Below are 57671 nucleotides of genomic sequence, written 5' to 3' on the forward strand. Positions count from 1 at the left end.
TGGGAGCTCACGCCTGATGGGAAATTCGGCAATCGCACCGCAGCCTACACCAGAGGCGATATTCAGGCCGGAAATTGACAGGCTTTCCCGGCAGATATCTGCAATCTGTAAAAATAAAGTGTGCGCTGTGTGTACGAATGGCACACACGGTGCGCACTTTATTTTGTCTTAACAAGGCTGTATTCCATTCCTCCGTCTTTCAACCACAAAACTCTTCCGCCTCGTACTGCCACAAACCATGCTTCAAAGTGATCGGTTTTACCCTGCCAGCGATTGGTCGCAGTAACACTCCAGTCGGTTACAGTGTATGCGCCTTTATATTCCTGCTGAAAAGTAGTCATGTTGCCTACTGACCCGGAAGCTCCGTTGTGTATGCTGGTATAGTTACCTCCCGGATTAAAATTGAATGTCGCACTGGAAGCGACCAGTGTCATTCCGGCATATCCTTCATATCCTCCCGGCGTTACATAATACCAATGTGCAGTGGAAGTATTGCCGTTTTGCCACCGTCCCTGGATATCCCGGGTTGCAACAGCAAATTTGTTGTACCGGCTCATATCTGCAAGGTCAGATTTGTATTTGTCATTGGCGGCCGGGAATTGTTTGTACAACGAGGACTCATTTTCGGCAGAGGCAATAACGAGATAGGCAGAGTTGGGCACAATAGAAAGACGCATAGCGATAAACCGCTTTTTGCCCGTTTGTTTGTCGATTGCCCATCCTTCTACATAGTCAGGCTGTAATGAAGCAATAACCTCATTGTCATCCCTGTAATGTTTTGTCTGTATGGTAAAATACTGCGTTACATGATTGTCCCAATAAAAATCCCTCGCCCGCAATCCCGTCCCTGAAAATTTACTAACATCAAAGGGCAATGGAAATAAAAGATAAACCTGCATATTTCCTTTGCTTACTTCCACCCAGTCATTTTTAATGACACTGGTCCAGCCATCGTCAAAGTTAGTAGTAGAAAATGTGTAGCCTGCTGTGTTTGTCGTCGGGGCAGAAGGAGGAGTAATGATGTTGTCATTGCTTGCCTTTTCGTCGTCTTTGATTGCATCATTTGTGCTGATATCTTCCGGCGCAAAATCTGTTTCACCCAGATAGATATCGGTGGTGTTTTGTTCAAATGAAAAATAGGCAATAATGTTTTTTGCTCCTTTTTGAAGCCAGAAATACTTTTCGTCGCTACCAGCCGGGGCGATATTCCAACCAAGTGCGGAGAGCTGTTTCATTAGCTTTTCTAAATGAAAACCAGATGTCAGGGAAGGCGGTAAAATAAATACCTCTACAGTCTGAATGCTGGCATCTACTTTTTTTGTTTCCATTTCCAGAAGCACCTTTGCCGCGATTTCACTGATCATGCGATTGTCTTTTTTTGACCCTGCGGGTAGTGTCATGCCAGTGAGTGCGGAAGAGGACGCGGGAACAACCTTTTGTTGCGCTTTTGCGCCAATAAACATTGCAACTGCAAGTGTTAACAGAACCAGTGATTTAGTATTCATCGGCAATGCATTTCAACTATTTTTACTGTAAAATTGAGCGTTTGGCAAATCAATTCCTATAGCCGGGAAATAAGATATTTTCAGTTGAATTCGTATTTCAAGACCCCGCACACCTCTCACCGCGACCGGCAGAAAATAAGCTGCTCCCAGCACTCAATCTTATTTACCGCTGGTAATTGTTTTTTTCTTAATTTGATAGCAGTGTGAATCCCTTTTGCTTTATGGTAACAATTTTGATGCTGCAGAAATTGAGGTTCCCGCCAATGACGAAGTATTGTATGTTAACCATCATCTTTTCTATGCTGGCAACCGTTTCCATTTCCCAAACACTTGAAACAGTGCCTTTTGTCGATTTGAAAAAATTTGAAGGCAAATGGTATGAGATTGCTTCGTTTCCCCAGCGGTTTCAAAAAGGTTGTAACTGTACTACTGCTGAATATACATTAACCGATAAAGGTTTTGTAATCGTCGAAAACAGGTGCAACCGGGGGAGCATCGACGGAAAACAATCTTACATCAAAGGAAAAGCATTTGTCGTGGCCAACAGTGGAAACGCAAAGCTAAAAGTGCAGTTCTTTTGGCCCTTCAGAGGGAAGTACTGGATCATTGATCTGGCTGACGATTACAGCTATGCCGTCATTGGGCATCCCAACAGAAAATACTTGTGGATACTTTCAAGAACACCTGTGATGAACGATGACACCTATCAGCAAATCATTTCCAGGGTAAAAGAAAAGGGATTCGACATATCGAAAATTAAACTCACCAGGCAAATCTGAAAAATCAGATACAAACTAGCCTTTATAGCCGGGGAGATGAAGTAAGGACACCTTCCGGTTGCCCTTTTTTCTTAACTTCATGGCCTTTCATTACGTTTGAGAAATGCAAAACCTCAGATTCAACAAGGATAAATACGGCAAAGAAATTTTGATTGATACTGCCGATATGGCTGAATTTAACAGCTCATTAAAAATTGCCAGGCCGTCTTTTTATATCATAGTAGCTATAAAGCATGCGATAGGAAAAGTTGAAATTGATATGGAAACTTATTACATATCAGATAATACGCTTCTTTTCATTGCGCCGGGTACAAGAGTCAACATTGAAAAGCTCAATATAATAGAAGCGATCTGGCTGTTTTTCGAAGGTGAATTTCTGGATTTCTTTTTTCAGGATAAATTCTTCACTTTCAAGTTTAACTTTTTCCATGGTCCCAAAGCGCTCATACCCCTACCATTGACAGGCGTTGACTTTGAAGATATCCACAATTTATTTCGCCAAATCCACTCAGAGAAGAGAGCATTCAAAGAAGATAGTCATCATTTTCTGCGGTCTTCGTTATACCTGCTTCTCATCAAACTGAACCGACATTATGGAACAACATTCTACTCCGAAGGAAATGTAATTTCAGATGGCAGAGTGCTTCAATTCAAACAACTTTTGGAAAAAAATATCAAAGAATTAAAGACGGTTCAGGAGTTTGCTGATAAATTAGGCATTAGTAAAACCTATTTGAACAAGCTATGTCAATTGCATTTTAGCAAGCCTTGCAGCGACTTAATTGCCGAACGTACTGTACTGGAAACCAAACAGTCGCTCATCTATTCCAGCGCCGATATCGCAGAAATAGCCTATGACTATGGCTTTTCCGAGCCTTCCAATTTTATTCGTTTTTTTAAGAAACATACCAACACGACTCCTTCAGCTTTTCGCAAGGAGTTTTCAAATTGACTATTCTGCATCCAAATTGATTATCCCCCGGGCCTTGTTGTTACTGACCTTTGCATCAGTAAATAATTTAAAACAACAAGGAAATGAAAAAATCATTGATTGCATTAGGAATAGCCGGCATTTTGGCGTTCGGCAGCTGCTCACCAGTAAAAAAATCTCAGGTAAGTAGTCTGGAAAAACCAGTCTATGAAATCGCTGTTCGTCAGGTAAAAGACGGAATGAAAGCCGATTTTGAAGCAGCAAGAACAAACTTCATCGACATTCTCACCCAACAAAAAGGAGTTAGCAACGATCGCGAATTCAGTTCTTTTTATGCCCTTCCAGAACCTGACAAAAGAGAAGTATTTATCGGAATGACCGAGTATGCATCTTTTAAAACGCCGGGCCAGGTTCAAAGCAAAATGAGTGTTGTGTCTAAGTTCATGAAGTTCAAAAAGACTATGGACTTGAAAGCTTATGTCTTTGTTCAGCCGATAGAGGGGGGGAGTTTTGATTTGGGATCATTAGCCGCAAAACCAGGACAAGTATTAGAATTAGCGGTAAGAAAAGTGAAAACTGGACAAGATGCCGCTTTCGAAACTTCCAGAAAAGAGTTTGTAAACTGGCTAAACAAGCAAGAAGGTGTTGTAGGCAGTTGGGAATTTAAAGTGGTAGGTGGCGCAGATACCGAAGGACTTACAGTAGGAATGTCTGTATATAAAAGTCAAGAAGCGTTCCAAGCCATTGCCGGTAAAGTGCAGCAACTGCCAGAAGCGGGAGCCTACTTCGCAACCTTCGATCCTGTAGCCTTACAGTATGCAGCATCTATTAAATAATCTCAATTGAAAAAAAAGCAACATCATGATAAAAGATAACTCAACATCAATTCATATCAAGGACTTTCAAGGAGTAAAAATCCACTCGTTTGTAGCTCCTTATGAATATGCAGCTAATGCTACGCATATTATAGAAACTGCTAACGAATTGGTCATAGTTGACGGGCAATTCATCACCCCACTTGCACAGGCTTTTAGAGGTTATGTAGATAGTTTGAAAAAGCCAATTAATCGTGTTTTTATCTCTCATGGACATCCGGACCATTACTTCGGATATGCTTCAGCCTTTGCAGACCAAAAAGGGTATTCTTTAGAAGCAGTGAACAAGATTATTGCAGAATGGGGGCCACAAATGATTACCAATCAGAAGCCAACATTTGGCGACCTGATTCCAGACCAGGTGCTTGTTCCAAAACACACTGTGAACGCAGGAACAACTGAAACAATTGATGGACTAAACTATGAGTTTGAATCAGTTGAAGGTGCAGAAAATGAAATTCAATTACTCATCAAATTGCCAGAAATCGGTGTGGTGATTGCTCAAGACCTAGTTTACAGTGGAGTGCACCTTTGGTTAGGCATGGGATGGTTTGACAATTGGATGAATGAGCTTCAAAAAGTTGCTGACTTAGAAGGCTACAATTACATTCTTCCAGGTCATGGTCTGCCTTGCATCAAAGATGAAGTAGTCAACAATATCCAATATTTAAAGACCGCAAAAGCCATTCATGAAAAAGGTTTAAGTGCCGATGACTTTAAAAAAGAACTGCTTGCGGCTTATCCACACAGAGAATCATTAATGATGTTCGACCTGTATTTAGGGTTTCTTTTTGGTCAAATGGGCAGTCATTAAATCGCTGTAAAATGATGTCAAAAAAGGAGATCGCGCGATACATTTCGCAAAAAGTAGTCAATGAGAAAGATTACTCCCCCATCCTAGAATTCTTAACGGACGATTATGTCTATCATGGTTTGGGGGGTATGACTTCTCACACTCCGCAAGGCTTTATGGAAGCCATCAAAGGTTTTCATGCCGCTATTCCTGACCTTAAATCAGAAATCATTGACATGGTGGAAGAAGGCGACAGGTTGGTGCTCCGCTTCAACTTCACAGGAACTCACGAGGGGGAGTTTTTAGGATTCCCAGGAAGTGGCGCAAAACTCCATTTCGAAGGCATGATCATGCGCAGATTTGAGCAAGATAAAATAGCCGAAGATTGGGATTACTTCGATTTTCCAACGGTGGTAGCACAAATTCAATCACAATTAAAATCATAAAAAAATGAAAAAAATCATCTTTACATTTCTCATTTATTCAGTAATGAATGGGCTTTATGCTCAAAACGAAGAAAACGCAACCTATTGGCAAGCAAAAATAGATTTCCTTGAACCGCTTGTAAATCAAGGCTTTGTTGCCCGATTAGACTATGGTTTTGACAGGCATCTAGTAGGTGTGGTAGGAGGTTTTGGAGGCCGAGTTAGCGAATTTGACAATGAACAATACGATACTTATGAAGACAAAACCAACTACCGCATTGGACTTGAATATCAATACTTTTTAAGCAAGAGTAAACAAAACCGAGGATTTTACTTGGGTGGCGATATAGATTTTGCAAGTAGGACGGTTGAGTCTAAAATTACAAATGAATCTGTAGAAAATATAGCCGTATTCACGCCTGGAGTTTGGTTTGGATGGGTTTGGAAACCCTTCAAAAAAGCCAATTTGATACTGGATTTGACCATTCTTCATCCACGCTATAATTTGGGGAGTATCGATAAGGTTACTTTTCAAACTGTGGCCGATCCTTACGAACCGCAAAATCTTTTCAATTTCTTAGGTCCTTGGAGCATTGGTTGGCGATTTTAAATCACGGAATTTCAAAAAATCATGAAAAAAGAAATTATCGAATTAGCCATCCGTTCGCCCAAGAATGGGGTTAAGCAAAGCGACTTTGAAACTGCCAAAAATGCAGCAGTTAAAAAGTTAGTCAGTTTGAATGGAATAGGTCCTGAACGTGATTTTGAACCGTTTAGCACCGTTCCAAAAAAAGACGGAAAAGTCTATGTTGGCATGACCAAATATGCTTCACAAGGCAAAATATATCGCGCTATGATAAGCTTCGGGTTCATTGTAAAACTGATGAAATTCATGAAAATGATGGATCCTTTGGCAGGTGTATTTATTCAACCAATTGATGACAGCTTTGATTACGAGAAGTTTGCCAACAAAAAAAATGTGACTGAAATAGCGCTGCTCAAGCCCAAAGCTGGAATCAGTAAAGAAGCATTTTTAAAAGAAAGAGCGCGCTATCTAAAAGCACTCGATGCTGAACCCGAAGTAGTTAGGTCGTATACTTTCAATGTAACGGGTGGTTTTAAGGGGAAAGACACCTTTCCGCACTTTACCGTTTATAAGGATAGAGCAGCTTTTGAGTCGGTAACAAAAAGAGTGGGAAATCAAGCGTTTGTGCAAGATTTCTTTAAAGTATTCGATGCGGAGATCATTACGTTCAACACAACTTTAAAGTAACCCTAAAATTAACCCTTTCGGCATGCAAGAAGCAATTCCTACATCAACACAAGTCATTTTAAATGACATGTATAATTTGGCAAAATACGACGGCGTAAAAGTGGCCAAGGCTTTGGCAAAAAGTATCATAACCAAAGTAACGCCTGCGGATGTAGGAACTGCTTACTTGTCCATTTCGCAAGAGCAAGGCGAATACCTATACCATTTGATTTGCGAAAGGAACTTCAAAAATATAGTGGAGTTTGGGACTTCTTTTGGAATTTCAACCCTGTACTTGGCGGAAGGCGTGCAACAGACGGGGGGGAGTGTTACCACCACAGAGATAATCCCTGAAAAATGCAGGCAAGCCAGGAACACCTTCAAAAAAGCTGGTTTGGAGAACTACATTTCGCTTTGGGAAGGCGATGCTTTAGAAACCCTAAAGCAGGTCAATCAACCCATTGATTTGCTCCTGTTAGACGGCTGGAAGAATTTGTATTTGCCCGTTTTTCGATTGCTACAACCATTATTTCATAAAAACACCATGATTTTTGTAGACAACACCAACATGAAAGGAGTAAAGACATTCCTGAAAGAAGTAGAGAAAGAAACGGAAAAGTACAAGTTTGAAAAGCTGGATTTCGACAAAGGAAATACGGTTTTGATTACAGTAAAATGAGTAACAACGACTTTTTATCTGCTACTCATACACTAACCACTGAAGTCCTGATAAACCAACTGAAAACCGCAATTTTCTTCATCAGGTTGCAAGACTGGTGATTTTTGGGGAGATTGGGTTTACACATTAATCAGGCCTGGTTTAGCAACATAGAAAAGTAAAAATGAGAGCACTCACCACGATTTTGATTTCGCTGATTTCAATTTCCATTCAGGCGCAGACATTTGATGAATGGATCAGCCTTGGTGAAAAACGCTACGATGAAAAGGCGTATGCCGAATCAGCAAAAGAATATACGAAGGCGTTTGAGGCTGGAGATGGGAATGCAATGCAATATTATAATGCTGCCTGTTCCTGGGCTTTAGCGGGCGATACTGTTCAATCGCTTAATTATCTCAACCTGTCGGCAGATAAAGGCTGGAACAACCTGGACCATATAAAAAAAGATAAAGATCTCGCAAGTCTGCATACCATTCAGGGTTGGGATAAGGTTTTGGAAAAAGTTCAGGCCAACCTGGATGCGTACGAAAAAGACTTTGACAAACCCTTAAAACTGCAACTGGAAAAAATTTATGTCCGGGATCAAACCTTGCGACAACTTTATCAGGATGCTGAGGAAAAATTCGGTAGAGAATCCGATCAAATGAAATACTTCTGGAAACTCGTTTCCGAACAAGACAGCCTGAACGAAATCGAAGTAATACAAATCATCGAAGAAAGAGGCTGGGTAGGCAAAAGTCTGGTGGGCGGGCAGGCAAATATGACACTTTGGTTAGTGATTCAGCACGCCCCGTTAGAAACACAGGAAAAATATTTGCCATTGCTCAAAGAATCCGTGCTGAAGGGAGAGTCGCAGGGCAGCCATTTAGCGTTGCTGGAGGATAGAATTTTGATGCGCAACGGAAAACCGCAAACCTACGGTTCACAGATAATTACCGATACAAAGACCGGTAAACAAATCGTCTATGAAATAAGGGAACCAGAGTATGTCAATCAAAGAAGAAAGGCAGTAGGGCTGGGGCCAATCGAAGATTATGTAAAACGCTGGGGAATCGAATGGACGATCGGGCAAAAATTTGATTGAGGAGAAAAGTAAAAGATGATTTTTTCATGAAAATCTTATAAAAAATCATGATCACCCACAGTACAGTTTGTCCCGTTGTAGAATAGATAAATGGGTGAAGAGGTTGGATGAGTCTGGATTTTTGTGCTTTTTGGAGCATAAGAAACGCATTATCAACTCTCACGTATGAAAAATTTATTTACGTTTTTATTTACCATACTTATTGTCGTTCCGGCTTTCGCCCAAACGACGGGTGGTCCTGATGCCTATGGCTATCAGTGGTACAACAGCAATGATCCCAATGGCCCTACGTATCAGTGGGTCGATATTACGGCAGTCGGCACACAGGTGACCGGCCTGGGTGATGACAATGCCGTAGGACCAATTAATATGGGAATGAATTTTCATTACTACTGGTCAGACTACAACCAGGTGAAGATCGGGTCAAATGGCTGGATTAGTTTTAATAATCCGGGTAATGTTGCGCATTGTTTTCCGACTATTCCCACGCAGGGAGGCGTAGCTGATAACCTGCTAGCCCCGATGATGTGCGACCTTAATCTGGCGGGCAGCACAAACCCGGGGGAAGTCTGGTACTACAACGATGTGGCCAACAACAGATTTATTGTCAGCTATATCAATGTACCGTACTGGAAGAATGCAAACCCTGACTATGCCGGATCCAATACTTTTCAGGTTGTGCTTTCGGCGGCTGACAGCAGTATTACTTACAATTACCAGACCGCAGATTTTGCCAACTTCAGCAATACGGCAAATTGTGCAAGTGACCTTGTTGTCGGAATGGAAAATATTACGGGAAACATCGGCCTTATGGTTTACCAGGATGTGGTTCCTTCGTCCAATTTTTCGATTAAGTTTGAATATCCCCACCCCGTAACTTTCCAGGTTCAGGATGCCTCACCTGCATGGTCTCTGAATGCAGAGAGTAAAGGCACATTTTTTTCCATGGCCGGAACCATTGATTTTTCTACCGGTATATCCAACAAAGGAAACACACCACTATCCGCGGCAACAACTGTAAACGTAGAAATCCGCAGTTTAAATAACAGCCTGGTTTACGCAAACAACCAGACAGTAGCTGCCGGTCTGGCAAGCGGAGTAACGGATACCATATCCTTTAGTATTCCGCCTCTTCCTCCCGATCAGTATACTGTCCGAACAATCACTTACAACTCTGGAGATATCAACCCGTCCAATAATACACTCACCGCGGAAATAAACGTGGTGGACCTGTTTTCGGGGCCGGCTACGCTGACCTATGCTACCCAAAGCCCTCCGGATGGGGTTATCAGCTGGCAAGGCGGTGGGGGAGGCGCAATCCATATAGAGCCTCCGCTTTATCCGTTAACCCTTGACTCTGTCAGCTTATTTTTGGCACAGGGCACATTTAACCCCAGTAATCATGGTTCAGTGGTGCTGAATATATATGCCGATGATGGAACCAACGGCCTTCCCGGCACTTTGTTGTCCTCCTGGTTTGACTCATATGCCGGAGATCCGCTCAATAATTGGAAGACGATTGTGTTACCCAGCCCGGTGACTATCAGCGCAGGAGGGGTTTATATTGGCTGGGAGGTAGCTCCCAGTGATTCGATCGTAGTGGGGACCGAGACTGCAGGGCCAATTTCCCGGAGAACCTATGAGTTTGTAGGCGGTGGCTGGGCTCCCTTTCGCAATGGTGAAGCTACTGATTTTCTTATCAACGGGCACTTCACCAATACATGTATTACCTTCAATGCTACAGCTACATCAGAAGATGAACTTGTCGGAAACGATGGCTCTATTGACCTGACAGTTAGTGGTGGTATTCCACCTTATACTTTCGTTTGGAACAATGGTGCCGGAACCAATGAAGATCCAACCGGCCTCACAGCGGGAGAATACACCGTGTTTATTGCCGACTCTGTCGGATGTACAGATACGCTGAGTGTGGTTGTCGGAAGCCGGGTAGGCATTGCAGATGATATCCTCCGTGCGCAGATTCTGATTTACCCCAATCCCAACAATGGTACATTCTCCGTAGATGCGATGAATTTCAAAGAAGGATTCCGCCTGGAGCTGTATAATACCGTGGGGCAGTTAATGGCCGGTCAGCAGATATCAGGGGGTGTGGTTACCACCCTTCACATGGCCGGTTTGAGTGAGGGAATCTATATCGTCAAACTAATTGCAGGTTCGTCGCAGTCAACCCGGAAGTTGATCATAAGGTAGGAGCGCGATTGTGTAAAACCTAAAAACAAAAGAGGTGGCCTGTTACCAGACCACCTCTTTCCTTTTAACCATTATTTTAAGACAGAACAAGATCAAGCCAGATCAAAGCGATCCAGATTCATTACTTTGTTCCATGCAGCGACAAAATCCTTCACAAACTTTGCCTGAGAGTCTGCGCTTCCATAGACTTCTGCGATAGCTCTCAGCTCAGAGTTAGAGCCAAAGATAAGGTCAACCCGTGATCCTGTCCATTTTACTTCGCCTGTAGCGCGATCGCGACCTTCAAATACATCCTGTGAATCTGAAGTCGCTTTCCAGGTTGTACCCAGATCGAGCAGATTGACAAAGAAGTCGTTGGTCAGCACTTCGGGACGTTTGGTAAATACCCCATGGCGGGAATGGCCAAAATTGGTGTTCAGGACACGCATACCGCCTACGAGCACGGTCATTTCGGGCGCTGTCAGCGTCAGTAGTTGCGCTTTGTCCACCAGCATTTCTTCAGCAGGAGCGCGGTGTTTGGACTTCAGATAATTGCGGAAACCATCTGCTGCCGGTTCGAGCACGGCAAATGATTCCACGTCGGTTTGCGCCTGCGTAGCGTCTGTACGTCCGGGGGTAAAAGGTACTGTAACCTCATGCCCCGCTTTTTTTGCCGCCAGCTCAATACCTGCACATCCGCCCAGCACGATCAGATCGGCGAGAGAAACCTGCTTACCGCCGGACTGCGCGCTGTTAAATTCTTTTTGAATGTCACCAAGTTTTTCCAATACAGTTGCCAGCAGGCCCGGGTGGTTGACTTCCCAATCCTTTTGCGGAGCAAGCGCAATACGTGCGCCGTTGGCGCCACCGCGTTTGTCAGAACCGCGGAAAGTGGATGCAGATGCCCATGCGGTAGATACCAGCTGAGACACAGACAGGCCTGAGGCAAGAATTTTGCCTTTCAGAGAGGCAATATCTTGATCGTCGATCAGTTTATGATTAACTGCCGGTACGGGGTCCTGCCAGATCAGTACTTCCGCAGGAACTTCCTTGCCGAGGTAGCGGGCAATGGGCCCCATATCGCGGTGCGTCAGTTTGTACCAAGCACGTGCGAATGCATCTGCAAATTCATCAGGATTTTCGTAAAAACGTCTGGAGATTTTCTCATAGACAGGATCCATCCTAAGCGCGAGGTCAGTCGTGAGCATAAATGGCGCGTGGCTTTTTGACGAATCGTGTGCATCAGGTACTGTACCAGCACCGGCACCGCCTTTGGGTGTCCACTGTTGTGCACCGGCAGGGCTTTTTGTCAGTTCCCATTCGAAGCCAAACAGATTTTCAAAAAAGTTGTTGCTCCATTTTGTCGGCGTGGTAGTCCATGCACCTTCCAGTCCGCTGGTAATTGTATAGGCGCCATTACCGCTGCCAAAGGAATTTCTCCAACCAAGGCTTTGCTCTTCGATAGTCGCGCCTGCGGGTTCGCGTCCCACGTATTGGTTGGGATCGGCCGCGCCATGGGTTTTGCCAAAAGTATGACCGCCTGCAATCAGGGCTACGGTTTCTTCGTCATTCATTGCCATGCGGCCAAAAGTCTCGCGAATGTCGCGGGCGGCTGCAAGCGGATCAGGGTTTCCGTTAGGGCCTTCAGGATTTACATAAATCAGACCCATCTGAACGGCGCCCAGCGGGTTTTCGAGTTCCCGGTCGCCGGTGTAACGTTTGTCTCCGAGCCATTCGCTTTCAGCACCCCAGTAGATGTCTTCCTCGGGTTCCCATACATCCTCACGACCACCTGCAAAACCGAAGGTCTCAAAGCCCATTGATTCTAGCGCACAGTTACCTGCGAGGATCATCAGGTCGGCCCACGATATTTTATTGCCGTATTTTTGTTTGACCGGCCAGAGCAGCAAACGCGCTTTGTCGAGGTTGGCATTGTCAGGCCAACTGTTGAGTGGCGCGAAGCGCTGGGTACCAGAGCCTGCTCCTCCGCGGCCATCGGCGATACGGTAAGTACCTGCACTATGCCATGCCATACGAATAAAAAATGGCCCATAATGACCGTAGTCGGCAGGCCACCAGCTTTGGGAGGTGGTCATCAGATCGAAGAGATCCTGCTTCACAGCATCGAGATCCAGGCTCTTAAACGCTTCAGCGTAGTTAAACCCTTCGTCCATCGGATTGGACAGGGAAGAGTTTTGACGCAGGATGTTCAGTTTCAACTGATTGGGCCACCAGTCGCGGTTTGATGTGCCTGAGCCGGCGGTGTACCTGAGTGCTCCACCAGAAAACGGGCACTTGCTTTCTCCGTTGGTTGAGGTTGTCTTATGTGGGTTATTTTCCATTGTGGGTATTGTTATATTATTCAGGAAAGCAATTTACAACAATCCTATCAATAGTTTTTATCTATAAATCTTATGAACTCATAGATATAAACTATAATATTTAACATAGGAACCCTTCCCATTTTTATATATAAAACCTACCTTGTACATAAAGACGATAAATGCCTGTGTGATTTTTTGCTGAAAGGTGTAATAATTATGATACACTAATTTATTAATAGTTATGAAAAAGATATACTTTAAAGTTGGACTGGTATGTTTATTCAGTGGACATATTCTGGCACAAGACTGTATAATAGCCGATTACCAGTTTAATGCAAATGCCCAGGATACAAGCGGAAATAATTATCATGGGATTGTTAACGGCGCTACTTTGACTAATGACAGAAATGGAAATGCTAATGGTGCTTACTTTTTTGATGGTACCGGCTCTTATATTGAGTTGAACAGCAATAATCCTATCATCTTAACCACCACCTTTACGATTGCTGCATGGGGCAGGATAGATGGACAAGGCGGGGGAACATTTAATGAAAGTCATATCTTTATTCAAAGAAAAAATACAACTGGCAGCACTTCAGCTATAGGATTTAAGGCAAAAAACAGCTCAGGAAATATTGAATTGGCAGTGAGAACCACAGGGAATAGTGTCGAAAATATTGAATATGCAGCACCTTCATCGGGTAATTGGAACCATTTTGTTGCGGTATGTACTGGCGATTCCCTGAAGCTCTACTTAAATGGTTTGTTTGTTGCCGGCAAACTGTTTTCTCAGGGAGGAGGTGATGTTACTGATATTGATTATGTGGATATTGGGCGAGCTTACTACTCGGGGTCTCTGTATGGCGCATTTTATGGCGCAATGGATGATGTTAAAATTTACGATTGTGCTTTGACTAATAGAGAAGTACTTAATCTTTATTCAACTGGAGAACATATTGATGGAATAGAAAAATTATTTTCAGTATTCCCCAATCCCACTACAGATAAAATAAAAATCACAAGCTATTATCCATCCCAGAAGATTAAAATGGCTTTATACAATTCATTAGGACAGGAATTGCAAATCAATGTGGAAAATAATACGATTGATTTATCTGCCTTTGATAAAGGGATATATTATCTACTAATCACTGATAAGAAGGGGGATATTCAGGTAACTAAAAAAGTAATGAAAATTTAACACAACTTAAATTTCTTAAAACATATACATTTGCCTCATGGAAACCTGGATTGCATTATTACGAGGCATTAATGTGGGTGGCAATCATATTGTCCCCATGAAAGAGCTCACCAAACTGTTGGAATCGGAAGGTTTTACTCATGTGAAAACATATATTCAGAGCGGCAATGTCGTTTTTCAAAGTCCGACAAAACCGGAAGATGAAGTGGGTCGCGTGATAGAAGAAAGATTTGGCTTCAAACCTTATGTATTCATTTTAAGCAAGAACGAACTCGCGCAGGCGGTGGCCAACAACCCCTATAAAACCAGCGAAGGCAAAACCGTTCATTTTTTCTTTTGCGACAAAGTGCCGCAGGATGTTAATTACGAGTTGCTGGATTCCCTCAAAATAGAATCAGAGGCCTATATGCTGATAGATCAGGTATTATATCTTCATACTCCGGATGGCATTGGCCGCTCAAAACTGGTGGAAAAAATGGGAAAAGCATTTCCGGCAGTTACCATGACTGCAAGAAATCTCAACACCATCAACAAACTGATGGAAATGGTTTTATAAAAAATAAACCCCTAATATTATTGTGATCAAAAGCTATTACTACTAATTACAATTCCTATGAAACGGCTACTGATATCTATTGCAGCCATGATTTTTGTATCAGCATACAGCCAAAATGCTGAAAAACCAGCCCCAATCGGTTTTGATACCCTTCGTGCAGATATTGCGCATGGCCAAATTGATACCATCACCTATTCTTCCAAAACGGTGGGCAATAACCGCAGGGCATTAATTTACACCCCTCCGGGCTATACAAAAAAGAAAAATTACCCCGTACTGTACCTCCTGCACGGCATCGGCGGCGATGAAAAGGAATGGCTCAATGGCGGCCAGCCGCAGGTGATACTCGACAATTTATACGCAGAAAACAAACTTGAGCCGATGATCGTGGTGATGCCCAATGGCCGTGCGATGAAAGACGACAGGGCAACCGGCAATATCTTTGACAGCCTGAAAGTACAGGCATTCGCCAATTTCGAAAAAGACCTGCTTTATGACCTTATCCCTTATATTGAAAAAAAATATCCTGTATTAGCAGACCGCGAACATCGCGCTATTGCGGGTTTGTCAATGGGAGGCGGTCAATCGCTGAATTTTGGTCTGGGTAATCTGGATAAGTTTGCATGGGTGGGTGGTTTTTCTTCTGCCCCCAATACAAAAACGCCGGAAGAATTGGTGCCCAATCCTGAAGAAGCAAAACAGAAACTCAAACTGCTTTGGATATCGTGCGGTGCCAGCGACCGATTAATCGGTTTCAGCAAAAGAACCCACGACTATCTGGAAAAAAACCATGTTCCGCATATCTATTTTATTGAGCCGGGCGTACATGATTTTAAAGTCTGGAAAAACGGGCTTTATATGTTCTCTCAATTGATTTTTAAACCGGTAGATATTACCTCATTCTCCCAATACCCTGTTGCCGGGGCACCTGCTGCTACGAATGTGAGGTCTGCAAAGTATCCGCAGATATTGCCAGACAACCGGGTAATCTTCAGCATGAAAGCGCCCGATGCCAAAAAGGTGCAGATCGATCTGGGCAGAAAATATGATTTGGTAAAAGACGCAGAAGGCAACTGGACAGTAACCACAGATTCTATTGGCGAAGGGTTTCACTATTATTCTTTGCTCATCGACGGTGTGGCGGTTGCAGACCCTGCAAGCGAGACCTTTTATGGTATGGGAAGAATGGCAAGTGGAATTGAGATTCCCTTTGCCGGGGGTGAATATTATGCGCTGAGAGATGTGCCTCACGGTGATATCAGGATCAAAAACTATTATTCCTCCGTCACCCGTTCATGGCGCCAGATGTACATTTATACCCCGCCGGGCTATGATGCTAATGTAAACGAAGCTTATCCTGTCCTCTACATATTACATGGCGGTGGAGAAGATGAAAGAGGTTGGGCTACCCAGGGGAAAACCGATCTTATTCTCGATAATCTGATTGCCGCAGACAAAGCCAAACCCATGCTAGTGGTAATGCCAGACGCCAATTTCAACAGCGGGGGATCTCCGTTTGGGGAGTCCGGATTGAAAGTATTTGAGTCAGAATTGAAGCAGGTGATCATACCTTTTGTCGAAAAAAATTATCGTACGTTGGGCGATTCGCAAAACAGAGCGCTTGCCGGTTTATCGATGGGAGGGCTTCATACGCTTTATACTGGTATAAAAAACACAGACATGTTTTCATACCTCGGTGTGTTTAGTTCGGGCTGGATCGTCCCCAGGCAAAACGGCATTGCAGAAGTACAGTACGACTTCATGAAAAACAATGCTACGATGATCAACAGTAATCTCAAATCATTCTGGATTGCGATGGGCGGCAAAGAAGATATTGCCTACAAAAACTGCCAGCTTATGCTCGGAAAGTTGGATGAAATGGCGATCAAATACACCTATTCTGAATACCCCGGAGGCCATACCTGGCCGGTTTGGAGGAATAATCTGTATCAATTTGCCCCGCTGTTGTTTAAATAGAATTTGCCGCTAATACATCTCCATGAATTTCCATTTAGCGCCCATTCACTTTCGAAATATGAAAAAAAGCGGGACTTTCATCCTATTGGTCTATGTGTTTTTGTCATCGATACATTTGATGGCGCAAAAAGTACACAGCGATAATGGAGACGGAACATACACCAACCCCGTGATTCCTGCTGATTTTCCCGACCCCGACGTAATCCGGGTAGGGGATACCTACTATATGGTGAGTACTACCATGTTTGTTTTCCCGGGCGTAACCATCCTCAAATCGCACGACCTGGTGAACTGGGAATACTGCAGCAATGCCGTACCCCGGTTTGATTTTAGCAAATGTTATGATCTCGACAGTTGCAGCCGCTACGGGCACGGGCAATGGGCTACCAGCCTGAAATATCACAACGGAAAGTTCTATTTGCTGTTTATCACCCTGGATGAAGGCGGATTTATGTGTACCGCCACAAATGCGGAGGGGCCGTGGGAGATCACTCACTTGCCCAGAGGATACTATGATCCGGGGTTATTTTTTGACGATGATGGAAAAATGTATGTAGCCATGGGTTATAATAAAATATCCATTATAGAAGTCGATTCAAACCTTGCTCCCATAGGGCCTGACTCGCTGGTATATACAGGAGATATTCGCAGAGGACTTGAAGGGGCACACGTGTACAAAATCAATGGTTACTACTATTTGTATTGCACGTATGGCGGACTGGACGGGATACAGGTCGCGCTGCGTTCCAGAAATATTTATGGACCCTACGAGCAAAAAGTGGTGATCAGAGACACTACCCCGGGCGTAACATTTGGCATCCATCAGGGGGCTCTGATACAAACGCAGACCGGCGAATGGTGGACCATGCTTTTTGTTGACAGTGGGTCTTTTGGCCGTTTTCCTTCCCTGCAACCGGTCACCTGGGTTGATGACTGGCCCATGGTCGGCGTTGACGGGAAAGCCGTGATTACTTACAAAAAACCCGATGTCGGGAAAACATATCCAGTCACAACATTTCCCACCGCAGATGAATTTGGTGAACAAAACCTGGGCATGCAGTGGGGATGGAACCACAACCCCGACCCCGAAAACTGGTCGCTCAGCAAAAGACCGGGTTATTTAAGATTGACGACAGCCAAAGTAGTGTCAAATCTCACCGAAGCGCGAAACACACTCACCCAAAGACCCTTTGCCAAATACGACCAGACGATCCCGACCGTAGCGGTAACGAAGATGGAAATTGACAATATGAAAGATGGAGATGTGGCGGGATTGGCTGTATTTCAGGATCCGTATGCCTATATTGGCGTAAAACAAACAAATGGCTCCAGGTACATTGTGATGGTGAATAACGGCCAGGTAGTTGACTCCGTGAGCACCCGTAAATCCACCATATATCTGCGGACGACCGCTTCCAATGCCACAGCGAAAGCAAGTTTTGAGTACAGTTTTAACAATAAAAAATTCACGCCTTTGGGCGATGCGTTAACCATGCGGTTTAATTTGAAGGTCTTCACAGGGAACAAATTCTGCCTTTTCAACTATGCCACCAAGCAGACCGGCGGGTACGTGGATTTTGACTGGTTTCGGTAATAATCTATAATAAAAATAGCTACCCGGGATTTGAGAAATGATTATCTTTACAGAGTAAAATCGATGATTATTTGATCATAAAACATTGAGAATGGGCACAATAAGACCCTTACAGGAAAAAGTATTTGGGAAATTATTTGAAGCAGCAGAGATAGCCCGGTTTACCCCTGAAGAGAAGGATGCCTATGAGGAGAGCTTAAAATACTATCGAGATTTGAAGAATGTCGTTGATACCTCTCGGGCAGAAGGTCTTTTAGAGGGAATGGAAAAAGGAATGGAAAAAGGAATGGAGAAAGGAATGGAGAAAGGAATGGAAAAAGGAATTGAAAAAGGAATGGAGAAAGGGAAAATTTCAGTAGCGATAGAGTTAAAGAAGAATCAGGTTCCCATTGAAATAATCATGAAGTCAACAGGACTTTCCCGTGAAGAAATTGAAAAACTGTAAAAGATAAATACAGGTAACTTCAGCCCAGCCGTATTGAATGCTCAAGATTTTTTCTGGCAATTGGAAGATTGATATTTTTTGGAGAGATTGTGTATCAAGCGCTTTGCATGGAGTATATGTGAGATATGGTCTATGCATAGCCATTAATCGTAATAAGGATAAATAACCATACATATGAAAAATCAGCATTCGATTTCACTACTGTGTTTCTTGTTGGTAATAGCGGTTGCTTGTCAGCCGTCATCAGACAAAAAAGAGCCCCAAAATGAAAAGCCGCTATTTGACGAGGCGGCAGAAACAGAAGCCATTATGAATGTTATTGAGGGCGAAACGAAATGCTTTTTTGATGGAAACTATGAATGCTGGGCAAAACATTGGAGTCATGAAAACTATGCCTTACAAGCATGGAATAACAGCGACGGTTCAGCTGACGCTGCGGTAGGTTGGGAAAAAATTAATGCGCAAGGCAAAGACTGGATTGAAACATACTATAAGAATGGAGAAAATATCATCCATCCGGTAGTAAAAAGAGAAAAGCCTATAGTGAAGTTTTTTAACGAAAAATCGGCCTATTTGATTTGGAAACAGTACAATGCAGATCAGGAAAAAACCATTTACCGAACCAGCCAGGAAACAAGAATCATGGAAAAAGACGACGAGGGCTGGAAAATTGTAAATGTCTCCGCATTCTGGGATACCCAGGCAAAAATACCGTTTGACAGCCTTAAAATCAATTGAAAAATTTATCCCACACTCACACTATACTTTTTCTGCTTATCAGTATGCTTGTGATGGCAAGAATTTGTTGATGATGTTGATGCAGTATTGAGCAAAACCTTAAATGCTGTTGCGACAATCTTAAATCCTGCGCAAAATTATGACTATGGTTACTGGCACGGAGAAATTAAAGACCCCTTCGGTCATCATTGGATGATTGAAATGAAAAGATAAACTACAACGTTGTGGGTAATGGTGCAATACTCAGATTATAATGTTGAAATTGGTCAATCTCAAAAACTTGTCGTCGACTTGATGCAGGAAAAAAATATTCCTGGTCTTTCCATCGCTGTGGCGACAAAGAATGACATTTTGTGGACAGAGGGCTTTGGATTTGCAGACCTGGAGAATAAAACCCCTGTAAAAATTAATTCAAAATTTCGGATAGGAAGTATATCTAAAACACTGTCTGCTTTGGCAATTGGTAAGCTCATCGATAACGGTCAATTAAAGTTATCAGATTATGTTCAGGATTATGTGCCCTACTTTCCTGAAAAAAAATATCCGGTTACTGTTGGTCAATTAGCAGCACATACTGCAGGTATTAGACATTACAATTTTCAAAATGGAGAACATCTGAGTGATAAAAATTATAAAACAGTAGAAGAAAGCATAGGTGTTTTCAAAGATGATGCATTACTGTTTGAACCAGGGACAAAATATAGCTATTCTACCTACGGTTATGTACTACTGAGTGCCGTAATTGAAGGAGCATCAAAGATGAATTTCATAGATTTTATGGATGACAGTATTCTTACACCTCTGAATTTGAAAAATACTGTGCCTGATTATAATAGTGAAATTGTTGAAAATCGGACAAGGTTTTATTATGAATCAAATGGAAAAATAGTTAATGGCCAGTACGTCGATAATTCAAACATCTGGGCAGGTGGCGGTTATCTTTCCACATCTTATGATCTTGTTTTAATGTCTCAATACTTACTGAACAATCAATTTCTTAAACCATCGACAATTGAAAAATTATGGACACCAATACCTTTGTCGAATGGACAAAAAACAAACTATGGCATAGGTTGGCGGCAAGACAAAGACAGTTTAGGACGAATATATGTTCATCACGGTGGGCTTTCAATGGGGGGGCGCTCTTTTTTGTTGGTTTATCCGGAGGAAGGCTTAGCAATTGCAATGACGAGTAATTTAAGTACAGATTTTGACCAAACTTTTGTACTTAAAATAGCAGAAATATTTATGAAATGATAATTGAAGCAGTATGCACAACAGGGTATTTACACAGTAGAGTAGTCGTACAAAAGTTTTTTAATGAAAAGAATATAGATGTTTGGGATACAATCGTTGACATTTCACAATTGGGCGTAATGATGTGTGGCTTTGACAGTCATATCTGGCATGGAGATACGGCTAGAGCTATCTTGATAAATGTTCATTCTTCTGAATATTTTAAAAAAAGGACGGATTTTCCCGGAACATATTGCTTTACCTATATGACATTCGTAAGTAATAAAACTATTGTCATGAGGACGAATGAATTTCAAATAGAAAGATAACTTACTTATTACTGGTCGGTTCACGATTTTTTTCTGGCAGTTGGAAGATTGACGCTTTATGAGGAAATTGCGGGGAGTGAGATGTGTGATGTGAAATACACGCAAAATTGCGTGTTTAAAAACATTGAAGGGTATTAAAACAAACAATTATGAACCGCTTTTCATTCTTTATTCTACTACTAATTCTATCAGTTGGCTGCCGGCAAACCCCATCCGACAAGGAAACGACGACTCTGCCCACTACCTCTGAGAAGCAGACGTTCCCCACCAAATTGTCCGGATCGACCATCTATGAGGTAAATATAAGGCAATATACTCCCGAAGGTACCTTCAATGCATTCGCCGAACACCTGCCCAGACTGAAAAAATTGGGCGTGGATGTGCTTTGGCTTATGCCCATTCACCCCATAAGCAAAACAAATAGAAAAGGAACCCTGGGCAGCTACTATGCACCTTCTGACTATACTGCCGTGAACCCTGAATTTGGGACGATAGAGGATTTCAAATCGCTCCTCAAAAAAGCGCACGATATGGGCTTTTACCTGATTCTTGACTGGGTACCCAATCACACTGGAAGAGATCATATTTGGGTAACTGAACATCCGGAATACTATATCAGGAATGAAAAAGGCGAAGTGATCTACGAATCTATGAGCCCTACGGATGTTTGGTGGGACACCGCACTTCTGGATAATAAAAACCCTGACACGCGTAAATCGATGATAGCTGCCATGCGTTTCTGGGTAGAATTGGGTATTGATGGTTTCAGACTGGATCATGGGTGTGGGGATAAAATACCATTGTATCTCTGGGAGGAAGCGAGGGCTGCTTTGGACCCTGTCAGAGATCTGTTCTGGTTAGCGGAATGTGGACATGAAACTTTTATTCTTGATGGGAGCTACGCCGATGAGTATGAATATTTGATGAGAGAAGTTGTGAAAGGTGAAAAAAACGCCAATGATCTGTCGGAGTGGATAGACAATGATATGTTCAGATATGGTCGTACGGCTTACCGAATGACTTATACTTCCAACCACGATCTCAACTCCTGGAATGGTACCACGTCTGAAAGATTTGGGGAAGGTGCCAAAACATTCCAGACGCTTGTTTTTACCGCTTATGGTTTTCCCCTGATCCTCAATGGTCAGGAAGCCGGCCTTTCAAAAAGACTGGAATTTTTCGAAAAAGACCCTATCGACTGGGGTGACTCAATGGCTTATCAGCCTTTCTACCAGTCCCTGGTGAAACTCAGGAAAGAAAACCCGGCGATCTGGGCGGGCGATGCAGGAGGATTTCCCGTACCAATTGAAGAAAATGAAAACGTAATGGGCTTTGTTCGCGAGGTAGAGGGCAATCGCGTAATTGGCATCTTCAACCTTTCTGCAGAAAATCAAACCGTTGAAATTACCAATGAGCATGCCTACGGCACGTATACTGATTATTTTTCAGGTAAGGAATATAATATCAGCAATAACCCGCTAACGCTAAAACCCTGGGAATACCTCGTATTTACTAAGTAAACCGAAGGTAGGGCGACATTTTGAATTGCGCCCCCTAAGGTCTTACTCCAAAGCCTTTACTGCTTCTTTCGCCGACTGAAGATCTGGCCTGATCGAAAGGGCTTTCCGGTAAGCAACCAATGCACCGGCTTTGTCCCCTTTGTTGAGCAGGGCCTCTCCATAACTGTCCCAGCAATTGGCGATCTCTGGAAATAATTCTGTATTCAGACGAAATATATCCAGTGCCTGATCATTTTCGTTCTTGCTGAGCAAATAGTAACCGATATTGTTGAGTATCAGATCTTTGGGGTCAGACGGGTGGAAATTGTGAGTAAGTGATGCAAAGTTTGTTTTCACATATTCAGTCCCGTGTTCGGCATATGCCTGATACACACTCAGCATTGCCGGTATGGATGCAGGTTCAGGCTCTTTTCCGTTGATCATGCGAAAGATCCCCATACAGACATTTTCCGCTACAGGCTCGTCCATATTCGCCATAACTACAATGCTGATATGGTCTTTCAACATTTCAAGATGTACGGTATTGTTGCCATTTGATCCGCCTGCTATCGGTATTCCCCGGCCAGACTCTTCATAGATGGGTTTTATCTGCTCGAAAAAGTCGTCTGTTTCGCGGGATTTCGGGCGAATGAGTTTGTCGCCGTAGAAAAAATTGAGATAAAAAGTCATCACATCTTCTGCAGTAGCCCAAAATCCTCCGTCGGGCTTAGGCTCCATGAGAAAAAATAAATTATCCTCCATGCCATCCAGTGTTTTCAGATAGCCGATAGATCGGTCGGGCACAGATTTTACATTTTTTACATAGGTGTTTTTTAATCCTAAAGGCTCCACAATTCGTGATGTTACATTATCGGCATAACTTTTCCCCGTCACTTTTTCTATAATCGCCCCGAGCAATACATATCCGGTATTTGAGTATTCATCACCTTCTCCCGGTGGAAAGAGGAGTTCCATGCTTCGTGCAATCTGGGTTACGGTGGCGATATTTTTCTGCTCAAATGGCAGGTCAAAAAATGCCCGGCTGTGATAATCACCGTAACCGGAAGTATGATTGGCCAGATGGCGAATGGTGATTTTGTCCGTGCCCGGCAGGGTAAATCCATCCAGATATTTGACCATTTTATCATCCCACGCAAGTTTTCCCTCTTCGATCAATTGTAGGATGACTACCTGCGTAAAACTTTTGTTCATACTGCCAATAATGAACTTTGTGTTGAGCGTATTGGGAATGTTTTTCTCTCTGTCGGCCAGGCCAAAGGCTTTCTGGTAAACAGGCACACCATTCTCAGCCACAAGTACCACGCCCGAAAATATATCCAGATCGAGGTATTGTTGCACATAAGCATTTATTTCAGCTTCCCATTTGGTATCGCCTGCGGCTGGCTGTTTTTCCTGCTGTCCGACCTGTGAGCGGCATCCCGCCAGTACAAGCAGGGAGGTTGCGGTTAATAAGAGATATTTTTTCATTGGGTAAATATTGATTTACTCAAAAGTAAACCAGAAACCCGCCTCCCCGGTGAGAATGTGACAAACGCCTTGTCAAAAGTTACAAAATCCATCGTTTATCACATTTTTGAAAGGTTTTATAACAACACTCGAAAGCCGCCGCCGGGATTTCTTATCTTGGTGTTATGAAAAATCGAATACTTGAATGGGCCATTCATATCTTGTTTTGGATCGGCAGCACCTGGCTGATTGTTTCCAGCTTCTCCATTCAATCCACAGAAATTGAGGTTATCAACGGAACGGAAACCGTGCGTATCGTCCGCGACGGAGGACTTACAGCACAACTAACGATCTGTGTGTTTATCTCTGCTATTGTATTTTATACCGTAGTCTGGCGATTGACCAGCGCAAACCGAAACCGTTTTTGGGGGCCTGCATGGTTTTGGGGATTGACGGGCTTGTTCGCATCCATTGTGACCTATTATATCTTTTCTCTTCAGCAGAAAGTGTTTGGGGGACCTCTGATCACATGGAGGATATGGATGGGAATATTTGGCTTTTACCTGATGGCTTCTGTCGCTTATGGCCTTTTCAAAGTATGGAAATATTCTGAAGAACAACGCCAGCAGGTATTGCTTCAAAAAAACACCGCAGAACTCGCCCTGTTACGCTCGCAATTACATCCACATTTCCTGTTTAATGTCCTCAACAATCTTCTTTCCATGGTCAATCAGGAACATAACCCGACCCTTGCATCTGCAATTGATAAGTTGTCTTACTTATTGCGGTATGTCGTGGATGAAACGTCGCAACCCCGGGTCCCCCTCAGAAAGGAAATTGATTTTATTCAGAGTTTTGCCGATCTGCAGGCACTGCGATTTGACAAAGAAGAACTGACCTTTATCATGGAAATCGAAGGCGATAATGATTTGCAACCCATCGAACCCGGCATTCTGATCCCCTTTCTCGAAAATGCATTTAAATATGGGGTTGAGCCTGAACAACATTCCACCATCCATCTCAAGATAGATATGTCTTACCCCGACACACTCTATGTGGAACTGACCAATCCCGTGTACCCCGAAATGAGACAATTAGCATCGGGCGGCTCTGGAATACGTTCGGTGAAGGAGCGATTGCGCATCGTGTACCCTGAAAGACACAGCCTGGAAATTGAAGAGGAAAACGGATTATTTATGGTAAAACTAGAAATTTGGACAAATGAAAGTGATCATCGTTGACGACGAACCCCGGGCGATTGAGTTGTTAAAAAGTTATCTGGTTCATTTTCCGCAGGTTGAACTGGTCGAAACCTTCCGAAACGGGCTGAAGGCAGCCGAATTTTGCAATCGAGAAACAGTAGATCTGGTTTTTCTCGATATCAATATGCCGCATTTATCGGGTATTTCACTGTCTCGGATTCTTCCCGGGGAAATCATGGTAGTATTTACTACTGCCTATGCAGAATATGCGGTCGAAAGTTATGAAATCGAAGCCATCGACTACCTGCTAAAACCCATCAGTCTGGAACGGTTTTCCAAAACCATGCTTAAAATATTGACTGCCAGAACAGAAGAGTCTGTGCCGGCCAAATCCTGTATGATGATAAAAAGCGGTAGCAGAATCTATCGGATCATTCCTTCCGATATTTTGTATCTGGAAAAAGATGGAAATTATATGACCTATTATCTCGAAAATCAGAAAATCGTAGCCCGTGAATCTGTTGCCGAAGCTTTTCAGTCACTGCCCGACTATTTTGTCCAGATACATAAATCGTACATCGTAAACCGCGACAAAATTGTATTTGTAGATAAAGAGATCGTGAGTATTGGGGGGAATAATCTTCCTATAGGGAATGCCTATAAGGAATCTTTCCAAAAATATTTATCTTAGGGGAATTACTACTCAATCCCCTTGCTGTGAAAAACCCTTTCCTCTCCCTATTGTTTTTATCTGCCGGAAGCCTGTTCTTTTTCGGCTGTGATAATACTTCGTCCAACACCACCGAATCGCATACCGCAGAAACAAGTCTCTACATCCAACAGGATACTGCTGCCGGAACCATATCCATTTTACGTGCTGGTGAGACTGTGCCCATCCTTACGCAAAATGCGAAGCCCGATTTCCGTCCCTATCTTCACCCGATCGTCGCCCCCGATGGGAAAGGCTTACTCACGGAGTACAGTCCGGGCCACCACAAACACCAGACGGGCATATACTGGGGATTTACCCGCGTAAATGGCCGGGACTTTTTCCATCACCCTGAAGGTGACTACTGGCGAAGAGTATCCGCATCCGTAGTGGAAGCGGAAGGTACTTCTGTCAAATGGCAAACTGTTTACGATATGCTGGACGAAGCGGGAAATGTCTTGCTCACTGAAACCCAAAACTGGTCCATGCGCAATGAAGAAGGTAAATTTTTTATCGAGCTGGAATGGCAGGGGAAAGCGCAGACAGATATCACAATCGGAAAATACGATTACGGCGGATTATTTATCCGTATGCCCTGGCATGAAGGAATTGCAGGTGAAGTGGTCAATGCCGCCCGCCAGCGAAATGAAAAAGCCGAAGGCCAGCGCGCCTTGTGGGTGGACGTCGGTATGCAGGTGGAAGGCCGCGATGATCTGGCTCATATCGCTGTTCTCGACCATCCTGAAAATACCGGTTTTCCGCAGACCTGGCGGGTGGACGGACAAATGGGCATTGGCCCTGCCCGTGCGCGCATGGGCGACTGGACGATAAAAAAAGGAGATACAGAAGTCATCCGGCACCAACTGGTGGCGTATACGGGCGAACTCATTGATGTTGAGATGACCCAATTATGGGAGGCGTTTGCCGGAGACGAATCGATGTATTCGACCGCGTCCCTCTGGGAAATTGCCAAGCAGGAAGGACGCGAAGCAAAGTTCCTCACCCCACAGGAAGCGGTGGAGGCAATGACTATACAGGAAGGATTCCAGGTAAATGTATGGGCTTCTGAGCCCATGATGACTCAGCCTATGGCTTTCTGCTGGGACGACCGCGGTCGTCTATGGGTCGCCGAAAACCGCGACTATGAATCCCGGGGCACGGGCTTCTCCAACTCCGGCGACAGCCGAATCGTGATTCTCGAAGATACCGACCACGACGGCAAAGCCGACAGCAGGAAGGTATTTCTCGAAGGAATCCCCTTTCCCTCGGCGATAGCCGTCGGGTTTGACGGACTGTTTCTCGGCGCTCCGCCAAACCTGCTCTTTGTCCCTGACCGCAACGGCGACGATGTCGCTGATAAAGAAAAAATAGAAGTTCGCCTTACCGGCTGGGGCATCCGCGACCGCCATGAGACAATCAACAGCCTCCATTGGGGGCCCGATGGCTGGCTGTACGGACTCGAAGGGTTTGCCACTCCCTCCAAAATCCGGAAGCCGGAAGGGGAAGGGAAAATCTACGGACATAAAGAACCATTTCCCGAAGATATTCTGGAAGGGGAAGGAACGGAAATCAACGGCGGTGTATGGCGCTATCATCCAACCAAAGACCGCTTTGAAGTCGTAGCCCATGGTTTCAGCAATCCCTGGGGCGTAGACTTCGACGCCAAAGGGCAAATGTTTATCTCTGCCTGTGTGATTCCTCACCTCTGGCACGTCATTCCCGGCGGCATCTACATGCGGCAGGGTGGCAGGCATTTTAATCCTTATGTCTATAATGATATTCAGACCATCGCCGACCACCGGCACCGATCGGCACACGGCGGAGCGAGAATCTATTTGTCTGACGCTTTTCCGCCTGAACATCAGGGGCGGATTTTTATGGCAAATATCCATGAACATGCAGTTTTGTCGGATATTCTCGAACCCAAAGGTTCTGGGTTTGTGGGGCATCACGGCGACGATTTTCTGCTGGCAAACAATGCACAGTGGATTGGTTTCAGCATGGAAACCGGGCCGGAGGGCGGAATCTATGTACTTGACTGGCATGATGGAGATATCTGCGGCACAGAAGTGCTCAACAAAGAAACCGGAAGAATTTTCCGCATTACCCCGAAAAATTCTCTGGCAGAAAACTGGCCCGGGCGGTACGACGATCTGAACAAATTGACAGACGCACAACTCGCCACTCTGCAAACCAGCAAAAGCGAATGGCATGCCCGCCGGGCGCGACTCATTCTCCAAAACCGCGCACAAAAAGGAAAAATTGCAGCGGAAGCACTCACCACTTTAAAAGACATTTACCAGAAAAATACCAATCAGGACTGGCGGCTGAGGGCCATGTGGGCATTGCAGGTGACGGGAAATTTGTCGGAAAATGAACAAGCAGCCGCCCTCAGCGATACAGACCCACATGTGCGGGCCTGGGCCGTGCAGTTGCTGTGTGAAGATCATTCCCCTTCAGCGGCTATACTGAAAAAATTTGGGCAAATGGCCAAAGCAGAAACTTCTCCTGTCGTACGACTCTATCTTTCTGCCGCGCTTCAGCGCATCGATCACGCTTCCCGTTGGGAAATTGCTGAAAACCTGCTCCGACATCAGGAAGACGCCGACGACCACAATATCCCGCTGATGGTATGGTTTGCTGTAGAGCCATTGGTACAGGAAGATGCCTCGCGTGCGCTTGCGCTCACTTCCGATAGCAAACTTCCGCTGGTGAATATATCCATTGCGCGACGGGCCGTGGATGCCAATGAAGTGGAAACGCTGATAACCTGGCTGGAGAAAAAACCGCGCAACCAGACAGAACTGCTTACCGGTATGCGCGACGGGCTGGAAGGGCGAACAGACCTTACCGCTCCTGAACACTGGCCAGCTTTATATGCCAGATTAAAATCCGACAAAAATGCTGCCCCGCTGGCACAGGAAATTGCCCGCCTGTTTGGCGATATCGAAGCGGCCCAACAATCATTGGCCACACTCAAAAACAACCAGGCGCCCAAAGACCAGCGAATCAAAGCCCTTCAGTCGCTGGCCACACGGCAGCGCAAAGAACTTCCCGCAGCATTACCTGCACTGCTGGCCAACGCAGATCTCCGTATCGAAGCGATCAAAGCTGTAGCGGCATACGACAGAGAAGATTTGGGCAGATTATTGATTCAGCAATACAGTAGCTATTCCTCAGAAGAGAAGCTGGAGGTGATCAGAACCATGTCCTCCCGGTCGCGATACGGCTGGATGGTAACCAATGCCCTGAAAGACAAAAGTATCCCCAAATCTGACATACCCGCGTATGCAGCGCGGCAGTTGCGGCGTGTGGTGGGAAATGGATTTGTCGAGACCTGGGGCCCTGTGGACGAACTTTCTTCAGATAAAGAAGTGGCTTATTCCCACTATAAAAAACTGCTCTCAGACAGAGCGATCAGCACAGCAGATGCGGTGGATGGCAAGCGGGTTTTTCAGCAAACCTGCGGCGTATGCCACAAAATGTATGGCGAAGGCGGAGCGATTGGCCCCGACCTTACCGGCGCCAACCGGCAGAACGTTGACTACCTGCTCGGCAATTTGCTCGACCCCAGCGGAGAGATTCAGGATGATTATAAAATGGTAGTTGTGACGACACGGGATGGGCGTACTTATAGCGGAAATGTCACAGCAGAAAATGAACGGCAACTCACCTTGCGGGTTGTGGGACAGGATGCAGTGATCCTCAACAGATCAGACATTCAGTCGCGGGAGGAGTCGCCTTATTCGATGATGCCGGAGGGATTGCTTAGCAACCTGAAAGACGCCGAGATACTCAACCTCGTCGCATACATGCGCACAAAAGAACAATTGACAACGAAATAGGGAATATTAACTATGAACAAAACATTCATTACACAATCTGAGCGCAAGGAAGAAGTCCTCGACTGGGGAATCCTGCTGCGCCTTGCAGGCCCCGAAAAAACCAACGCCACACAGCTCGTCGTCATCGAAGTGAATATCAAACCCGGCAAAGGGCACAATTTCCACAAACACCCTTTGCAGGAAGAGGTCATCTACGTGATCGAGGGAAAAATCGAGCAGTGGGTCGGCGAAGAAAAACGATATCTCACGCCGGGCGAAAGCGTATTTATCCCTGCGGACAAAGTTCACGCCTCCTTTAATGCCGGCACTACCGACGCCAAATTGCTGGCGATCTTAAGTCCCTGTGTGGGAGAAGAAGGATATGACCTGGTGGAGGTGTATGATCAGGCTCCGTGGAATGGATTGCGGTGAGGGGGGTAAAATTAATAAATGCATATGGGAGCAGACTTAAGATTTTGCCTTAAAACTAGCCAGGATATTTATAATCAAACGAAAGTGGTTTGCGAAAATGTGTTTGTAAGAATATTCGTGCGTATTCGTGATATTCGTGGCCTAAATCAAAGGGGCGAACAATATGATAACCATCTGCCTGGCAGACATTCACAAGAATAATGGAGGAATCAATTATCGATTGTAGCAGAGCGCATCGTAACAAGATATTTCAAAATTTTCTCCTGAGAATCAGTATCCAGGGAATTGGGATATTTCTTATTGGCTTTTATTGCCATTTTGGGTACGATTTCCCCCCACTTCTCTTCTGTGCGGGAAGAAGGTTTTTTTAACCCATGACAGTTGCCGCAATGTTGTTCATACAGGGTTTTGCCCTGAGTTAAGTCAGCCAGTGAATAATTGGGAAATTTGGTCTGAACCCGCTCAACATCCCCCTGAGTAGGTGTTATGAGTTTTGCGGAAAAACATCCTGTAAGAATAAAAAAAACGGAAGCAAATATGAGTTTTTTCATAGTTCTGAAATTTTTCTTACCCGGCAGTTACTTACAATTATCATTGTACAGATCCATATATTCAAAAATAATATCAATCGCCTCCTGCTTCATATCCCGCTTTAAGGACTCATTTATGCGAACATTATTTGCCAGATTATACACCTTGCACCAGTCTGAATCCATTGCCTTTTGGGCTTCTATGAGGGCGCATATGATATTAACAGTATAACTTCCCCCATTCTTTGACTTTGCTTTTTGGGCATACCGGATGGCATCATCAACCTCAAAATAATTGTCCAACGCTTTTAAGTAAGCCATACAAATAATCATATCGCCACTGGCTTTGTTGAGGAAGTCATCTATATTTTTGTATTTCTTTTTCTTTTGCAGGTATGCTAAAAAGGCGGTTGAGTTGTCTTTCCCGTCAATGTTCCAACTCAATTCATTGATCAGGGCGATCTTAACATCCAGCGGGTTTTTCTTATTTGCCAGATAAGCCATCAGTTCCGTCGTTAGCTCACCGTTTGCTTTAGCTGCCGCCTGAACGATTTTGACCTCTTTATAAGCCGCACTTATTCCGGTTGATGTAAGCGGTGAATCAGCTAATAAACCCTGAATGGAGAAAAGAATTGCGGTAAGTAGCACCAAAATATATTTCATTTTCATATCACTAATTTTACTGTTTGCTCATATCAGCGCTGCCTGAATTTCCAGTTAGCGGTTGATCAGCGATAAAGTTAGGGAAAAAAGCGGTATCTTATTCGACCGAAGAAAAAAATGGGATATCTACTCTTGCGTCTTATTCGGCTTCCCTTCTTCCCAAGACTTAGCTATTAAGCCCCAAAAATGAAAAATATCATTCTCTTAACTTTAATCTTTGGTTCGCTAAATCTGACTGCACAGAAGAAGTTGGGAAGTTTTAAGAAGGGCGAATTTAGATTAACATTAGGATTGCCATATTTAAACCATTTGCTTTTGAAGCCAAATGATACGACTATGGTTAATAAAGTTGGTTTTATCGGGGAAAGCGCAGGGCTTGAATATAGCTATTCCGATAAAAAATTTTTAGCATTCAGTTTTTCGTTTGTTGGACTAGCTGACAATCCGCTACCTTTTCCTTTTGACAAAGAGGGCGATTATATAACTCAATATTCAAGTTATTTCAGTATCACAAATAATCATCAAAAAAACAGGATTACCTATGGTTATGGAGTGAATTATTCGATAAATACATGGGCGCAAGGATTTAGGTCTTTGGGAGATTCTGTTTTAAGCACAAGAAATCAAATTACCAATCAAGCGATTGGGTTGACGCTGAATTGCTACTATCGAATTGGAAAATCCTTTAATCTTGGGGCAATTTACAGACCCACTTACTTTCGGCAAAGCAAATCTTTAGGGTCTGAATATGAGCATTTAATAAGTATTGAATTGCTTTGGCGAATAAGATTATACAAAAAATAAAAACGATTACCAGCGATACCTTCTGGGTAAAAATTAGTCTCTTTCAGACTATGATTTTTTTCTTAGTTTGATGGCCTTGCAAACAATAGAAAAATATCAAAATGAAACAGTTAACAGTCGTCTTATTTTTATTTTTTTCATTTAACGCAGATGCGCAAGAGTCCATGCTGGGCAAAAAATCACCAGAACTTGCCTTTGACAAAATCCTGAATTTTGAAAAGACTCAAGCGAATCTTGCCGACTTTCAAGGTAAAGTTGTCATCCTTGATTTTTGGGCGACCTGGTGTAGCCCTTGTTTAAAGTCATTTCCACAACTGGAACAACTTCAAGCTAAATTTCGGGATGACGTACAGGTCATGACGATTACAGATGATCCGGAAGAGAGAATAAAAATCTTTTTGGAAAAGCGAAAAATGATGCTGCCTATCGCAATAGACGAAACAAGGGCGCTTGCTGATATTTTTCCGCACGGGACAATTCCACACGCAGTTGTGATCGATAAATCGGGAATCGTAACGGTAATTGCAACCCCATCCGAATTAAGCGAAGAATTGATCAGTAAAATCCTTTCAGGTCAGGAGGTACATATTGAAGAGAAAAAGGATGTCATAAACTTTGACCCATCATTGCCAATATCTGAAAATGAAAATTTTACATACCAAATAACGATTACCCCATATAAAGATGGTTTTCCTTCTTATTCCAATTCTACAGGAGGAGATGGGCCATATAAAGGCAGACGTATTTTAGCAACCAATCTTTCTGCGAGATCATTATTTGAAATAGCCTGCCAATTTCCGGCAAGAACACGAACAATTGTGGAAGTATCAGATCTTTCAAACTTTGAATGGAGCAGGAAAAATGCTGTTTGCTTTGAGATAATCGTTCCTGAAGAGCTTGGCAATCAGCGGTTTGAGATAATGAAACAACAATTGGATATTTATTTTGACTACCAACCTGTTATAGAAGAAAGAGTGAGACCTGTTAAAGTTCTTCAAAGAATTAAAGGGACTGAAACCAAAATCACTGAATCTAAAAAAGAAACAGAGGCTTCCGCAATTCCCGGTAGCAGAGGATTTTCTATGAAAGGGTCATCCATTGAAAAACTTGCAAATTTTCTGGAAGGCAGTATGCATAAACCTGTGGTTGATGAAACAAACTTACAGGGGTTGTATGATTTAGAAATTCCCTGGTATAATGAAAACCCCGGGCAAATTCATGAAGAGCTTAAAAAATTCGGCATGGAAATGATCGATGCAGATAGAAAAATACAAGTGCTTGTAATCAAAGATAAATAAGAAATATTGGCGGTAATTTGAGATATTACAGAGACATCATTATCTGCGATTTGGCAACTAAAAAAACAAATGATATGGAAGACCAAAAAGATCAGACAGGTAAGTCAACTTCCCCTCTGGATAAAACAACCCCAAAAGTGACGGGAATTGGCGGCATTTTCTTTTTTTCAGACAATCCGCAGGAAACAAAAGATTGGTATGCCAAAAACTTAGGGCTTGAATTTAATGCATGGGGTGCATCGGGTTTTGAATCCAGAGACATCAACAACCCTGACGAGATAAACTCGCTCCAATGGAGTCCTTTTAAAAAGGGAGATGAGTATTTCGCCCCATCCAAAAAAGACTTTATGATTAATTACCGGGTTCAGAATATTGAGGGACTTGTAAACAAACTCAAAGAAAACGGAGTAACCATACTTGACAGCATTGCGACTTACGACTATGGTAAGTTTGTACATATCATGGACGCAGAGGGCAACAAGATTGAACTATGGGAGCCTGTTGACTGATAATCTAAGCGACTTTGTCTGCCATTGCCACCTCGGTTTTGAGCCTCCGGTCAGCTTTTCATTAACGGCGATTTAAAAAAACTGTCCTCATAGAACAAATTTCCGGGATCGTTTTGTACATTTCAACGCGCATACTGAAACATTGATCTCACTGCGCCTCGCGGCTACTCAAGTGTTTTATTCATCGAAAAAGATAAAAGAATGATTGTTGAACCAAAAACTCGCGGATTTATTTGCATAACAGCTCATCCGACCGGATGTGCAAAAAACGTTTTAAATCAAATCGATTATATTAAATCAAAAGGCCAGGTTGAAGGCGCCAAAAAAGTGTTGGTAATAGGGGCTTCAACCGGATTTGGATTAGCCTCACGAATCACAAGTGCTTTTGGTTCTCATGCTTCTACCATAGGTGTATTTTTTGAAAAACCACCCTCAGAAGGAAAAACCGCCTCTGCAGGCTGGTACAATACGGCTGCTTTTGAAAATGAAGCACACAAAGCCGGTCTTTATGCCAAAAGTATCAATGGCGACGCATTTTCGGATGAAATTAAGGCTCAGACAGTAAACCTGATTAAAGAAGATTGGGGAAAAGTCGATATGCTGATTTACAGCCTCGCTTCCCCGGTTCGAACTCATCCCAAAAGTGGTGCGCGCTATAAATCTACGCTCAAACCCATCGGCAACGCGTTCACTAACAAAACGGTTGATTTCCACACAGGAGAGGTGAAGGCGATAACGATCGAACCATGTACACCCGAAGACATCGAAAACACGGTGGCGGTAATGGGAGGAGAAGATTGGGAAATGTGGATCGACGCTTTAAAAAATGAGGATTTACTTTCCCCTGGTTTTAGCACTATTGCCTATTCTTACATTGGACCCCAACTTACAGAAGCCGTCTATAGAAAAGGAACGATCGGGCAAGCCAAAGACCATTTGGAAAAAACGGCTTTCGCGATTACTGATTCTCTTAAGGACATGAATGGAAAAGCCTATGTTTCAGTAAATAAAGCGCTGGTAACACAGTCAAGTTCGGCGATTCCGGTTATTCCTTTATACATTTCTCTCCTCTATAAAGTCATGAAGGCGAAAGGGCTTCAGGAAGGTTGTATTGAGCAAATTTACAGGCTTTTCAAGGACCGGCTATTTCTTGACCATGTACCTACAGACGAACAGGGACGAATAAGAATTGACGATTGGGAAATGCGGGCTGACGTTCAGGAAAAAGTAGCAGAACTATGGGAACAGGCAACTACAGAAACGCTTTCCGAAATTGGCGATTTAAATGGCTACAGAACGGAGTTTTTTAACCTTTTCGGCTTCCATTTAGAAGGTGTTGAATATGAAAAGGAGGTGGACGAAATCGTAAGTATTCCGGGGCTGATTTAATTTTCCGCAAATGAAAAAAATTATTTGGCTGGTCGTCCTTACCCTTTCCATAAGTAGTTTTTGTTCTGGCCAAACAGGGGTAGTCTCAGCAGACTGTGTAAAGGATGTAAAAGATGCCAGGGGAAAGATGAAACCATGGAAGAAAGGCGCATGGGAAACAGGCCGGTATCGGAATGTGTTTTTGGAAGCAGGATATGCTCAGGCTGAGATTGATGCAAAATTGAATAAAGCCTATTACGATGTTTTTGAAGGGCCCGAAAGGGTGTACTTTGAGGTGGGCGATTCGATGGCCTATATCTCTGATTTGAAAAATCACGATGCCCGGACTGAGGGTCTTTCCTACGGTTTGATGGTAGCCGTGCAACTGAATAAAAAAGAAGTATTCGACCGTTTGTGGCGCTGGACTAAAAAATACATGCAACATCAGGATGGTGCCCGGGAGGCTTATTTTGCATGGAGTTTGGAACCGAAAACGGGCAAACATAATTCAGAAGGATCTGCCTCTGACGGAGAGTTGTATTTTGTAACCGCCCTGTTATTTGCTTCAAACCGCTGGGGGAACAATACGGGGATTGATTATTATGCAGAAGCCAGAAGGATTCTGGATGCGATGTGGAGTAAAAACGGGACGGAGGGCGTTCAGAATGTCATCAACGTCGAACACAAACAGATCACCTTTGTGCCCGATAATTACGGCTACAACTGGACGGACCCTTCATACCATGTACCCGCATTTTTTGAAATATGGGCTGAGTATGCCAACGACGGTAAAGAGCAGTTTTACAGAGATTGTGCCGATACTGCGCGCGCCTTTCTTCACAGAGCCTGTAATCCCGTAACGGGTCTCAATGCAGATTATACCGAATTTAGCGGAGCCCCCAAAGCCCGCAGATTCATACCCACAGCTTTCCGTTATGACTCATGGCGGGTGCCGATGAATATTGCGATGGACTATGCCTGGTTTGCCAAAGACAAAGAATGGCAAAAGGATTATGGCAAACGGATTCAAAACTTTCTCTTTTGCAGAGGCATTGACACCTACGAAGACCAGTTTAATATGGACGGAACCCTTCCGGACAGCATTTTGCAAGCCGGGGGGTATAAAAAATTGCGACATTCACTGGGTTTGGTATCAACAGTAGCCACTACATCCATTATCGGAACCCAGTCCAAAAGCTGGAAATTTGTCGATGAAGTCTGGAATGAAAAACTGGAACCCTATGCGGATGGGTATTTTGACCCATATTATGACGGTTTACTGTACCTGTTTAGTTTGATGCATTTAAGCGGAAACTACCGGATCATTACTCCCTCAAAATGAATATTGAAATTCAAATTTTAACGGAAAAAGATACCCCGGAACTCACCTCGCTGATTTCAGTTTTTGAAGTCGTTTTTGAAATGGATCCCTTTGTTTATCCGGACAAAAAATATCTGTCAGGACTCCTGAGTAATAGAAGTTTTATCGCTGTAACAGCCAGGCTAAACGGGAAAGTAATCGCGGGTCTTACCGCTTATGTACTGGACCAGTACTACTCAACCAAGCCGTTAGCCTATATCTATGATTTGGCGGTATTGGCAGAATACCAGCGACAGGGAGTTGGCCGGCAATTAATGGATTTTTTCAATAGCTATTGCCGCGAGAAGGGATTTGAAGAAGTATTTGTGCAGGCAGACAAAGAAGATGATCATGCGATTGATTTTTACCGCTCCACCCAACCGACACGAGAAGACCAGGCTGTACAATTTTCTTATTCTGTGGGAAGTTAAATGGGCTTTTTCTGGCCACTTTGATTTAAACCACGAATGGAACGAATGAACACGAATTTTCGGGTTACCTGTTTTGTTAATCCCGGCAATGTCTATGCCTGTTTTTGCGGCGAATTCCGTCAATACAAAAGCCCCAACAGCCAGAGTCTCTATGTAAGCCATTTTGCTGTTTCCAAACAGCAATTTTTGGCTAAAACTGCTGTTTCTAAATAGCAGTTTTGAAATGGAGGATATTTTTGAAAAAATGTCCGATAAGCGTAATTTTAGCTATAGCAAAAACTGCCCATTCCCATGAGACCACTTTCCCTGTCGATCATTTTGTTTTTCTGTGTGCTGGGTTTCGCTCAGTCTGATAGCATCCCGGTTATGGGAATTGTGGCAGAGAAAGGGCTTCACAGGCTTTCAGGTACTTCTTTTTACCAGACTGAAAAATCAGTAGGTATCGTTCCTGAGGTGAATTTTTTGTCAAATTTTACCGTTGGAGTGGGAGTTTCGAGAGCAAATTTTACGTATGGCGAAGGCATCTCAACCGGATACGGTGTTACCGGCGGATTTAGCTATTCTCCCCTTGACAAACTGGCTATTCCCTACGCATCAGCTTGGTTTAGCGGAAATGTATTTTTGCTTTTCGGGTTTTATGGAGGAATTAAAACCTTGTACTATACCAATGGCAAAAGTGGGAATCTGGCCTTAAGACCTGAAGTGGGTTTTGGAATGGCAAAGTTGAATTTGTTTTACGGGTATAATCTTTTTGCAAAAGAAGGGATAGAAAATGTGTCCCGCCATTCACTGACCCTTTCATATTATCATACCATTTTTCCAGGGAAAAAAAGTATAATGCACAAAAGTTGAAAATTGATGAAAAGAATTATTACCAGCCTCCTGTTTGTCAGCATGAGCATTATTTCCCTGTCCGTGAAGGCTCAAGTTTCTCAAACACCACTGAAGATCGACCTTTCGGTCAAAGGTGCCGATGTGCAGCCTACGATGTGGGGACTATTTTTTGAGGACATCAACTTTGCCGCAGATGGGGGACTGTATGCTGAAAAGCTAAAAAACTACTCCTTCGAATTTGACAATCCTATGATGGGGTGGAACAGGGTGGAGGAAAATCAGGCAAATGGTTATACCTATGCGATGAGTTATACGGTTGCCGGTCCCAATAAAAAATACATTCAGTTGAAAAGACTCAATGCTATAGGCACACTGGGTTTACAAAACAGCGGATTCCGTGGCATCGGTCTACAGAAAGGCGAAACTTACCGGCTGACCTTCCAGGCAAGAAAGGTTAGCGGCAACGCGCAATTGGTCGCTCAGCTTATCGGTTCGGAAAAGGCGCTCCTGGGAACCGCTGTTCAAAAACAATTAACCAGCGAGTGGACCGGGTATGAGCTGAGTATTCCTTGTTCGGAAACCGACAAAAACGCACGTTTCAGATTGCTGATTGAAGGCGAGGGAACGATAGATGTAGATATGGTCTCGCTGTTTCCCTATTCTACCTGGAAAGACAGGAAAAGAGGTATGCGAAAAGATATTGTCCAGCTTCTGGCAGATATGCAGCCGGGTTTCCTTCGGTTTCCGGGCGGATGCATTGTGGAGGGGTTTGACCTTGAAAACCGCTACCAGTGGAAAAAAACGATTGGCGATATGGCAGGCCGGGAAGTGCGGGTCAACCGTTGGAATACGGAGTTTGGGCATCGCCCCACGCCAGATTATTACCAGTCTTTTGGGATCGGATTTTTTGAGTATTTTCAATTGGCGGAGGATATTGGCGCGGCGCCACTTCCGATTCTCAGCTGTGGTCTGGCCTGTCAGTTTAATTCAGGCGAAATCGTACAGATGGGAGCAGATCTGGAACCATATATACAGGATGCTGTAGATCTTATAGAATTTGCCAATGCCCCTGCAAATACACAATGGGGATCTGTCAGAGCTGAAATGGGACATCCTGCACCCTTCAACCTCCGGTTTATCGGTGTCGGAAATGAAAACTGGGGCCCGCAATATATCGAAAGGGCAAAAGCTTTTGCGGAGGTAATTAAGGCCCGGTATCCGGATGTTACCATTGTCAGTACTTCCGGACCATCTCCCGAAGGAAAAGAATTTGATTACCTCTGGGGCGAACTAAAGAAAATGAATGCCGAAATCATCGACGAACACTATTACCGTCAGCCGGAATGGTTCAGGGAAAATGCCAATCGTTATGATAAATATGACCGAAACGGGCCGAAGGTATTTGCCGGTGAATATGCAGCGCAAAGCGTATTTACCGTAAGTCCTGATAATCAGAACAACTGGAATTGTGCATTGTCAGAAGCTGCATTTATGACGGGGTTAGAGCGAAATGCAGACGTAGTCCACATGGCTTCTTACGCGCCTTTGCTGGCTCATGTGGACGCCTGGCAGTGGAAACCTGATTTGATCTGGTTTGATAATCTCTCTGCCTTTGGCACACCCAATTATTACGTCCAGAAAATGTTTTCTACCAACAGGGGAAGTTATGTCGTGCCAGTCACCCATGATAACCATAGCGTATCGGGTCAGGACAATCTTTTTGCCAGCGCAGTTGTGGATACAGCCACCCACGAATTGATTGTAAAAATTGTCAACACTGCACAAAATAGCAGGAAGATAAATATAGACCTGGCGGGTAAATTTAAACTAGCGGCTAAAGGAACAATCACCGAGATGGCGGCAGATGATCTGGCTGTGATAAACTCAATTGAAGAGCCCCAAAAAATCGCCCCGGCAGAGAGCGAATTCGAGCCCGGCAAAAAGAGTTTGGTCATTGAGGTAAAAGGGCAGTCTTTTAGCGTAGCGAAGATTAAAATAAAATGAAACAACTAAGTCTTACAGGAATTCTATTTGTAGCTGTGCTGAATTGCTTTAGCCAGTCTGCGCCCAAATCCGCAATCATAGAGATTCCGGATTTGTTGTATGTGAATGAAGCCGAGGCTGAAAATGACAGCCTTCAGCGCCTTAATCTGGTGATACCGGAGGGAGTGGAAAATTTTCCGCTTCTGATCTGGATTGGAGGCGGGGCGTGGTCGTATGTCGATCGCAATGTGGAAATGGATCTTGCAAGAAAATTTGCCGCCGCCGGAATCGGTGTTGCCGCGGTAGGGCATCGGTTGAGTCCGGCGATTTGGCGCGATTCAAGCTTGACTACAGGCATTCAGCATCCCAAACATATTGAAGACATTGCGGCTGCAGTAAAATGGCTCTATGACAACGCGCCCAAATACCAGTATGACCGCACAAAAATATTTATTGGTGGTTTTTCTTCGGGCGCACAGTTGGCTGCTTTATTGAGCTTTGATAACCGGTATTTGGAAAAAGTGGGTTTGTCAACGGACCTTATCAAAGGTATCATTCCGATTTCGGGAACCTATGATATTGTCAACTATTATGAGGTGATGAAAAACAGCGATCGCCCGGAAATGGCAGATTTGCACGTAAAAGCGGTGTTTGGCGAAAATAATAGCGACTTTATCGACGCTTCTCCGATCACTTATCTCGACTCACTGTCTATTCCCATGCTAGTAATGGTGGACAGGTATTTAATTAACTATACCAAAATATTCGAAGAAAAATTAATGGAAACCTCTTTCGGAGATTTTCAGGTATTGTACATTCACAACCTCACGCATGGAGAATTATGGCGCAATATTTCCCGCAAGGAAAACAGCATTTACCGCGATATGATCATTGAGTTTATCACTTCCCATACTCAGAGTTAGACACCTGAAAACCATGAAATACCATCTGCTTATAGTCTGCTTATTCCTGATTTTCTGGAAATATTTGCCAGCCCAAAAAACACTGCCGCTGGCAAATGACACCATTCCATTTGTCCTCACGGAGTATAATAATATCAAGGTTAGGGTTCTGCTGAATGATACCGATTCGCTGGAGTTAAAATTTGATTCCGGCGCTACAGGTTTGCTCCTTACCCATGAGGCGATTGCAACAAAAACAAAACTGCTGGAAAGCCAAAACGAAAAAAAACCTACACAGGATTATCAAAAACTAGAAGCCCAAAGCCGCTTGCAAATCGGGAAGCTGAGATGGGACCATCTGGATGTTTATCCGGTAACTCTATCAGGACATGGTACAGACGGACGGTTTGGCTGGGACTTGTTTGAAGGCCGGATTTTGGAAATAAACTACGACAAAAACATCATGGTTGTACATTCCCAGCTGCCTAAAAATGCCAAAGATTACACCAGACTAAAGATCGAATATGTGGAAACACTTTTTTGTGTAGAAGGCAGGCTGTTTGCCGGCAAAAAACACTACAAAAGCAGATTTCTTATTGACACAGGCTATCAGAAGGCATTGTTGCTGGACAGCGTTTTGATGGCGGAGCAAAATTTTCCCAAAGATTTGCCTGTGGTAAAAATAACCAGGCTTCGCAATGGCGCCGGGAAAGTATTTGAAACGAAAGTTGTAAACTGCGAAAAGCTGATGTTGCGCCAGTCATCGCTCAAAAACATTCCCACGCAATTATTAAACACAGATAACCCTGCCGGCTTTAAAACGCATATTCTGGGCAACGAACTATTAAAACGGTACAACGCCTATTTCGATTTTCAGCAAAACCACATCTATCTCAGGCTTAATTCATTGGAATTGCTGCCTTATGGAGATGTGTAGGGGAAAGAATGGGTGCTTAGTTCTGCAATTGTTGCCGAATCATCTCAAAAGCTGTAAAAAACTGATATACGCTTGCCTCGTCAATCTTATTAAATCCAAGATTGACGAGGCTGAGGATTTCATTGAGGTATTTTCTCCTGTAATCCCGGATTGGATCCCAATTTAAACCCAATGTGTCAAGCATTTCCTGAATCCTTATGTATGTCTCCGCGTCATGAATATTTTTGTTGGGCTTGAATATGTGAAGTTTTAAGTCGTACTCCAGTAGCTTAAATGGATCATAGGAATAATCATCGGGTTTCAGAATAAGGTCTACTTGCTTATTTTTTTTTCTTTTGGTATTTATATCTGTGTCGGAGACAAACAGATTTTCCCAGAGCCAGCATCTTGTACTCTTTAGCTCTGGATCAAAATGATCCAATTGCCCTTTTGAAGGGAATTCGCCTATATATTTGCCATTTTCCCACTTAGCAGAAGCGTATTGATCAGGATCGCAAAGGAATAGTTCCGTATAGGCACAAACTCCACCCTGGCAGGCAAGGAGATTCATGAATATATCTCTATAAAAATGATGTTTGGATGAGGTATATGATCCATGATCGGGGGAGGCAGTGCTTTCCAACTGATCTACCCATGTTTTGTATTGTGTCGCCAGGATTTGAGTTTTATCGATTTTCCTCATGGCTGTCAGTCTGCTAGTTCCCAGTCGAGCTTTTCTGCAAGGTCTTTATATTCAGGATAAAGTGCCTGTGCTTCAGAAACTTTGCCTACCCGATTTAATTCTTTGATTTGGTCAGCCAGGTAGGATGCCCGCATTTGTGCTTTATTCCTGAAATCGCTATCCCCGCCTTCGATCTTCATGTCGAAGATATTCTTAAGGACTGTACCATATTTGTAATAGCGGGGATCAATCGTATAGTTATCTATATGGTTTTCTCCTGAAAAATATACCTCCCTATAGACTTTTCCGGTTTCATTAAACTTCAGTTCTACAATTTCCCATGGCTCAAAAGAAGACGCTACAATCGGGGAATGTGTGGCGAAAAAAAACTGTGCTTCAGGAGCAATTCGGGTATAAAAATTAATAATTTCTGCCTGCTTGTCCGGATAAAGCGACCGCTCTGGTTCATCGATCAAAACTATTCGATCCTCGGTTGGGAGTTTGATAAGTGGAATGGCAGTCAGTATCACCTGTTTGGTACCGGTACTCCAAAAATTTGTGTCTATATCCGTTCCTTCAAAAGTCTGTAGCTGAATAGTGAACAAATCTTTTGTTGACTTAAAATCCAGCTCACGTTTAATTTTGACCTTAAAGTCTTTGATTATAGGGTCCAGTGCGTCTGCAAGGCTGTTAATTGGGCTTGGGTTTTTTTTGCGCCATTCATTAAGTTCTTCAACTTTTTGCTGAATGGCTTCTGGTGAAACATTCAGGTTTTCCGCAATATTACTGATAGCCAGCCTCTTTTGTGTTTCCTGTTCCCTATGATCAAGCAGATCTTTCAGAATATAGTACCAAACTTCCACTGGCGGGATAGAACTAAAATCAATGACTTCTGTTTTTTGGAGTTTTTCTACTATTTCTCGAATATATTCCTGTGAATATTCCCCTTTATCCGCCTGCTTGAGATTGATTTTCCCAAATTTTTCAAAAGACCAGAGTATTTCTGCTGGGAAATAGTAAAGGATTGTTTTCACTATTGAGCGAGCAAGAGAGATATCTGGGTTATTTGTAACTGGCCTTAATAATCCTAATATAGTAGTTCTCGTTTGGGGACTCAGTTCTTCCTGGCGGGCAGTAAAGATCTTACCCTCGTATAAATAATCAATCTTAATGTTTCCTGAAATTGATAATGGGATCTCTATAATGCTATTGCTATTATTGGAGAAAGCCTGCGTATAAAACCTGATCAAATCCAATATCGTAGTTTTCCCTGTCCCACTTTGTCCGATAAAACAAACCTTATCCAAAGGCTGCCCTGCTTTTATATGTCCTTCAGGATAAGTAAGATCAATGGATAAATCCTTAAACTGCCGGAAATCCTTTATGTCTATTCGGTTGATCTTCATGAAAAACTGCTCTATCTGATTGTTTTACCAAATATAAAGAAAATCTTCCCAATCCTCCACAAAACCCCTCCCGCTTCTCTTTACCCCAAATTTCGCACTGTTCGTCACTTACTTTTTGTTGCAAAGTGGCTGTTGGCTTGTTTGTGGGAAATCTCATGGAATGCCTGCAACAATTTCACTGAAAATCTCAGGTCTTAACAAAACCTATAAAAATGGTGTGAAGGCGCTGGATAATGTCTCGGTCAATATTGGCCCGGGCATGTTTGGCCTTCTTGGCCCCAACGGTGCGGGAAAATCGTCGCTGATGCGTACCATCGCCACGCTCCAAAACCCTGATTCTGGACAGATATTTTTTGAAGAAATAGACGTGCTCAACAACGTTATGCAACTCCGCCGGATTCTTGGGTATTTACCGCAGGAGTTTGGCGTCTATCCCAAAATGTCTGCCGAATCACTTCTCAACTATTTTGCACTGCTCAAAGGTGTATCCGGTAAAACCGACCGTCAAAAACTTATTCAAGAGGTACTGGAAATCACTCATCTGTCTGATGTGAGGAAGGAGTATGTCGAAAATTTTTCCGGGGGAATGAAACAACGGTTTGGTATCGCACAGGTTCTGCTCAATAAACCCCGGCTCCTGATTGTGGATGAGCCTACGGCAGGCCTCGACCCCGCTGAGCGCAATCGCTTCCTCAATGTGCTCCGCGAAGTGGCCCTGAAAAATACGATCATCTTCTCTACGCATATCGTGGACGATGTCAAAGATCTCTGCAATGAAATGGCGATTATGTTTGGCGGCAGGATTTTAAAACAAATCGCGCCATCACAGGCTATCGCCGAAATGTATGGGCAAATCTGGGTGAAAAATACTGATGGGCAAATCTTGCCTCAGTTGGAAAATGATTATAAAGTTCTGTCATCCCGCTACAACCCTGACAATTCTGTTGCAGTCAGGGTGTTCTCTCCAGAAAAACCGGGAGATGATTTTTTCAGCGATTCGCCGCAGTTGGAGGATGTGTATTTTTTTACGCTCTGGGGCTCAAGCTTAGGGAAACAAGAATAAAATTATGTTTACGATTATCTTCTCCCAGGAACTGAAATACTGGTCGAAAAACCCTTCTGTATATGTGTACAGCCTCGTGTTATTTCTGCTGGCAACAGGAACAATGGCCGGAACCGCAGGCATATTCGGAGAAGATTCAACCCATTCTCTGCTATTGGCCAATTCGCCCGAAGGGATATACTCTCTCATGAATCTTTTTCTCAAGCTGCTGCTTTTTATAATCCCTGCGATCATTGGAAATTCGGTCTGCCGGGATTACCGGAGCAATATGTACAAGGTTTTATACACGTATCCTTTTACCAAAATTACCTACCTCCTCGCCAAATTTTCGAGCGCATATATCGTCGTTTTTCTGATCGCATTAGTGATCGGAGCCGGGTTTGTCGCAGGAGCTAACCTTCCCGGAGTCGTGCCTTCACGGGTAACTGCGTTCGACCCGGGGGTATATGTTCATATTTACGGCGTCTATATTTTGCCTAATGTGTTTTTCTTTGGCCTGGTGGTTTTTGCCATAACTCTTTTATCCCGAAATCTGCACACAGGGTTTATTTCGGTAGTAGTTTTACTGGTCTTGCGGGAAACTGCTGCGAGAGTCCTGGCGCGAGAGGGTGGGGTAGTCTCTCTTTTTGATCCATTGGGCGAATGGGCCACCTTGTTTTATACCCGTCACCACACGGTAGCCCAACAAAACCAACTGCCGCTTCCATTGGGAGAGTGGATAATATTCAATCGGTTGTTGTGGATAGGAATTACGGCACTTTTGTCCATATGGGTTTACAAATGGTTTTCCTTCAGCCAGCAGGCTTTCTCTTTTCGTGTAAAAAATAAACGCACAGTGAATGTGTCTGATCTGGAATCTGGCCGCGTTATCAAAACCCATTTGCCGGAAGTGAAGTATCAGTTTTCCTTTTTTCACCAGCTAAAAACAGCCTGGGAAATATCCGATATAGAGTTTCGAAGCATTGTGAAAAGCGGTTCTTTTATCAGCATTCTGGCGGTAGGGGTGTTGTTTACTTTCATCCTGCTTTTTCAGATGAATCCGCCTTACGGCGCCCGGATCATGCCTTTTACCTGGGTAATGCTGGCGTTTCCGGTTTTGTTTTATTCCCTGCTGATACAGGCAATGACGTTTTTGTATGCAGGCATTCTCGTTCACCGGCCCACTGTTTTCCGGATGAATGAATGGGTGGACGCAACGCCTGCTGCGAATGTTACCTTACTCCTGTCCCGGTTTCTGGCACTGGTAAAGATGCAGGTTTTGCTGCTGTCCCTGATTATGGTTGTGGGAATATTGGTACAGGCCTGGCTGGGATTTTATCAATTTGAGATCGGGCATTATCTCTTTGACCTGCTGGGTATTCATCTGATAGGATTTGTCATTTGGGCATTTGCTGCGGTGTTGGTTCAGACCATTTTTACCAACCCCTATTTGGGTTTATTTGCCCTGATTATTGGCTCTTTTGGAATCTCCAATCTTCCTGCACTGGGGGTAAACGAATGGCTTTTTCGGTTTAACGAAAACCCCGACCCCTCTTTTTTCCTCAAATACTCTGACCTGAGCGGTTATGGTTATTCGCTTACGCCGTATTTTCTCTATAAAATCTATTGGAGCTTTTTCGGGCTGATTTTGTTTGGTGGTGCGTTGCTGTTTTGGATCAGAGGTTTGCCCCAGTCATTCGCAGAAAGAATATCTGTTGCCAGTTCGCGCATGAAGGGGAATATATTGATTTATCTCGGCACCATGACCACGCTTTTTATGTCAACAGGACTTGCCCTTTACCAGGCAGAACACACGGGTTTAAAAATGTTAACAGAAAATGAAACCAGTGCCATCTCCCGTGAAGCCGACCGTAAATACGGCAGATATGTTCATTTTCTTCAGCCGCGGATTGTATCGGTAAAAATAAATATGGAGTTGTTTCCCGAATCATTCCGATATCACGCCGAAGGAGAATATACAATGGTAAATGTTTCTGAAAAGGTCATCGATACACTTCTGATTCATTATGCCGGAGAGGTAAAAACTTCTTACCATTTTGACCAAAATTCAAAGACTCTCACCCGTGATACGGTCGCGTTTGTTGATATTGTCCTGCTGGAAAATGGTCTTCAGCCCGGTGATAGCATGCGTTTGCATTTTGCAATTGAACCGGTACCCGCTACAATTTTAATTAAAAATACGCAAGTGGAGAAAGACGGGACGTTTATGACTTCCGTGGTTTTTCCGGGGCTTGGGTATGAATCGCACGATATACAATTTTCTCATACTGACGCTTCCGCCCTCCAAAATCACTACCGGTCGATAGATTCAGACTATATTGACTTTGAAGCAACTGTAAGTACATCTGACGGCCACACAGCGATTGCGCCAGGTTATTTACAGAAAGAATGGCGCGAAAATGGGCGGCACTATTTTTCCTATAAATCCCGGGAAAAGGTGACCAATGACTATGTATTTCTCTCCGGCCTGTATGAGGTGAAAAGGGAAAAATGGAACGGCAAGGATCTGGAAATTTTTTACCACAAAGGGCATGCGTACAACCTGGGCCATATGATGCGTGGACTGAAAGCTACACTCAGCTACAACGAAAATCATTTTGCCCCCTACCAGCATAAAAAGATCACCGTCGTCGAGTTTTCACGAGCTTTGGGAGAATATGCGCAGTCATTCGCAAATACAATTCCTTACACAGAAATTGGTTTTGTGCTGGATATTGACACGTTGCGGGGGTTAAATTTTCCTTTTATCGGCGTTGCGCACGAACTGTCTCATCAGTGGTGGGGCCATCAGGTCGTTCCTGCGGGTGTGACGGGTAGTCGCATGATCACAGAAGGGCTGGCTGAATACACCTCGTTGAAAGTACTGGAGCAGGAGTTTGGCGAACACCAGGGGCGAATGTTTCGAGAAAAAGCGCTGAAAATCTACCTGAAAAACAGAGCCGAAGATGCCGATGAGCAGCCACTGATGTACAATACCGGGCTGGCGAAAAGTTATATTCCCTATCAGAAAGGCTCCTTGGTTTTTTACGCCATGTGTGATTATCTGGGGGAGGAAAAGTTTCACCACCTGCTCAAAGCCTGGCTGGAGAAAGTGCGGTTTCAGTGCGCGCCTTATGCGACCTCCGCCGAACTGGTAGATTTCATCCAAACAGGAACCCCTGATTCCTTACAGTATCTGATCCACGACTTATTTGAAACGGTTACTTCTTACGACAATCAAATGCTTACAGCCACGGCTCATAGGTTGGGAAATGGGAAATATCAGGTGGATTTGGCCTTTGCCGTTCGTAAATTCGGAGATGACGACCGGCTACTGGCAGACTATATCGAAATCGGTATTTTTACAGAACCAGACCATACCGGCCAGCCACGGAAACTCTATCTGCAAAAACATAAAATTACCCAAACCCAAAATACATTGACCCTGATCGTTGACGAAATGCCTTTGCAGGCGGGTATCGATCCTATGATCAAACTCATCGACAACAATCCCGCTGATAATATGATCGCTGTTCAACCCCGCAAAAAATAGAAAAGTGAAAAAAGGAATATTAAATACTATCCAAACCTGGCTCGCCGCACATTGGGAGAAACTGTTGCATGCTGCCGGGTGGTTTCTGGTCTTTTTGACGATGAGTGAGATTTGGTTCTCCCAAAATCTTCTGAAAGTTAAAATTATTCACAGCTACTCCATCATTGCTTCTGTTTTTGTGTTTTATGTGAATATCCTCTGGCTGATTCCGGCATTTTTGAAAAAAAAGAGATGGGCGACGTATCTGATGGCATTGATAACCATAGTAGCAGCCATGCTTTCTGCGGGCATTTTGATTCATTTGGGTGTACAAGGTGAAGATTCAGATGACCTGGGTTTACTTTTGGGATTAATGATTTTGGGCGTATTATTTGCGCTGGTGTATATATTTACCAGAGACTGGGTGCTCAATCTGGGTTATATCGAAAAATTGAAGTCAGAAAAGCTGGAAGTTGAACTGGCATTCCTCAAATCGCAGGTAGATCCCCATTTTTTGTTTAATACGCTCAATACGCTGTATGCACTTGCGCTGGAGGAAAAGGCCGGGAAAACTGCAGATGCTATCGCCAAACTCGGCACCTTGATGCGGTACAACCTGCATGACTCTCAGGTAGAATTTGTTTCATTGGGTAAGGAGATGGATTTTATCGAAAAATACATTACCCTTCAGCAGTTAAGGGTTCCTGAACGTTGCCGGATCGAGTGGGTGATGGCGCCCGAAACAGAATCATGGATGGACAAAAAGATTGCCCCCATGCTGCTGATTCCCTTTGTCGAAAATGCATTTAAGCATGGGGTAAGCCTTACCGATGACACCTTTATCCATATTCATTTTGCGATCAGCGAAGAAATGCTGGTGCTGACGATTAAAAACAGTATTTTGCCAGGCAGCACTACAGATGAACGCACCGGGATCGGGCTTCAAAATGTAAAAAGCAGATTGGACTTGCTCTATCCCGGACAACACGATCTTGCTATCGATCACCAAAAAGGCATTCACACTACGCGTCTGGAAATAAATTTACATCCATGATACAGGCGATCGCTATAGACGACGAACCCAAAGCGCTGGAAATCATACGGAGTCACGCTTCGGGCATCCCTTACCTTACACTTGTGGAGACGTTTTCCGACCCATTGCGTGCGATTACTTATTTGCAGGATCATCCGGTAGACCTGATTTTTCTGGATATCAATATGCCAGGTGTTGACGGGCTTGCATTGGTGAAAAAATTTTCGCTGGAGCAAATGATTGTATTTACTACCGCCCACAGTGAATATGCACTCGAAGGATTCGAAGTAGAGGCGGTGGACTATCTGTTGAAACCCTTTGACCAGGCCAGATTTTTACAGGCGGTGAATAAAGCCCGAAACCGCATGAAACATACTGTGCCGGCTCCTGCCGATTTTTTCTTTGTAAATGCAGGCAATCAGAAAAAGCGGATATCCTTCAGCGACATTTTATATGTTCAGGGTGAAGGGAATTATATCAGTTATGTAACCACATCGGAAAAAATTCTCGTTCGATCTTCTCTTTCCGAAGCGGCAAACCTTTTGCCCGCACCGATGTTTGTACAGATTCATCGCTCTTACATTGTCGCTGTCAGACATATCGAAAAGATCGAAGACAACCATGTATATATAAATGGTACGGCAATTACCATAGGAAGTACGTTTAAAGAAAAATTTCTGAAAGTGATCGACTCGTTTTGAGCCTTTGCCCGAAACTTTTAATCAGATTTTATTTTGTATATTTGGTAGGTCAGAATAATGAAAAGTACCATCATACAGTTTTTTAAAATGGTATTTAGCCTGATATTACACCCATGAAATTCGGCAAACTCCCTGACATCAGCCATATAAACTTCGAACTTCCCGCCAATCCCGGCCATATTTCGGAGGTGTTGGGCGGAAAGGCTAAAGGCAATTTTCATGCGTATGTCGGCTGTCCTATGTGGGGAAACAAATCATGGACCGGCAAACTTTACCCCAAAGGCGCCAAACCCGCCGACTATCTGCGATACTATTCGCAGTCCTTTAATACGATTGAACTTAATTCCACCCACTACCGCGTGCCTTCGTCAGAGATTGCCCGGCGTTGGGAGGAAATGGCCGCGTCCGGCTTTGCCTTTTGCCCGAAAGTACCTCAAAGCATTTCCCACTACCGTAAACTCGTCAACTGCGACGACGAGATCAACTTGTTTGCGGATGTTGTAGCGCTGTTTGGCGAAAAACTCGGTTGCGCCTTTGTCCAGCTTCACGAATCATTTGGCCCCAATCTTCTGCCATATCTGCGCTCATTTGTACAGAGTTTTCCCTCCTTTCTTCCTCTTGCAATCGAGTTTCGCCACCCTGATTGGTTTGACGACCACCGGCTGACTCCCGAGGTCGAAGAACTGCTGCAAAAACATCAGATCTCCACTGTAATCACCGATGTAGCCGGGAGGCGTGATGTACTGCATCATTCGCTGAGCTCTTCCACAGCTATGATACGTTTTGTGGGCAATGGCCTTATTCCCTCCGACTATACCCGCGCCGATCTTTGGATAACCCGCATTGCGGAGTGGGTAGAAATGGGACTGGAAAAACTCTACTTTTTTGTCCACGAACCCGACGATACTTTCGCCCCGGAAATGGGCACTTATATCATTCAAAAACTCAATAAGCAGTTTAATCTCAATCTGCGAATCCCGGGCATCCCTGAAGAGCCGGGAAAGCAGATGCAGTTGTTTTGAGTATATAGATGATAAAAATTTGAATTTGTTATCAAAATTTGATAACTTTCGGGAGTGTTATTTATAAATGAAGGTAAAACTACTTGAAGTAGAAGCTGGCGTAATCCGCCTCGCTACAATTGGTCGGGCTGATAAGCAGGATATGCCAGTGAAAAAAAATGGCTGGAATTTTAATTGGCAAGAATTGCTGAAAACAGAAGGTGCGTCTGTCTTTAAAATTACACTGGATGAGACTCCTGAAAAGATAGAGGGTCTGGTAATGTTATCAGTCTATTTTGAAGAAATGGTTTTTATGAATAATCTTGAGCTTGCTCCACATAACATCGGAGCGAGCAAAAAATATGAGTATGTAGCGGGTATATTGATTGCTTTTGGTTGTCGGTATGGCCTTGAAAACGGTAAAGGAAACTATCAGGGATATCTTACTTTTGAGAGCAAAACAGAGCTGATTCCGTTATATGAGAAAAAATATGGGGCCACTGCGGCAATGGGGCAGAAGATGTTTATAGATCCTGTCCAGGGGGGAAAGTTAATTTCCCAGTATTTAGAATCTTAAATCAGAGAATATGAACAAAATAAATCATGAATGGGAAGATGGCCTTATTGGTTCAGGATCAGGCCTGATCAATCCGAATAGTGAGGATTTTCGCATGCTGAAAGAAAAGATTATTAATCATTCAGCAAAAATACCTGTTGATGAAAAGATTCAGATTCGGATTAAGGGGTTAAAATATAAAATGGAGACTTACCTTAAGGAAGGGATTCCTGAAACAATCATACCTGCTGGCGTATTCCTAAAAGAATTTATCGAGATTACCGGTGTATCATACAAAGATTTTGCAGCCTATATCGGCTGTAAAAATTCTAATTTAAGTGCGCTTTTAAGTGGCGCCCGGAAAATCAATTATGATGTGGCTCTAAAGCTTGGCCATATTTTTAATATGGAGCCTGAGATTTGGCTAAACATTCAGAATAGAGGAGAACTTTGGGAGATTCACCAACAAAATGCAACGGAATACCAAAAATATCAGTTGGCAGATCTCCTGAAAAAAGCGGGATGAGGCATTCATCTTAATCCTCTCAGTTTAATCTCAATCTGCGAATCCCGGGCATCCCTGAAGAGCCGGGAAAGCAGATGTTGTTGTTTTGATGGGGGGAATCTTCAGCCTGGAGTCAACGATCATTTTTTGAGCCCAAGTTCCTGCCTCCGATCTTTGAGCAAGGCGGCAACATCGATCACCTGATCGGGTTTTATTTTCTCATCTACGATGAGCAAAGTATAGTTTTTTCCGTTTTCCCTGAACAGTATTTCCTGTCCTATTTTTACCTCAACGCCACTCTTTGAAAATGGTGATAGATTGGGATTCATAACACTGGGGATGATCAGTGGAATGGATTTCAGCGTTGAATTTTGCAAAGTAAACTTCACGGAGGGTGAATCTTCCCGCTGCTGGGAAAATACCTTATTGGCTGATCCTAAAAAAATAGCCAGAATACACAAAAATAATGCTGTGTTTTTCATAATGATTATTTAAGTATTTCTGACTTTAACAATCTTGTAACCCAAAGGTTTTCCTCTCAATCCGCCCGCCCAACCATAAACCTCAGCGGCCCTGCCGCGTTCAATACCGGCTGAATCTGTTCAGCGGTGAAGGATATCCGCATTTCTCCGGCAGAAAAGGGGCCATTCTCCCCAGGATTGAAGTGAAAAACAATCTGATCGCTATATATGTTAATATTGCTCTTTTCATCCAGCCCCTCAAAAGTAAGCCCTAACTCGTGCCCTGCATAAGTCCTCAGATATTCTGTAACCGAGGTCTTAAAGAATGCCTGATAATCTCCGGCAAATAATTGATTCAGGCTGTATGGGATTCCGGTTCTGGGGTCAATATTCTTTGTTTGCGAATGTCGAAGGCTTTTTTCTGTTTCGATGGAAAACTCATCTCTGTGGAGCGAAACGCTTAGCAGCTCAGCGGAAAGGCTATTCACCGAAAAAGAATAGGTAATAGATGAACCCTGCCCATCTTTTTTTCCATGGGCCATACATGCTTCAAGTTCTGCTGCACGCGCGGCGACCGGTGCGGGTTTAAACTGTTCGTTGATGTTTCGCTCAAGCTGTGCAGAGGCAAATCCCTCAAACGAAGGAAATACATAGGTGATACGGCAGCTTTTGTCGGGAGCGTCCATGGCAGTCGAGCGGTACGCGACACGGATTTCCCGGGTTTTTCCGCCTTCTTCTACATAATACAAAGAAGCTGTTTCTGGCTGAACGAGGAATGGGGTATGGCGGGAACCGTCTGCGCTTACCCATTCTCCTGAAAGCTGCTGCGCCTCATTCCATTCTCCGGTAAAAGTGCCGGTATGTGTCCCGCCTTCAGAAAACTCCTTCATAGCGAGTCGCTGATAGTTGACGTAGTCGGTTTCCCCTGAAATCCGGCCACTTTTTTGATCTTCTCCAACCTGGTATTGTCCTGTGACCAATGAGCCATTGATATTCAGTCTCATTTCCAGCAGATCTTCACCTAGTTTGCCTTTCAGAAGCAGACTTCGTTCAAAGCCTGTCGATGGAGAACTTCGCACACTATTTCCGGTCATGTTGGCGAGACTGCCTGATGCTGAAGCGGCTGATTCAGAAGGATTGGTATCGCAGGAGAACAGCAGGAGACAAAAAAGCAGGAAAACAGAGAGAGAGGTTTTCATATCATCCGGGTTTAAGCAGGCGGATAGTTCAGAATATACATATTGCTTTTGCGCTCTTCTCCGATGGTGGTCGAAAATCCATGTCCGCAATTTACGATCACTTCATCGTCGAGCGTGAGAAACTTATCATAAATGGTTTTCATCAGCTGGGGAAATGATCCACCCGGCAAATCTGTACGACCGATACTTCCCTGAAACAGTACATCCCCTGAGAAAATATTTCCCGAAGCCCTGTGCAAAAAACTAATATGCCCGGCAGAATGCCCGGGTGTAAATAATACCTCCAGCTCCGTTTCGCCAAACTGTATAATATCTCCTTCATCGACAAAGCGGTCGGGGGCAGGTGAGGGGTGAGCCATCAATCCCATCGTGGCTCCATATGCCTGGGTACTTTCCAGTTCGGGTACAACCAGCCGGTGTGTCACAAATGGTACCTTCCAGGTCTCTTTTACGAAGTAATTGCCCAACATATGGTCGATATGCCCATGAGTGTTGAGCAACAGTGCTACTTCAAGTTTGTTTCTTTCTATATACTGGGAAAGTGCTCGTTGCTCTGAGTCGGAATAACACCCCGGATCGATGATAACACAGGCGCCGGAAGTGTCAGAGACGATATATGTATTTTCCTGAAAAGGGTTAAAAACGAAAGTCTGAATGGAAATCATAAGCGATAAAGGAAAAGGTTCATGTGACGGGCTGTAAAATTACTACGAAAATCCTAACTTGGGGCAAAATACTACAACTGACTTTAGTCTTTCTCCTTATCGGACCATAGACATGAAAAAGATTATTTTTCTACTGCTTGGGTTGGGATGTCTCTTCCAAAAAATCCAGGCGCAGACCGAGCCTAAGTTTGAGAACCTGGGCAAAGGTATCAATTCTGAATACGATGATCTGGCACCAGTGGTAACACCAGACGGGAAAACTTTATATTTTACCCGTAAAAATCATCCGCAGAATCAAGCAGGTATCAGTGGAACTGAAGATACCTGGGTGTCTTCTTTTGATCCTAAAACAAAAACCTGGCTGCCGGCAACCAACCTCGGAAAGTCTTTCAACAGCCAGCGGGTGAATGGTATCCAATCCATCAGCCCCGATGGCAATACAATTTTTATTTTTGGCGCCTATGAAAATGGCGCTTACAAAGGCCTGGGCTTTTCTACCAGAGAGCGCACCGGCGAAGGCTGGGGAGCGCCTTCCGCAGTAAAGATCGAGGGACTCACCGATATGGTGAAGGGCATTTTCCTTGGCGCCTACATGGCCAACAGTGGTAAAGTCATGATTCTCTATTTCAGCGAAGTGCCCGGCAGCCGCTCCAATGATCTCTATGTCAGTTTTCAAAAAGAGGATGGCACCTGGACTCGTCCCAAAAGCCTCGGACAAACGGTCAACAGCTCTGGTAGTGATGCTTCGCCATTTATCGCAGCAGACAATAAAAGCCTTTATTTTGCCAGCGACCGGGAAGGTGGATTGGGAAGTTTTGACATCTATGTTACCCGGAGACTGGACGATTCCTGGCTCACCTGGTCAAAACCCGAAAACCTGGGCCCTTCCGTCAATACCTCTGGCTTTGAGGCCAACTATTCGATTCCTGCATCAGGAGAATACGCCTATATTTCCACTGAAAAAGGTTCGGTAGGCCGGAGCGACATCGCCCGAATTAAAATCGATAAAAATATTCGCCCTGATCCGGTCGCGCTGGTGTTTGGGACAGTAAAAATTGCCGAAACAAATATTCCTGTAGGCGCCTCTGTCAGGGTTGTCTCCTTACCTGACAATAATGATGAAGGCGGCGTCAGAGCATTCTCTTCTACCGGAAAGTACCAGACTACGATTCCTGTTGGCCGGTCATTTCTGCTGATTGCTTCTAAAGCGGGATTTAAGTCTGACACAGCAACCATCGATTTGTCTGCTGTTAAAGACTACAAGGAAATCACTCAGGACTTTACCCTCGTGCAGGAAGTGGTGAAATCTGCCTCGGAATCGGAAAATAAGGAAGGAGGCCTCGACACCCGTTTGTCCACGGTTTATTTTGAGTCGGGGAAAATAGATATTCTGCCCGAAGCACAACGCGAACTTGACCGGGTGTATACGATTCTATCTGAAAATCCCGGCCTCATGCTTGTCATTGAGGGGAATGCCGACATCGTCGGAACTTTTGACGACAACTGGCAATTGTCAGAGTACCGCGCCCGTAATGTACGGGCGTATCTGATCGCCAAAGGCGTGTCTCCTTCCCGGCTTAAGATCCTCTATTACGGCAATACCAATGCAGCCGCGCCCAATAAATCGGAAGAAGGCCGAAAGCTAAACCGCCGGGTGGATATCCATATCTGGGTGGAACAGTTCTAGCTATGCGAACTTCGCTGGTTCCTGTGCTGGGTGGTCTTTCCGCGCCTATTTCGCTTTCGCTGCTGCGTAATCTCAGCCGGCAACGGCTGGTGCTGCCTGTATATCATCTCAGCACAAATGAGGAAGTGCCGCATATCCGGCATATATACCCGGTGCGAGATGAACAGATTTTCAGCAAAGACATGGATTTTTTTCTCCGGCACTTTTTACCGCTCGATTTCGAGGCGATTCAGAAGCATGTCTCTGGTGAACAACCTATTCAAAAACCCTCCTTTTTCCTTTCTTTTGACGACGGGCTGAGGGAAATTTATGAGGTGGTTGCACCCATTCTTCGGCAAAAGGGAATTCCCGCTGCCTTTTTTGTCAATTCAGATTTTGTGGACAACCGGGGGCTGTTTTTCCGCTATAAAGCCAGCCTGCTTGTAGATCGGTTGAGTAAAAATACATTTTCTCAAAACATTCTTTCCCGACTCGAAACATTGCTGTCCGACCACCAAATCCCGGAGGGGCTTTCTTTGGCAGAAAGACTGCTGCTCGTGAGATATGACCAGCAAAACCTCTTCGAAGAAGCGGCAGCTTTGCTTGAAACAGATTTCGCTGAATTTCTTTCCACCCAAAGACCCTATATGACTACCGGGCAGATCCAGTCGCTGAAGCGTGAGGGATTTACCATTGGTGCGCATAGTGCTGATCACCCGGAGTATCAGTTTATTTCTCCAGAACAGCAGTTGTCGCAAACTCACCGGAGTCTGGCTTATCTGCGGACGAAGCTGGGAATCACGGAAAACACATTTGCCTTTCCCTTTACAGATTTTGGCGTTGGCCGCAAGCTTTTTGAGCAAATGTATGAGTCTGAAAAAGTTTCCGTATCCTTTGGTTGTGCGGGGATAAAAAATGATAGTTTTGCCCGACACCTCCAACGTCTGCCGATGGAAGGAACGCTGCTCCCGGCAGAAAAAATCGTGAAAGGCGAATACCTGTATTATCTGTTGAAAATGCCTTTTGGTAAGAATAAGATTTTAAGGATTTAGAGAAAAAGCACTGAAACCTCTCTGTGGTTCTCTGCCTGTCTGCCCTTGCAGATGTTCTCCGTGGTTTATTCTTGTTTCTCTGGGTTTAAACCACCGAGACCCACAGAGGTTATTGGTCTAAAAGTTCTCTGAGGCGTGGAACACAAATTTCCTTATATTCAACGAATAAAGTTTTGTTATGGATTTCAGGGAACTTACACCTGCCGGTTTACAGGAATTTATTGCTTCGGAGGAATACCGGCAGATGCCCGTGATACCGATCAGTCCACAGCGGGCAATTTCGCATATCAATAATCCCCGGGTCGAAAAGGACGATATGATTCTCCTGCTGGCATATGAGGACGAAAAACTTGTCGGTTATCTGGGGGTTTTAGCTGATAGCCTGTATGTGAGAGGAAAGATTCGCAAGGCGGGCTGGCTGAGTTGTATGTGGGTGGATCCTTTGCAGCGTGGAAAGGGGATCGCCAAAAAACTACTGACCCAGGTTCTCGATGCATGGGGCGAGCGGATACTGGTAACAGAATTT

The 57671-nt window shown here is 44.0% G+C and carries 54 protein-coding genes (2 of these 54 cut by a window edge); 44 read left to right on the forward strand and 10 right to left on the reverse strand.

The window, feature by feature from the left end; genetic code table 11:
• Positions 1-78: the final stretch of a hypothetical protein gene (locus tag R3D00_02290; protein ID MEZ4771982.1), read on the forward strand. Its footprint begins 4092 nt before the window's first position; only the last 78 of its 4170 coding nucleotides appear in the window; its start codon lies off the left edge, out of view; its stop codon occupies positions 76-78.
• Between the two features lie 80 nt (positions 79-158).
• Here the strand turns inward: R3D00_02290 and R3D00_02295 are convergent, their stop codons facing one another.
• A complete protein-coding gene (locus R3D00_02295; GenBank protein MEZ4771983.1) occupies positions 159-1505 on the reverse strand; it encodes a hypothetical protein in 1347 nt (448 codons plus the stop codon).
• Positions 1506-1783: 278 nt separating this feature from the next.
• Here R3D00_02295 and R3D00_02300 point away from each other — a divergent pair, with 278 nt between their 5' ends.
• The 10 genes from R3D00_02300 (at position 1784) to R3D00_02345 (ending at position 10534) form a co-directional block, all read left to right on the forward strand.
• Positions 1784-2284, forward strand: coding sequence for a lipocalin family protein (locus R3D00_02300; GenBank protein ID MEZ4771984.1), 501 nt, complete (start codon positions 1784-1786; stop codon positions 2282-2284).
• 148 nt (positions 2285-2432) lie between these two features.
• Positions 2433-3236: an AraC family transcriptional regulator gene (locus tag R3D00_02305; protein MEZ4771985.1), complete on the forward strand. Its 804-nt coding sequence runs from the start codon at positions 2433-2435 to the stop codon at positions 3234-3236.
• An 83-nt stretch (positions 3237-3319) separates the two neighbouring features.
• Complete coding sequence (locus tag R3D00_02310) at positions 3320-4051, forward strand: hypothetical protein (protein ID MEZ4771986.1); 732 nt, start codon at positions 3320-3322, stop codon at positions 4049-4051.
• 25 nt (positions 4052-4076) lie between these two features.
• A complete protein-coding gene (locus R3D00_02315) occupies positions 4077-4904 on the forward strand; it encodes an MBL fold metallo-hydrolase (GenBank protein MEZ4771987.1) in 828 nt (275 codons plus the stop codon).
• A gap of 11 nt (positions 4905-4915) precedes the next feature.
• Positions 4916-5329 (forward strand): ester cyclase, encoded by a 414-nt coding sequence (locus tag R3D00_02320; GenBank protein MEZ4771988.1) that lies wholly within the window; start codon positions 4916-4918, stop codon positions 5327-5329.
• A 4-nt stretch (positions 5330-5333) separates the two neighbouring features.
• Entirely contained in the window at positions 5334-5918 is a 585-nt protein-coding gene (locus R3D00_02325; GenBank protein ID MEZ4771989.1) for a hypothetical protein, read from the forward strand.
• A 21-nt stretch (positions 5919-5939) separates the two neighbouring features.
• On the forward strand, positions 5940-6581 hold the full coding sequence (locus tag R3D00_02330) for a hypothetical protein (protein ID MEZ4771990.1): 642 nt from the start codon (positions 5940-5942) through the stop codon (positions 6579-6581).
• Positions 6582-6603: 22 nt separating this feature from the next.
• The gene (locus R3D00_02335; GenBank protein ID MEZ4771991.1) at positions 6604-7239 is read left to right on the forward strand and encodes a class I SAM-dependent methyltransferase; all 636 of its coding nucleotides are present in this window, start codon (positions 6604-6606) and stop codon (positions 7237-7239) included.
• A 163-nt stretch (positions 7240-7402) separates the two neighbouring features.
• Positions 7403-8323 (forward strand): DUF6624 domain-containing protein, encoded by a 921-nt coding sequence (locus R3D00_02340; GenBank protein MEZ4771992.1) that lies wholly within the window; start codon positions 7403-7405, stop codon positions 8321-8323.
• A 165-nt stretch (positions 8324-8488) separates the two neighbouring features.
• Positions 8489-10534, forward strand: coding sequence for a T9SS type A sorting domain-containing protein (locus R3D00_02345; GenBank protein ID MEZ4771993.1), 2046 nt, complete (start codon positions 8489-8491; stop codon positions 10532-10534).
• 92 nt (positions 10535-10626) lie between these two features.
• Here R3D00_02345 and katG read toward each other — a convergent pair whose 3' ends face one another.
• The gene (gene katG, locus R3D00_02350; protein ID MEZ4771994.1) at positions 10627-12855 is read right to left on the reverse strand and encodes a catalase/peroxidase HPI; all 2229 of its coding nucleotides are present in this window, start codon (positions 12853-12855) and stop codon (positions 10627-10629) included.
• A gap of 223 nt (positions 12856-13078) precedes the next feature.
• Between katG and R3D00_02355 the strand changes: the two genes are divergently transcribed.
• The 9 genes from R3D00_02355 to R3D00_02395 all read left to right on the forward strand — a co-directional run bounded on the left by R3D00_02355 (position 13079) and on the right by R3D00_02395 (position 22433).
• Positions 13079-14038, forward strand: a complete 960-nt coding sequence (locus R3D00_02355) for a LamG-like jellyroll fold domain-containing protein (protein MEZ4771995.1) — start codon at positions 13079-13081, stop codon at positions 14036-14038.
• A gap of 37 nt (positions 14039-14075) precedes the next feature.
• Entirely contained in the window at positions 14076-14594 is a 519-nt protein-coding gene (locus R3D00_02360; GenBank protein ID MEZ4771996.1) for a DUF1697 domain-containing protein, read from the forward strand.
• A 57-nt stretch (positions 14595-14651) separates the two neighbouring features.
• Positions 14652-16571, forward strand: a complete 1920-nt coding sequence (locus R3D00_02365) for an alpha/beta hydrolase-fold protein (GenBank protein ID MEZ4771997.1) — start codon at positions 14652-14654, stop codon at positions 16569-16571.
• A 22-nt stretch (positions 16572-16593) separates the two neighbouring features.
• Entirely contained in the window at positions 16594-18165 is a 1572-nt protein-coding gene (locus tag R3D00_02370; GenBank protein MEZ4771998.1) for a glycoside hydrolase 43 family protein, read from the forward strand.
• Positions 18166-18256: 91 nt separating this feature from the next.
• The gene (locus R3D00_02375; protein MEZ4771999.1) at positions 18257-18610 is read left to right on the forward strand and encodes a PD-(D/E)XK nuclease family transposase; all 354 of its coding nucleotides are present in this window, start codon (positions 18257-18259) and stop codon (positions 18608-18610) included.
• A gap of 174 nt (positions 18611-18784) precedes the next feature.
• Positions 18785-19348 (forward strand): hypothetical protein, encoded by a 564-nt coding sequence (locus tag R3D00_02380; GenBank protein ID MEZ4772000.1) that lies wholly within the window; start codon positions 18785-18787, stop codon positions 19346-19348.
• Positions 19349-19579: 231 nt separating this feature from the next.
• Positions 19580-20605: a serine hydrolase domain-containing protein gene (locus R3D00_02385; GenBank protein ID MEZ4772001.1), complete on the forward strand. Its 1026-nt coding sequence runs from the start codon at positions 19580-19582 to the stop codon at positions 20603-20605.
• The gene (locus R3D00_02390) at positions 20602-20913 is read left to right on the forward strand and encodes a hypothetical protein (protein ID MEZ4772002.1); all 312 of its coding nucleotides are present in this window, start codon (positions 20602-20604) and stop codon (positions 20911-20913) included. Before R3D00_02385 ends, R3D00_02390 begins: the two co-directional genes overlap by 4 nt.
• A 149-nt stretch (positions 20914-21062) precedes the next feature.
• On the forward strand, positions 21063-22433 hold the full coding sequence (locus R3D00_02395) for an alpha-amylase family glycosyl hydrolase (GenBank protein ID MEZ4772003.1): 1371 nt from the start codon (positions 21063-21065) through the stop codon (positions 22431-22433).
• A 42-nt stretch (positions 22434-22475) separates the two neighbouring features.
• Here the strand turns inward: R3D00_02395 and R3D00_02400 are convergent, their stop codons facing one another.
• Entirely contained in the window at positions 22476-23900 is a 1425-nt protein-coding gene (locus R3D00_02400) for a serine hydrolase (GenBank protein MEZ4772004.1), read from the reverse strand.
• A gap of 164 nt (positions 23901-24064) precedes the next feature.
• Between R3D00_02400 and R3D00_02405 the strand changes: the two genes are divergently transcribed.
• The 4 genes from R3D00_02405 to R3D00_02420 are packed head-to-tail and all read left to right on the forward strand — an operon-like array spanning position 24065 to position 30046.
• Positions 24065-25120, forward strand: a complete 1056-nt coding sequence (locus R3D00_02405; protein MEZ4772005.1) for a histidine kinase — start codon at positions 24065-24067, stop codon at positions 25118-25120.
• Entirely contained in the window at positions 25101-25772 is a 672-nt protein-coding gene (locus R3D00_02410; protein MEZ4772006.1) for a LytTR family DNA-binding domain-containing protein, read from the forward strand. The genes R3D00_02405 and R3D00_02410 overlap by 20 nt, the downstream gene beginning before the upstream one ends.
• Positions 25773-25798: 26 nt before the next feature.
• On the forward strand, positions 25799-29635 hold the full coding sequence (locus R3D00_02415) for a DUF6807 family protein (protein MEZ4772007.1): 3837 nt from the start codon (positions 25799-25801) through the stop codon (positions 29633-29635).
• 12 nt (positions 29636-29647) lie between these two features.
• Positions 29648-30046 (forward strand): cupin domain-containing protein, encoded by a 399-nt coding sequence (locus R3D00_02420; protein MEZ4772008.1) that lies wholly within the window; start codon positions 29648-29650, stop codon positions 30044-30046.
• A 209-nt stretch (positions 30047-30255) separates the two neighbouring features.
• Here the strand turns inward: R3D00_02420 and R3D00_02425 are convergent, their stop codons facing one another.
• Together R3D00_02425 and R3D00_02430 are read right to left on the reverse strand one after the other, a co-directional pair.
• A complete protein-coding gene (locus R3D00_02425; protein ID MEZ4772009.1) occupies positions 30256-30597 on the reverse strand; it encodes a cytochrome c in 342 nt (113 codons plus the stop codon).
• A 27-nt stretch (positions 30598-30624) separates the two neighbouring features.
• Positions 30625-31245, reverse strand: coding sequence for a hypothetical protein (locus tag R3D00_02430; GenBank protein ID MEZ4772010.1), 621 nt, complete (start codon positions 31243-31245; stop codon positions 30625-30627).
• Between the two features lie 180 nt (positions 31246-31425).
• On the opposite strand from R3D00_02430, the gene R3D00_02435 reads away from it, so the two are divergent.
• The 10 genes from R3D00_02435 (at position 31426) to R3D00_02480 (ending at position 41665) form a co-directional block, all read left to right on the forward strand.
• Complete coding sequence (locus R3D00_02435) at positions 31426-32043, forward strand: hypothetical protein (protein MEZ4772011.1); 618 nt, start codon at positions 31426-31428, stop codon at positions 32041-32043.
• A 101-nt stretch (positions 32044-32144) separates the two neighbouring features.
• A complete protein-coding gene (locus tag R3D00_02440; GenBank protein ID MEZ4772012.1) occupies positions 32145-33341 on the forward strand; it encodes a redoxin domain-containing protein in 1197 nt (398 codons plus the stop codon).
• A 74-nt stretch (positions 33342-33415) separates the two neighbouring features.
• A complete protein-coding gene (locus tag R3D00_02445; GenBank protein ID MEZ4772013.1) occupies positions 33416-33850 on the forward strand; it encodes a VOC family protein in 435 nt (144 codons plus the stop codon).
• 201 nt (positions 33851-34051) lie between these two features.
• A complete protein-coding gene (locus R3D00_02450) occupies positions 34052-35239 on the forward strand; it encodes a trans-2-enoyl-CoA reductase family protein (protein ID MEZ4772014.1) in 1188 nt (395 codons plus the stop codon).
• A gap of 127 nt (positions 35240-35366) precedes the next feature.
• Complete coding sequence (locus tag R3D00_02455; protein MEZ4772015.1) at positions 35367-36560, forward strand: glycosyl hydrolase family 8; 1194 nt, start codon at positions 35367-35369, stop codon at positions 36558-36560.
• The gene (locus R3D00_02460) at positions 36557-37009 is read left to right on the forward strand and encodes a GNAT family N-acetyltransferase (protein ID MEZ4772016.1); all 453 of its coding nucleotides are present in this window, start codon (positions 36557-36559) and stop codon (positions 37007-37009) included. Before R3D00_02455 ends, R3D00_02460 begins: the two co-directional genes overlap by 4 nt.
• A gap of 291 nt (positions 37010-37300) precedes the next feature.
• On the forward strand, positions 37301-37861 hold the full coding sequence (locus R3D00_02465; protein ID MEZ4772017.1) for a hypothetical protein: 561 nt from the start codon (positions 37301-37303) through the stop codon (positions 37859-37861).
• A gap of 6 nt (positions 37862-37867) precedes the next feature.
• On the forward strand, positions 37868-39847 hold the full coding sequence (locus R3D00_02470) for an alpha-L-arabinofuranosidase C-terminal domain-containing protein (GenBank protein ID MEZ4772018.1): 1980 nt from the start codon (positions 37868-37870) through the stop codon (positions 39845-39847).
• Positions 39844-40749, forward strand: a complete 906-nt coding sequence (locus R3D00_02475; GenBank protein ID MEZ4772019.1) for an alpha/beta hydrolase — start codon at positions 39844-39846, stop codon at positions 40747-40749. The genes R3D00_02470 and R3D00_02475 overlap by 4 nt, the downstream gene beginning before the upstream one ends.
• Before the next feature lie 13 nt (positions 40750-40762).
• Positions 40763-41665 (forward strand): clan AA aspartic protease, encoded by a 903-nt coding sequence (locus R3D00_02480; GenBank protein MEZ4772020.1) that lies wholly within the window; start codon positions 40763-40765, stop codon positions 41663-41665.
• 16 nt (positions 41666-41681) lie between these two features.
• On the opposite strand, the gene R3D00_02485 is transcribed toward R3D00_02480, so the two are convergent.
• Together R3D00_02485 and R3D00_02490 are read right to left on the reverse strand one after the other, a co-directional pair.
• On the reverse strand, positions 41682-42347 hold the full coding sequence (locus R3D00_02485) for a hypothetical protein (GenBank protein ID MEZ4772021.1): 666 nt from the start codon (positions 42345-42347) through the stop codon (positions 41682-41684).
• A 5-nt stretch (positions 42348-42352) separates the two neighbouring features.
• Positions 42353-43732: an ATP-binding protein gene (locus tag R3D00_02490; protein MEZ4772022.1), complete on the reverse strand. Its 1380-nt coding sequence runs from the start codon at positions 43730-43732 to the stop codon at positions 42353-42355.
• A gap of 160 nt (positions 43733-43892) precedes the next feature.
• Between R3D00_02490 and R3D00_02495 the strand changes: the two genes are divergently transcribed.
• The 7 genes from R3D00_02495 (at position 43893) to R3D00_02525 (ending at position 52123) form a co-directional block, all read left to right on the forward strand.
• A complete protein-coding gene (locus R3D00_02495; protein ID MEZ4772023.1) occupies positions 43893-44795 on the forward strand; it encodes an ABC transporter ATP-binding protein in 903 nt (300 codons plus the stop codon).
• Between the two features lie 4 nt (positions 44796-44799).
• On the forward strand, positions 44800-48327 hold the full coding sequence (locus tag R3D00_02500; protein ID MEZ4772024.1) for a M1 family aminopeptidase: 3528 nt from the start codon (positions 44800-44802) through the stop codon (positions 48325-48327).
• A gap of 4 nt (positions 48328-48331) precedes the next feature.
• A complete protein-coding gene (locus R3D00_02505; protein ID MEZ4772025.1) occupies positions 48332-49360 on the forward strand; it encodes a histidine kinase in 1029 nt (342 codons plus the stop codon).
• Positions 49357-50040, forward strand: coding sequence for a response regulator transcription factor (locus R3D00_02510; GenBank protein MEZ4772026.1), 684 nt, complete (start codon positions 49357-49359; stop codon positions 50038-50040). The genes R3D00_02505 and R3D00_02510 overlap by 4 nt, the downstream gene beginning before the upstream one ends.
• 113 nt (positions 50041-50153) lie before the next feature.
• Positions 50154-51062 (forward strand): DUF72 domain-containing protein, encoded by a 909-nt coding sequence (locus tag R3D00_02515; GenBank protein MEZ4772027.1) that lies wholly within the window; start codon positions 50154-50156, stop codon positions 51060-51062.
• Positions 51063-51129: 67 nt separating this feature from the next.
• Complete coding sequence (locus R3D00_02520) at positions 51130-51618, forward strand: hypothetical protein (GenBank protein MEZ4772028.1); 489 nt, start codon at positions 51130-51132, stop codon at positions 51616-51618.
• 10 nt (positions 51619-51628) lie between these two features.
• The gene (locus R3D00_02525; protein ID MEZ4772029.1) at positions 51629-52123 is read left to right on the forward strand and encodes a HigA family addiction module antitoxin; all 495 of its coding nucleotides are present in this window, start codon (positions 51629-51631) and stop codon (positions 52121-52123) included.
• Positions 52124-52242: 119 nt separating this feature from the next.
• Here the strand turns inward: R3D00_02525 and R3D00_02530 are convergent, their stop codons facing one another.
• From R3D00_02530 to R3D00_02540, 3 genes are read right to left on the reverse strand one after another with little or no spacing between them, the layout of a single operon-like run.
• Positions 52243-52584, reverse strand: a complete 342-nt coding sequence (locus tag R3D00_02530) for a hypothetical protein (GenBank protein MEZ4772030.1) — start codon at positions 52582-52584, stop codon at positions 52243-52245.
• 56 nt (positions 52585-52640) lie between these two features.
• Positions 52641-53762, reverse strand: coding sequence for a hypothetical protein (locus R3D00_02535; GenBank protein MEZ4772031.1), 1122 nt, complete (start codon positions 53760-53762; stop codon positions 52641-52643).
• Between the two features lie 11 nt (positions 53763-53773).
• On the reverse strand, positions 53774-54427 hold the full coding sequence (locus tag R3D00_02540) for an MBL fold metallo-hydrolase (GenBank protein MEZ4772032.1): 654 nt from the start codon (positions 54425-54427) through the stop codon (positions 53774-53776).
• A gap of 112 nt (positions 54428-54539) precedes the next feature.
• Here R3D00_02540 and R3D00_02545 point away from each other — a divergent pair, with 112 nt between their 5' ends.
• The 3 genes from R3D00_02545 to R3D00_02555 all read left to right on the forward strand — a co-directional run.
• Positions 54540-56114, forward strand: a complete 1575-nt coding sequence (locus R3D00_02545; protein MEZ4772033.1) for an OmpA family protein — start codon at positions 54540-54542, stop codon at positions 56112-56114.
• Positions 56115-56116: 2 nt separating this feature from the next.
• Positions 56117-57145, forward strand: a complete 1029-nt coding sequence (locus R3D00_02550; protein MEZ4772034.1) for a polysaccharide deacetylase family protein — start codon at positions 56117-56119, stop codon at positions 57143-57145.
• A 178-nt stretch (positions 57146-57323) separates the two neighbouring features.
• On the forward strand, positions 57324-57671 hold the beginning of the coding sequence (locus R3D00_02555; GenBank protein MEZ4772035.1) for a GNAT family N-acetyltransferase. Its footprint extends 747 nt past the window's final position; 348 of the gene's 1095 nt are visible here — the first part of the coding sequence; its start codon is at positions 57324-57326; its stop codon lies off the right edge, out of view.

It is taken from the genome of Bacteroidia bacterium, assembly GCA_041391665.1.
GTDB lineage: Bacteria > Bacteroidota > Bacteroidia > J057 > J057 > JAGQVA01.

Excerpts from the sequence above, each read along its gene's own strand:
- R3D00_02440 (MEZ4772012.1), top strand. The coding sequence starts at position 32,145 with ATGAAACAGTTAACAGTCGTCTTATTTTTATTTTTTTCATTTAACGCA.
- R3D00_02295 (MEZ4771983.1), bottom strand. The coding sequence starts at position 1,505 with ATGAATACTAAATCACTGGTTCTGTTAACACTTGCAGTTGCAATGTTT.
- R3D00_02525 (MEZ4772029.1), top strand. The coding sequence starts at position 51,629 with ATGAACAAAATAAATCATGAATGGGAAGATGGCCTTATTGGTTCAGGA.
- R3D00_02370 (MEZ4771998.1), top strand. The coding sequence starts at position 16,594 with ATGAATTTCCATTTAGCGCCCATTCACTTTCGAAATATGAAAAAAAGC.
- R3D00_02450 (MEZ4772014.1), top strand. The coding sequence starts at position 34,052 with ATGATTGTTGAACCAAAAACTCGCGGATTTATTTGCATAACAGCTCAT.
- R3D00_02375 (MEZ4771999.1), top strand. The coding sequence starts at position 18,257 with ATGGGCACAATAAGACCCTTACAGGAAAAAGTATTTGGGAAATTATTT.
- R3D00_02475 (MEZ4772019.1), top strand. The coding sequence starts at position 39,844 with ATGAAACAACTAAGTCTTACAGGAATTCTATTTGTAGCTGTGCTGAAT.
- R3D00_02355 (MEZ4771995.1), top strand. The coding sequence starts at position 13,079 with ATGAAAAAGATATACTTTAAAGTTGGACTGGTATGTTTATTCAGTGGA.
- R3D00_02340 (MEZ4771992.1), top strand. The coding sequence starts at position 7,403 with ATGAGAGCACTCACCACGATTTTGATTTCGCTGATTTCAATTTCCATT.
- R3D00_02390 (MEZ4772002.1), top strand. The coding sequence starts at position 20,602 with ATGATAATTGAAGCAGTATGCACAACAGGGTATTTACACAGTAGAGTA.
- R3D00_02445 (MEZ4772013.1), top strand. The coding sequence starts at position 33,416 with ATGGAAGACCAAAAAGATCAGACAGGTAAGTCAACTTCCCCTCTGGAT.
- R3D00_02540 (MEZ4772032.1), bottom strand. The coding sequence starts at position 54,427 with ATGATTTCCATTCAGACTTTCGTTTTTAACCCTTTTCAGGAAAATACA.
- R3D00_02405 (MEZ4772005.1), top strand. The coding sequence starts at position 24,065 with ATGAAAAATCGAATACTTGAATGGGCCATTCATATCTTGTTTTGGATC.
- R3D00_02430 (MEZ4772010.1), bottom strand. The coding sequence starts at position 31,245 with ATGAAAATGAAATATATTTTGGTGCTACTTACCGCAATTCTTTTCTCC.
- R3D00_02330 (MEZ4771990.1), top strand. The coding sequence starts at position 5,940 with ATGAAAAAAGAAATTATCGAATTAGCCATCCGTTCGCCCAAGAATGGG.
- katG (MEZ4771994.1), bottom strand. The coding sequence starts at position 12,855 with ATGGAAAATAACCCACATAAGACAACCTCAACCAACGGAGAAAGCAAG.
- R3D00_02480 (MEZ4772020.1), top strand. The coding sequence starts at position 40,763 with ATGAAATACCATCTGCTTATAGTCTGCTTATTCCTGATTTTCTGGAAA.
- R3D00_02365 (MEZ4771997.1), top strand. The coding sequence starts at position 14,652 with ATGAAACGGCTACTGATATCTATTGCAGCCATGATTTTTGTATCAGCA.
- R3D00_02520 (MEZ4772028.1), top strand. The coding sequence starts at position 51,130 with ATGAAGGTAAAACTACTTGAAGTAGAAGCTGGCGTAATCCGCCTCGCT.
- R3D00_02490 (MEZ4772022.1), bottom strand. The coding sequence starts at position 43,732 with ATGAAGATCAACCGAATAGACATAAAGGATTTCCGGCAGTTTAAGGAT.
- R3D00_02300 (MEZ4771984.1), top strand. The coding sequence starts at position 1,784 with ATGTTAACCATCATCTTTTCTATGCTGGCAACCGTTTCCATTTCCCAA.
- R3D00_02395 (MEZ4772003.1), top strand. The coding sequence starts at position 21,063 with ATGAACCGCTTTTCATTCTTTATTCTACTACTAATTCTATCAGTTGGC.
- R3D00_02410 (MEZ4772006.1), top strand. The coding sequence starts at position 25,101 with ATGAAAGTGATCATCGTTGACGACGAACCCCGGGCGATTGAGTTGTTA.
- R3D00_02455 (MEZ4772015.1), top strand. The coding sequence starts at position 35,367 with ATGAAACCATGGAAGAAAGGCGCATGGGAAACAGGCCGGTATCGGAAT.
- R3D00_02400 (MEZ4772004.1), bottom strand. The coding sequence starts at position 23,900 with ATGAAAAAATATCTCTTATTAACCGCAACCTCCCTGCTTGTACTGGCG.
- R3D00_02385 (MEZ4772001.1), top strand. The coding sequence starts at position 19,580 with ATGGTGCAATACTCAGATTATAATGTTGAAATTGGTCAATCTCAAAAA.
- R3D00_02320 (MEZ4771988.1), top strand. The coding sequence starts at position 4,916 with ATGATGTCAAAAAAGGAGATCGCGCGATACATTTCGCAAAAAGTAGTC.
- R3D00_02425 (MEZ4772009.1), bottom strand. The coding sequence starts at position 30,597 with ATGAAAAAACTCATATTTGCTTCCGTTTTTTTTATTCTTACAGGATGT.
- R3D00_02335 (MEZ4771991.1), top strand. The coding sequence starts at position 6,604 with ATGCAAGAAGCAATTCCTACATCAACACAAGTCATTTTAAATGACATG.
- R3D00_02435 (MEZ4772011.1), top strand. The coding sequence starts at position 31,426 with ATGAAAAATATCATTCTCTTAACTTTAATCTTTGGTTCGCTAAATCTG.
- R3D00_02545 (MEZ4772033.1), top strand. The coding sequence starts at position 54,540 with ATGAAAAAGATTATTTTTCTACTGCTTGGGTTGGGATGTCTCTTCCAA.
- R3D00_02535 (MEZ4772031.1), bottom strand. The coding sequence starts at position 53,762 with ATGAAAACCTCTCTCTCTGTTTTCCTGCTTTTTTGTCTCCTGCTGTTC.
- R3D00_02485 (MEZ4772021.1), bottom strand. The coding sequence starts at position 42,347 with ATGAGGAAAATCGATAAAACTCAAATCCTGGCGACACAATACAAAACA.
- R3D00_02310 (MEZ4771986.1), top strand. The coding sequence starts at position 3,320 with ATGAAAAAATCATTGATTGCATTAGGAATAGCCGGCATTTTGGCGTTC.
- R3D00_02465 (MEZ4772017.1), top strand. The coding sequence starts at position 37,301 with ATGAGACCACTTTCCCTGTCGATCATTTTGTTTTTCTGTGTGCTGGGT.
- R3D00_02420 (MEZ4772008.1), top strand. The coding sequence starts at position 29,648 with ATGAACAAAACATTCATTACACAATCTGAGCGCAAGGAAGAAGTCCTC.
- R3D00_02530 (MEZ4772030.1), bottom strand. The coding sequence starts at position 52,584 with ATGAAAAACACAGCATTATTTTTGTGTATTCTGGCTATTTTTTTAGGA.
- R3D00_02380 (MEZ4772000.1), top strand. The coding sequence starts at position 18,785 with ATGAAAAATCAGCATTCGATTTCACTACTGTGTTTCTTGTTGGTAATA.
- R3D00_02345 (MEZ4771993.1), top strand. The coding sequence starts at position 8,489 with ATGAAAAATTTATTTACGTTTTTATTTACCATACTTATTGTCGTTCCG.
- R3D00_02515 (MEZ4772027.1), top strand. The coding sequence starts at position 50,154 with ATGAAATTCGGCAAACTCCCTGACATCAGCCATATAAACTTCGAACTT.
- R3D00_02470 (MEZ4772018.1), top strand. The coding sequence starts at position 37,868 with ATGAAAAGAATTATTACCAGCCTCCTGTTTGTCAGCATGAGCATTATT.
- R3D00_02500 (MEZ4772024.1), top strand. The coding sequence starts at position 44,800 with ATGTTTACGATTATCTTCTCCCAGGAACTGAAATACTGGTCGAAAAAC.
- R3D00_02360 (MEZ4771996.1), top strand. The coding sequence starts at position 14,076 with ATGGAAACCTGGATTGCATTATTACGAGGCATTAATGTGGGTGGCAAT.
- R3D00_02315 (MEZ4771987.1), top strand. The coding sequence starts at position 4,077 with ATGATAAAAGATAACTCAACATCAATTCATATCAAGGACTTTCAAGGA.
- R3D00_02460 (MEZ4772016.1), top strand. The coding sequence starts at position 36,557 with ATGAATATTGAAATTCAAATTTTAACGGAAAAAGATACCCCGGAACTC.
- R3D00_02550 (MEZ4772034.1), top strand. The coding sequence starts at position 56,117 with ATGCGAACTTCGCTGGTTCCTGTGCTGGGTGGTCTTTCCGCGCCTATT.
- R3D00_02325 (MEZ4771989.1), top strand. The coding sequence starts at position 5,334 with ATGAAAAAAATCATCTTTACATTTCTCATTTATTCAGTAATGAATGGG.
- R3D00_02495 (MEZ4772023.1), top strand. The coding sequence starts at position 43,893 with ATGCCTGCAACAATTTCACTGAAAATCTCAGGTCTTAACAAAACCTAT.
- R3D00_02510 (MEZ4772026.1), top strand. The coding sequence starts at position 49,357 with ATGATACAGGCGATCGCTATAGACGACGAACCCAAAGCGCTGGAAATC.